We start from the raw sequence: 57,671 nt of genomic DNA, 5'->3' as shown, positions 1-57,671 counted from the left end.
CCGAAAAAACTGAGATTGTGGCCAAGCCTAAACGAAGCAGAAAACCCAGCAGTCCTGCGCCTGAAAAAAGTGAAGTGCCAGATCCAGTTGCTGTCGACACCCCTGCCGAAAAAGCGGCAGCAGGAATCAAGCCTAAACGGAGCAGAAAACCCAGCAGTCCTGCGGTTGAAAGTACGCCAACGACCTCAGGCTGAGTGAGACCACTCAAGCTCCCCCCTTGCAGCATAGCGGGTTAATCTTTGAAAAAAGAGGGGGGAATGCTTGCAGCGCAACACTTAGCATATGCCCTCCTTCATGAGAAAAAAGTCTAGCGATCAGCAATAAATATACTTATTTCTTGATGTCCAGACACAAAAAAACGAGCGATATGATCGCTCGTTTTTTTTCAGTCTCGTTTAGCGTTTTCGCCGTGCGTAGACTTAAGCCTCTGGTGCAGGGCTATACTGTTCGATCAGGCTTTTCAGTTCACCATTTTGGAACATCTCAAGCATAATATCGCTACCACCGATCAATTCAGCATTAATCCACAATTGTGGAAAAGTTGGCCAATTAGCGATTTGCGGTAACATCGTACGAATATCTTGGTTTTCTAAAATATTAACATAAGCAAAAGGACGACCAATTTGACTCAGTGCTTCTACCGCACGCGCAGAAAAACCGCATTGTGGAAACTGTGGGGTACCCTTCATATAAAGCAGTACGGCATGTTTAGCAATTTGGTCACGAATTAACGCTTCAGTATCACGTGCTTGTTCAGTCATTGATCAATCCTCAACTATTCTAAGCTGCATTATACCCAAAATGAATCAAAACAGTATCTCTAAAGCAATAATTCCATTTATATTTCGCTTTAGGCTTTAAATTTGCTGCCATTTTTGCTTATATAAAGTTTCACATTTAACCTTACAGATAAGAGCTCATTATGAACGACCTTCATCTCGCCCCTGTTCAACCTGATCAACCTTCTCATTTGATGCCAGTCTTTGGCCGTCAGCCGATCAGCTTTGTCCGAGGCCGAGGCTCTTATTTATATAGCGACACAGGTGTTGAATACCTCGATGCATTAACAGGCATTGCGGTTTGTGGACTGGGTCATGCGCACCCTGTCTTGGCTGAAGCCATTGCTGAGCAAGCTGCCGCACTCATCCACACCAGTAATCTCTATGAGATTCCTTGGCAAACTGCAGCAGCACAAAAACTGGCTGCTGTGTCGGGTATGCAAGAGATTTTCTTCGCCAATAGTGGTGCTGAAGCCAACGAAGGTGCGATTAAAGTTGCACGTAAATACGGTCACCAGCAAGGGATTACTGTCCCTAAAATTATTGTGGCTGAAGGCTCATTCCACGGCCGTACCCTTGCAACCCTTTCTGCAACAGGCAACGCAAAAGTACAAGAAGGCTTTGGCCCCTTGGTTGAAGGCTTTATTCGTGTACCTTTTGGTGATATTGCTGCGATCCAAGAAGCAGCCTTACAACATCCAGATATTGTTGCGATTTTACTTGAGCCTATTCAAGGCGAAGGTGGGATCAATACCGCACCACAAGGCTTTTCTTATTTAGAAGAAGTACGTGATTTATGTAATCAACATCAATGGTTAATGATGCTTGATGAGATCCAAACCGGTAATGGTCGTACAGGTCAGTACTTTGCATATCAGCATACCTCAGCCGTGCCTGATGTGCTGACCACTGCCAAAGGCCTTGGTAACGGCTTCCCGATCGGTGCTGTTATGACCCAAGGACGTGGTGCGGGCATTTTAACTGCGGGTAACCATGGTTCAACCTATAGTGGTACGACCCTCGGCTCACGTATTGTGTATACCGTGATTGATTTGATTGAAAAAGAAAATATTGTTGAAAATGCTGCAAAAATTGGCAATTACTTGGTCGAACAACTCCGTACTCAATTGGCGGAGCAAAAAGTTATTGTGCGCGGCTTTGGCATGATGATCGGCATTGAGTTACCTAAAAACTGTGCTGAATTAGTCGATATCACGCGTGATCAAAAGCACTTACTGATTAATGTCACGGCGGGTAATGTGGTTCGTCTACTGCCTGCACTGAACATGGATCAACAACAAGCCGATGATTTACTACAACGCTTAGTGCCTGCGATTCGTGAGTTTCTCGCTTAAGCGTTTGATTATGCCGGCTAGCCTGATTTATGCAGGCTGGCGCGGTGCGTTGATCTGCTTTTTCGCATGTTCATTTCTGTCTGATTCTATAAATAGATAAAATAGAAAAGCCGCTTATTGCGGCTTTTCTATTTTATCTTAATCTACCCCAACATACTGAGATTAAGATACTTCTTGATAAACTCGGCCACCAGGAAGCTGGCTAAAGTATTGTTTTAATGCATCAAGGCAACGCTGAATTTTCATTGGTGCTGCTTCTCTTTTTAACGTCATTGCCGTCAATAAGAATGCAGGCAAGCGCCATTCAGGTAAAACCTCAACCAACGCCCCACTCATTAAATCTTTTTGTACATCTAAATAGAGCAGTCGCGCGATTCCGTGTCCATTTTGGCATAAAGACTTCGCCACAAAAACGTTATTGGTTTCAATACGATTGGTCATATCTAAGAATACAGCTTCTTTGGTTGCTGCATGTTGAAATGATAAATGCTGATAATTCTTCATGCTATTGATTGGAATTAAATCATGATTAATCAAATCTTCTGGGCGAGAAATAGGCATACTTTGATTGAGATAGCTTGGTGATGCGACCAAAACCTGATCGACTTTTGCCAAAACCATTGAATTAAGTTCAGCTGACTCTTCGATTTTCGCGCACATCCGTATCGCGATATCTATTTTTTCCTCAATCAGATCAACAAATTTATTATCTGCCTCAAAGTGAACTTTGAGGCCACGGTGCGCTGACATCCAATGTGATAACGCAGGCGCAACATGTACAGCGCCCAATTCTGGTGTAGTTGAAATCCGTAGATCACCGACTAAATCATCACGCAATTCATTGATTCGGATTTTTCCACGTTCAGCAGCAGCGAGCATTTCCTGACAGCTATGAAAAAAAGCTTGTCCAACTTCAGTCAAACTTAAACGTCGTGTAGAACGGTGTAGAAGTGTGACTTCCATTTCCTGTTCTAAAGAACGTACCTGTTGGCTCACAGCACTTGTGGTGATTCCAAGTTCACGGGCAGCGCCACTAAACGAACTTTTCTCAACAACACAAGCGAAAACACCCATTGCTCGAAGTTGATCTAACATAAATTTCCCTCTAAAACCATGAAATGCTTCAAACATTTTCATAGAAGCAACTCATTGTATTATACGAATTAATTTATGCTTTGCGTTGAAAATATTTATTTAGTTGGCAATAAATTTGTAGGATTGATAGGTTTGCCATCTAAACGCATCTGAAATTCGAGCATAACACGATTTGTTCCACTAGAGCCCATTTCAGCAATCTTTTTACCAGCAGTGACGTTGTCACCACTTTTTACCAGCATTTTGCTGTTATGCGCATAGGCCGTGATGTAGCCCCCCGCGTGTTTGATCAAGACCAAGTTGCCATATTCTTTTAAGCCATCTGCGGCATAAACCACTTGCCCATTTGCAGATGCATAGACTGGATCGCCTTGATTACCACCGTATTGAATCCCTTTAATATTGTTCGCCAAATTAAAGTTAGCAATCACTGGACCCGTACTCGGACGTAACCAACCTGAGTTGGTTTGGGCATTCACAGGAACCACTGGTTTTACCGTTGCAGGCACGGTATTCGGTTGATTTTTTGGCAAGGTAATTTGTTGACGTTGAATCTGGTTGTCAGTTGTGTTAAGTGGTTTTGTGGCAACCGTTGTCGGCTGATTATAACTATTCCCCGATTTTTTTAGACGAATTGATTGGCTCACATAAATGACATAGGGCGCAGAGATTCCATTCATTTCCGCCACGCTGATATAGTTCAAACCATAACGTGTTGCAATACCACTTAGCGTATCCCCAGCACGAACGGTATAAAAATCAGGTGCGTTCATCGCACGCGTCTGCGTATTCATTTGAGGTTTGGATGCACATCCTGTTATTGCTAATGTTGCTGTTACCGCAGTGGTCAATAAAATTGTATTAATCAAGACCTTCGGTAAGCCAAAAACATGCTGCGTTCGAGCCAAAAGCATGGGTTCCCCTCTCTTACATTCATAAAATAAAAATTCAATTGACGTTAAGGTTAGCAAAAATGCATGCTATTTCCTCGTTTTAGCGCACATTTTCACAAACATATAACACTCATGTCCTGCAACGCTTCATATTTACACGGCTCAGGTTCAATTTGCATGAAACTGACGTGCCAAAGTGGTTAAAACCTCGTAATTTGTAGCATCCATTTGGATCGGTGTAATACTGATACAACCATTTGCAATTGCGAAAAAATCAGATTGCAAGTTTTGCTGACTTTTTTTCGGATCGGTTACAGCTTCGCCTGCCAAACCAATCCAATACACCTGACGACCACGTGGATCAACATGACTGGTAATTGGCTTCGACTGTAGACGACGGCCTTGATAGGTCAGTTGCACCCCTTGGATCTGCTCAACATCTGGAATATTAATATTTAAAATATGACGTGGTGGCACTTGTGGTAAACCACTGCGAATAAAATCATGTACCCATTGCGCAGCTTGTGCATAATCCGCAGGATGTTCGTAAGTCCGCACATTGGGGCCAGCCAAAGAAACCGCAATCGCTGGATGTTTCATTAAACGTCCTTCAAATGCTGCCCCCACTGTCCCCGAATACAAAACATCGTCACCTAAGTTTGCACCGCTGTTAATTCCACTGACTACCAGGTCAAATTCAAAATCGAACATGCCATTCATGGACAAATACACACAGTCTGCTGGTGTGCCATTTACAGACCAAATATCTGGTGCAATTTGAATGGGACGTAACGGCCGATCTAAAGTCAAAGCACTCGAATAGCCACTGCGCTCACTTTCAGGCGCGACCACAACCACTCGCCCAAGCGGCTTAAGTGCTTCGGCCAACGCTTGAATACCCGGTGCAAAAACACCATCATCATTTGCAATTAAAATATTCACTTGATCTACTCGATTTTATTGACTGTTTATTTAAACGCGCTCCCACATTTTTCGCATTTTAAAATAACTCAGCTGAGCATTGATGCAGAGAAAGTGATGCAGGTTCACCCAATATCCACACATCATAACGCAAGTTTTGCCGACACCACCGCCATTTGGTCATAAAAAATGCAATCCCACAGCGCGCATGCGCTATAAAATTGTTTGTTTTTAAAAAATTATTCAATATTCAGGGCAAAACCTACATCAACGATACATTTCCGGCATTACTTTCTAATAAGAATTGTTTAATCTAAACAAATCATTTAGTTAAGTTAGGCTATATCTATGATGTCTTTGAAACTCAAGCACTCAAAATTGAGCAATATTTTAACTGTTGCTTTATTTAGTACTTCAACATTATTTATTTCAAGTGCTTATGCAGCAAGTGACAGCAGCGAAAAACAGGATGAGAATATCGAGGTCACTCAACAAAATGTGACTCAGGAAGAATTAGCTGCGATTTATGTACTTTCTGAAATCTGCCCAAAACTGATTGATAAAGGACAAGACTTTGCCAAAGGTTATGGCTTACTTGTCAAAGACTATTTACCAGAAACTAAAAATCCAGTTGCTGCGCTCAAAAGTATAAGCCTGCAAGCCAAATTTGAACCTGCACTTTTAGAAGCACGTGAAGATGCAAAAAAAGCTGGCGATCAGGCAAATCTTGCGATTTGTCAAAATGTTATCAACTATCAGGCGTATAAATAAGTTAGTTACAATTCGTTAGCGATATGCCGATCTCCTTCGTAGAAGTCGGCTCAGCTTTCACCTAAAATGCAAAGCCTATTACACCCATAAAAGTTATCGGAATTACAGAGAATGATCCATAAATGTGCCATTGCTGCAGCAATACTATTACCAAGCTTTAGCTATGCAGCAACTGTTTTAACGACACCGCCAGAACTGAACAATAAGTCTTATGTTTTAATGGACTATGAAACAGGACAAATCCTCGCTTCAAAAAATGAAAATGAAAAACTTGCACCAGCGTCAATGACGAAAATGATGACAAGTTATATTATTGAACAAAAATTATTGAAGGGTGAACTCACCGAAGCAGAAAAAGTTCGTATGAATGAATCTGCTTGGTGCCGTGGGAGCAGCACCGAATCATGTATGTATGTGCCACTAAATGGAACTGCAAGCGTACTCGAAATGCTACGCGGCATTATTATTCAATCGGGTAATGATGCATCGAAGGCCATGGCGGAGCATATTGCCGGCAATGAGGGTGCATTTGCCTACAGCATGAACCAAGAAGCAAAACGTATAGGCTTAACCAATACCCACTTTATTAACTCAACCGGTATGCCAGCTGAAGGCCATTACTCAACGGCCAAAGATATGGCATTGTTGGCACAGCATATTATTCGTGACAGCTCAAAATACTATCCGATTTACTCTGAAAAAGAATTTAGCTTCAATGGGATCAAACAAGGCAACCGTAATGCCTTACTGTATACCGACCCAAGTGTAGATGGTTTAAAAACCGGTCATACCGAAGAAGCCGGTTATTGCTTAACCACTTCTGCGAAACGTGGTCCGATGCGTCTGATTTCGGTGATTTTTGGTGCGCCAACAATCCAAGCACGCGCAACTCAAACTCGTGAATTATTGGCTTGGGGCTATTCAAACTTTGAAACCGTCGCAGTACAACCGGGCAAACAAGTGTTGAGCAGTCCTAAAGTTTGGTTTGGTACCGAAGATAGCGTTAAAGTCGGCTTAGCTGAAGCCTTTAATGTCACCTTGCCACGCGGTCAGGCCAATGAAATTAAAACCCAAATTTCAGTACAACCCAATTTAAATGCACCACTTAAACAAGGTCAAGTGGTCGGTAAAATGATCGCAACCTTAGATGGTAAAGTGATTGCTGAAAAACCATTGGTTGCCTTAAATGCCGTTGAAGAGGCGGGTTTCTTCTCGCGCATGATTGACCATATCAAATTGTTTTTTAGTAACTTATTTTAAGCTCTGAGCCTTAGATTGCCATGCAACGCAATTTTCGATATTGAGCATTAAACATTTGAGCCCCAACATAAAGCATCCGTATTGAATTATACGGATGCTTTTCTCTTTGCTGTCTAGCCAGCGCTTGTCGCGCCATTTTCGCCCTGAGATCTTTTACATGAAAAAAAATATTCGTCCGTATTTAGCGCATCGTCCCCAAATTGATTCCACTTGCTATATTGACGACCTCTCCGTAGTCATTGGTGAGGTCGCACTGGCTGAAAATGTTTCAGTCTGGCCGTTTGCAGTGATCCGTGGCGATGTAAACAGTATTACAATCGGCAAAAACAGCAATGTGCAGGATCACTGTATGCTGCATGTGAGCCATAAAAATGCCAGTAAGCCAAATGGCTCACCTTTAATTATCGGTGAGGATGTCACCATTGGGCATCATGTCACCTTACATGGCTGCCATCTCGGTGATCGTATTTTGATTGGTATTAATACCGTGATTTTAGATGATGTGATTGTCGAAAATGATGTCATGATTGGGGCTGGCAGTTTAGTGCCACCACGTAAGCGTTTGGAAAGTGGATATTTATATGTTGGCAGCCCGGTCAAAAAAATACGCCCACTGACAGCCGAAGAAATTGCCTTTCTGCCTTATTCAGCACAAAACTATGTCAAAGTTGCCCAGCAATATCTGCAAAGTTAAATTTGTGAAACATAGCCAAAAACAGTTAAGTTTTGTAGAATAGCGCTTTTATCCCATGGTGCTTGTGAATGACCGCTTGGAAACCCCATGTGACAGTCGCAACTGTCGTTGAAAAAAATGGTAAATTTCTCTTTGTTGAGGAATATACCAAAGGTGTTACGCATGCTGTATTCAATCAACCTGCGGGTCATGTCGAGTGTGCTGAAACACTGATCCAAGCTGCTGTGCGCGAAACCATGGAAGAAACGGGTTATGCAGTGAAGATCACTGCATTGCTTGGGATTTATACCTATACCCCACCCATGTTTCCAGATCGTACCTATTATCGCTTCTGTTTTCTTGCCGAACCGATACAGCATCACCACGATGCACAACTCGATACCGATATTATTGGGATCAGCTGGATGGACTTAGAAGAATTACAAGCCAGTGCGCGTGCGCGTAGTCCCTTGGTGATCAAAGCCATTCAAGATGCTTTAAGTGGACAACGTTATCCACTCTCGCTCATCTATGAGCACCACAACCTCCCGTTTACCTCTCAATTGGATGCTTAATTTTATGCAACAACGTGTCATCGTCGGAATGTCAGGTGGTGTAGATTCATCTGTTTCTGCAGCACTTTTACTTCAACAAGGCTATCAAGTTGAAGGACTTTTCATGAAAAACTGGGAAGAAGATGATGGAACGGAATACTGCACTGCCATGGATGACTTAGCAGATGCACAAGCAGTTTGCGATAAAATTGGCATCAAACTCCATACGGCAAACTTTGCGATGGAATATTGGGATCGTGTCTTTGAGCATTTCTTAGCAGAATATGCCGCTGGTCGCACTCCAAACCCAGATATTTTATGTAATAAAGAAATTAAATTCCGTGCCTTTCTCGATCATGCCATTCACTTGGGCGCAGATTTTATTGCGACAGGACATTATGCACGACGCGGTGCCTCAAGTCTCAATAGCAAAGGGGAGCAATATGCACCGCTATTGCGTGGTCTTGATCAAAACAAAGACCAAACTTATTTTTTACATGCCGTACATGGCCGTGAAATTGATAAAACCCTGTTCCCTGTTGGTGAAATCGAAAAACCAGAAGTGCGCAGAATCGCAGAAGAATTAGAGCTCGCAACCGCCAAGAAAAAAGACTCTACCGGTATTTGCTTTATTGGTGAACGCCGTTTCAATGATTTCCTTAAACAATATCTACCTGCTCAGCCAGGAAAAATCGTCTTAGACGATGGTAAAGAGATTGGTGATCATAATGGCTTAATGTACTATACCCTCGGACAACGTGGTGGCATTGGCATTGGCGGTCTAAAAGGTGCTGAAGAAGGCGCTTGGTTCGTGCTCTACAAAGATATTCCGGGCAATCGTTTGGTGGTTGGTCAAGGTCATGAACATCCATTAATGCAAAGTACTGAGCTTTGGAGTGAACGCATTGACTGGGTCGCAGGTGAAAGTAATATTCCAGCAACAGGGTTACGCTGTACAGCCAAAACCCGTTATCGCCAACCGGATCAAGCCTGTACCATTTTTCAAGATCCAGCACATGAAAATGGCGTACATGTTGTGTTTGATGAAGCGCAGCGTGCCGTAACACCGGGACAAAGTGTTGTATTCTATCTAGATGAAGTTTGTTTAGGCGGTGGCGTAATTCATCACACCAACGTCGCTAAACCCCATTTTGTATAAAGGACATTAGGCATGGTTGAGTTATTCCCTTTTCAACAGCCTCAGACTCTGAACGATCGTCAAAATCGTGCTTTGGCACTGGCCGCTGTGTTCCAAGCAACACAGCTCACCCACATGACTGCGATTTCAGGGCGACAAGGTACAGGTGAAAGTGGCAATTTCTATTTTGAACATCTGATCAAAGCCAGCTTGAACATTCGTGCTGCGGAAAACTCTTCTAGCCAAACCATGGATTTCTTTAATCAGCTTGCTGATATTTCCCTAGGCCTCAAAACTCTAGAAAGCAGTATCACCCATCCCTTTAACCCATCGCCCAAATCAAAACTCCCCAAAATGGCTGATGCCAAGCTTCCAATGACCTATGCCATGTCACTGCTAGCCTTGGAAAAAAAGGTTTATCGTAATCCCGAATTCGTCGAAATCATTGAACAATCTCAACAGAAAATCCTAAAACAGCTTTCCTTCTTCGACAATAACTATACCCATCCCAGTATTCTTGCCAATTTAGCACAAACCTATATCGATACTGCCGGACAGATTAATCCGCGGATTATGGTGCGTGGTCATGCTGAGGCATTTAAAGATAGCGCACACACCAATCGCATCCGTGCCACTTTATTTACAGGGCTACAAATGGCGCATTTATGGCGTCAACTTGGTGGCAGTTCATGGAATATGATTTGGAGTAAACGTAAGTTACTCCAAGACATTCAAGCACTCGCTCGCTTACAGTATCAGGTGGTTTAAGCAGGATACTGCGGGCATATTTTGAAGTTAATTGCACAGTTTAGGACAGCAATATGAATGCTTTAACAGCACTATCTCCACTCGATGGACGTTACGCTAGCAAATGTGATGCCTTGCGCCCATTTCTTTCTGAATTTGGTCTCATTCATGCACGTGTAACGGTTGAAGTTCGTTGGTTACAAGCATTGGCCAAACATCCTGAAATCCTTGAAGTTCCAGCTTTTAGCGCGACAACAGACAGCGCACTTGATGCCATTGTGACTGAATTTTCAGAAGCAGATGCCAATCGCATTAAAGAAATTGAACGTACCACCAACCACGACGTAAAAGCGGTTGAGTATTTTCTAAAAGAAAAAATTGCGCATTTAAGTGAGCTAAATGACATTGGTGAATTTATTCACTTTGCCTGTACCTCAGAAGACATCAATAACTTGTCACATGCTTTAATGCTCAAAAGTGGTCGCGAGATCATGAACAACAGCATGCAAAGCCTCATTGATGCCATCGTACATTTGGCTGAAGTGCATGCGGATCAACCGATGCTGTCACGTACCCACGGTCAAACAGCAAGCCCAACCACTTTAGGTAAAGAAATGGCGAACGTGGCGTATCGCCTTGCACGTCAAGTCAAACAGTTCAATCAAGTTGAATTGCTTGGCAAAATCAACGGTGCTGTTGGTAACTACAATGCCCACCTTTCTGCTTACCCAGATTTAGATTGGGCTGCGCATGCACAAAACTTTGTGGAAAGCTTGGGTTTAAGCTTCAACCCATATACCACGCAAATTGAACCGCATGACTATATGGCTGAATTGTTTGATGCGCTCCGTCGTTTCAATACGATTTTGATTGATTTTAACCGTGACGTTTGGGGTTATATCTCACTCGGTTATTTCAAACAGAAACTTAAAGATGGCGAAGTGGGTTCTTCAACCATGCCACATAAAGTTAATCCAATCGACTTTGAAAACTCAGAAGGTAACCTTGGGATTGCCAATGCAATCTTGGCGCATCTTGGTGAAAAACTCCCAGTTTCTCGCTGGCAGCGTGATCTGACTGACTCCACTGTATTGCGTAATATGGGTGTTGGTTTTGCACAAAGTTTAATTGCTTTTGATGCATGCTTAAAAGGTGTGGGCAAGCTTGAACTGAATGCGAACCGCATTTTAGAAGATTTAAATCAAGCACAAGAAGTTCTGGCAGAGCCGATTCAAACGGTAATGCGTCGCTACAATGTTGAAAAACCATACGAAAAACTTAAAGCACTGACTCGTGGCCAAGCCATGACTCGTGACATGATGGTTGATTTCGTCAATGGTGATGAACTGCTACAAGTCCCTGCAGCGGATCGTGCGCGTTTGGCTGAAATGACGCCTGCAAGCTATACCGGTAATGCAGCAGAACAAGCAAAACAAGTAAAAGCCTTGATTGCTAAACTTTAAATCAATCTGATTTGGTTTCACTGAATCGTTAAAACCAAGCTTCGGCTTGGTTTTTTTATGTTCCTATTTTGCACAAATCGCTATAAAATCCTTTGAAAATTGAAACTTAAGAACAGCATGCTTGACTACAAATTCCAGCTTAAACACTTGCTTGTACTGGCGGTATTGGCGATTGCGATTATCATCGCCAGTATTAATCCCTTAGAATTTTCAGACTACTTGTTGCATCAACTCGGTACGCTATTGATGTTGATCGCCCTATTTGTCTGTCAACGCAAGTACGGTCTCAGCTTTTTTAGCTTCTGCTGCTACCTATTTTTCCTGTTAATTCATGTGATTGCAGCGCACTATTTATATTCTTATGTGCCTTATAGTGAATGGACGCAAAACCTGTTTGGCTTCAACCTCGATCAACTGATGGGTTGGCAGCGCAATATGTATGATCGACTGGTCCATTTTAGCTATGGCCTGTTGCTCTATCCATTTTTCAATCGTTTATTTGAATGTTGGTTGCCCAATATCACCACATTTCAGCGCAGCTTATTGGTGATTCAATTTGTGATGGCAACCAGTCTGATCTATGAATGGATCGAATGGGCAATCGCGCTTCACCTCTCCCCAGAAGATGCTGAAAACTACAATGGCCAACAAGGCGATATCTGGGACGCACATAAGGATATGTTTGTCGCGACTATCGGTGCCTGTTTTGCTGGCTTCATTCATTGGGGCTACGGCATTATCGCGACAAAGAAATAACCCCTTTGCGACACAGCTGATTAGAGATCCGTAAAATGGATCTCCTGATAGCGTTCGCGATAAGTGGATTCATCAAAAATTTTCTCAGAGGTGATCTCAAGCATCATTTTTTCTTGGAATGCAATTTCTTGCGCTAAAACACCATTCCAATAGCTCGGATCATCTGAAAAGTTTTCATAATAATCGAGGACTTCAATAATACTACTGAACAAGCCAATCAGGTTTTGCGCGTCATGCTGATCGGATAACAGCATAAAAAAGCCATCGAGTGCCATGGTTTCAAGCGCTTCCAACTCCTCATAACCATGCTCAGAATCATTGGCATATTCATCGACAAGGGCATTGGCCTGTTGAATTTTAGCTTGATAATCGCTTAGCTTGTTTTGCGCAATATCTACTAAGATTTGCTGCTGATCTAGCTTGATTTGATAGTGTTTTTCAACCGTTTCTTTAAAGTAAGGCAACTTAAGATAAAAGCTAAAAATTGCAGCGACGAGGCTTTTACGCTGCTGTACTGACGACTGTTCAATGGCGCGCTTTAACGCAAAGTGATGCTGATTGATTATTTGTACGATATTCATAACACGACAGCCCTTTGAAAAAATTCCCCCACCTTTTTAAAGGAGAGGGAATTTTAAAATTTTATAGTGATTCACTTAAAGACTTTTAACAATCGGCTTAAGGACACTGTTAAAGCTTAGGATCTCGAAGTTGAACCAATGACTGATTGGCCTTGGCTAAACTTTCAAATACTTTATTCATGACCGATGGTACAAGACCATCCGCCAATTGGGCAGCTTGAAGACCCAGTTTCTCACCCAATGTCGGTTTACGACGGGTTTGAATCACGTAGACATCATGCTGTGTCAGTAGACCCAGTAAATATTCATCTGAGGTTTGTAGTTTATCAATCAGGTTTAAATCAAAGGCATCTTGACCATACCAATGCTCGCCTGTTGCCACTTTTTCAACATTGAGTTTTGGACGATATTTTTCAATAAAGTGTTTAAACAACACATGGGTTTGTTGCAGTTCTTCTTCAAACTTCTGCTTACCTTCTTCGGTATTTTCACCAAACATGGTGACAGTACGTTTGAATTGACCCGCAGTATATAACTCAAAATCGACATGATGTTCTTTTAACAGGCGATTAAAGTTTGGCACCTGTGCCACTACACCAATCGAACCAATAATCGCAAAAGGTGCCGCCACAATTTCACTACCAATGCACGCCATCATATAGCCACCACTAGCAGCGACTTTATCGACACAGATGGTCAACTGAAAGCCTGCATCACGCAAACGCACCAATTGCGCTGCTGCAAGGCCATAGCCATGCACCATGCCACCTGGGCTCTCTAAGCGCAGAATCACACGGTCACGCCCAGCTTTGGCCGTTGCCAAAATCAAGGTAATTTCTTCTCTGATATTCTCTACTGCTGAGGCTTGCATATCCCCTTTAAAGTCCAATACATAAACTTTTTGATTGTTTTTTCTGCGTACCCGACTTTCTTTGGACAACTGTTGACTAAACTGCAGCAATTCAAATTTAGAACAGGTTGTCTGTGCAATTTTTTTTCTTTGCTCATTCACACGTGCATTTAAATGGCTGATACGAATTTCAGCAGGGAGTTTGGGCAGATGAAATAACATAAATGATTTTTACTCGTAAATATGCTTATTGTCTTTAGATTAGGCTGTTCCTATTTAATTTCAATATGATTTTCATTTTAATTCACTTAAAAGCAAAAAAGAGCCATTCGGCTCTTTTCTATGTAATATCAAATATTAACCGAATCGGCCCGTAATATAGGCTTCGGTAAGTTGATGCTCAGGTTGGGTGAATACTTTTTCAGTTGCATTCACCTCAATCAAATCACCCAGGTGGAAATAAGCAGTACGATCAGAAACACGTGCAGCTTGTTGCATTGAGTGGGTCACGATCGCAATGGTGTATTGATGTGATAGCTCTGAAATCAACTCTTCAACTTTTGCCGTTGCAATTGGATCAAGTGCCGAACAGGGCTCATCCATCAAAATCACTTCTGGGCTCACCGCAATGGTTCGTGCAATACACAAACGTTGTTGTTGACCACCAGATAGACCCGTACCCGGTTGATTGAGACGATCTTTGACTTCATCCCACAGCCCTGCTTTACGCAAGCTGTTTTCTACAATTTCTTCCATATCGTATTTATCACGTGCCAAACCATGCAGTTTTGGACCGTAGGCGACATTGTCAAAAATAGATTTTGGAAATGGGTTTGGCTTCTGGAAAACCATACCGACTTGTGCACGAAGTAACACCACATCGAGATTCGGATCGTAAATATCCTGATTATCTAAGGTGACTTTGCCCGTAACGCGGCAAATATCGATGGTGTCGTTCATGCGGTTCAGCGTACGTAAGAAAGTCGATTTACCACAACCTGAAGGGCCAATAAAGGCAATCACTTCATTTTCGTAGACTTGTAAATCGATCCCTTTAATTGCCTCAGCATCTCCATAATAAACATGGACATCTTCTGCACTCAATTTAACCGTCGTATTCTTCTCTTTTTTATTTGAAGATGGCGTATCAAATTGTGAAACAAAAGAAGTACTTTGGCGCTTAGGCTCGGACTCAGTCGCTGTAAATTGTGAGTGATCTTGGTTCACGGATTTGCCCTTTTCTAAGGAATTTTTAGTTTCAACAATATTCATATAGTGTGCCCTCTTTTACCAACGCACTTCAAATTTCTTACGTAACCAAATCGCAAAGCTATTTAGTCCAATCATCAGTGCCAGCAATACAATAATTGCAGCCGCTGTTCGCCCTTCAAAGAAGTTGCGTAATTCATTGCCCTGCCACAAGAAAACTTGTACTGGCAATGCCGTTGATTGGTCTAAAGGAGACATTGGAACATTGGCAACAAATGCACTCATACCAATTAACAGCAATGGTGCAGTTTCACCCAAAGCTTGTGCAACCCCGATAATGGCACCGGTTAAAATCCCAGGTAAAGCCAATGGCAATACATGGTGGAATACCGTTTGCACTCGTGAGGCGCCAAGACCCAGTGCGGCTTGACGAATAGATGGTGGTACCGCTTTAAGTGATGCACGCGTGGTAATAATCACCGTTGGCAAAGTCATTAGACTTAATACTAAACCACCCACCAAAGGCGCTGAAATCGGTAAATGCATCCATCCAATAAAGATCGAGGCACCCAATAAACCAAATACAATCGAAGGAACAGCTGCCAAGTTATTGATATTGACTTCAATTACATCGGTTAGCCAGTTTTTCTTGGCAAACTCTTCTAAAAAGACCGCACTGGCGACACCAATTGGAATCGAGATAAAGATCACGATCAACATCATGAACAAAGAGCCCATGAATGCACCCGCCAAACCTGCCGTTGCTGGAGAGCTGCGCGAATCTGGATTGGTAAACAACTGCATGTTAAAGGTACGTTCAAGTAAACCCTGATCGTGCATCTGATCAACCACTTTACGCAATTCAGGACTGAGTTGCTGTTGCTGATCTGGGAGTGTGCGATCAATATTGCCAGCCACCCAAACATCGACATTTGCATCGGCTAAAAACTTAACATTGACCGTTTTACCTAACAATGCAGGATCATTGAATAGCATGTCACGTAGGCGATATGCTTCTGAACTGGTATAGATACTACCAAGTTCATCACGATCTTTTGCCAATGCTGGATCTTTCGCAATCATCGCATTCACAATCATGCTATCCCAATCGACCATACCAATTTTGGTTTGCCAATCAATATAGCGCTCTTGATACTGTGCTGGAGATTCATCCTTGGTTTGTACTGGCTTCGGACCGACATCAATAATCTTCGGATCGAAATAAACTGGAACTGAAACGCTCGCCTGCCAAAAAGCCGGTAAACCTTTATATAAAATACTACTGAATAGCAAGGCCACGAAAGCCAGCCCAATCATCACCGCACTAAAACCAAAGATGCGGAAGGTTTTTTCTTTACGATGACGCGTTGCCAATGTTTTTTGAATTGTAGCCTTACGCTTTTCACGCAATTCAGCTGCGGCGCGAGGATCGAATGTATTTTGACCCGCTGAAGATGAATTTGAGGTACTCATTCGTATTGCTCCCGGTATTTACGCACAATAAACAGTGCAACAATATTTAGGCCTAAGGTGATAACAAACAATGTTAATCCCAAAGCAAATGCAACCAAGGCCTGCGGGCTTGCGAAATCTGTATCCCCTGTCAATTGATTGACAATGGTGATGGTGACGGTTGATACCGCTTCGAGTGGATTAACGTGCAACAAAGGACTATTCCCTGCTGCCAAGACCACAATCATGGTTTCGCCAATCGCACGAGAGGTTGCCAATAAGAATGCGCCAATCACCCCTGGTAATGCTGCTGGCATTACTACACGGCGTATCGTTTCTGACTTGGTTGCCCCTAAGCCTAAAGAACCATCGCGTAATGAACGTGGAACTTGAGTAATAATGTCGTCTGAGAGTGACGATACAAATGGAATAATCATAATGCCCATCACAAAACCCGCGGTCAGTGCACTGGTTGCATTGATATTAACCCCAACCGTATCGCCAATAAATTTGAAGAACGGACCAACCACCATTAAGGCAAACACACCGTAAACAATGGTCGGAATCCCCGCCAAAATTTCAATAATCGGTTTTGCCCAAGCTCTAAGGCGTGGTGACGCATATTCTGCTAAATAAATGGCAATCATGAGACCGACAGGCACCGCCACCAATAAGGCGATTACACTGACCATCAATGTGCCCCAAAGTAATGGTAGCAAACCATAACTTCCTTCAGCATTCCCCGAAGTGCTGAAGCCTGGATTCCACTCAGTACCGAAGAAGAAATCCATTGGACTCACAAAATTGAAGAAGCGCATGGCTTCACTAAACATTGACATCACAATGCCAATGGTGGTTAAAATCGCCACGCCTGAGCACAATGCCAAGGCCAAATTAATGGCTTTTTCAACTTGATTACGTGCGCGATATGATTGGCCAACTTTCTTTTTTGCCCAAATTAAGCCTAACAATGCTGCACAAAACACAACTGCGATTTTCGCAAATGTGCCAACGGTTTGAAATTTTTGTAATTCAGCTGCTGCTGCGAGTTCATATACTTGTGCTTGGTCACTTACCCCAAAACCAGATGCAATTGATTTGACACGCTCAACCATGACTTGCAGTTCAGATGGATCTAGCGATGCAACTACATTTGCAGGGATATTATCAAGAACCAAGTGTTTTAAAATATTCGGTTCAACTAAATTCCAAACAACCAAAATAAGAAATGCTGGTATACCACACCACAATGCGACCAACACGCCGTAATATCCTGGACGCGAGTGCAATGCAGCAGAGTTACGTTCTTTACCAGCGATGTTTCGGCTTTTTCTGAGTCCAATTTGATATGCAATTGCTACAAGAGCCAATAACACACCAATAAGTAGCAGATTCATGTATTCCCCAATGTGTTTTTTCACTTATTATTTTTGAAAAAACGCTGCTTAGCACTAAAGGCTGATGGTAGTCGCCCGCCATCAGCCACGGATTTACTTAAGTTATTTTACACCTTGACCTGCTTTGAATGCTGCAAGTACCTTGGCACGTTCAGCATCAGACATTGAGATCAAACCTGCTTTATCAAGTTTAGAACCCTTACCTGAAACTTTTTTACTCAAGAAGTATTCAGTGAATTCTGGCAGACCTTTGATTGATTTCAAATGCTCGCCTTTCACATAGAAGTATAGCGGACGAGATACTGGGTAAGTACCATTCAGAACAGTTTGCTCAGAAGGTGAAACATTATTTACTGATGCTACGCGTAATTTATCGCGGTTTTGATCATAGAAGCCTAGACCAAAAACACCCACTGCGCTTGGCGAAGTTTTTAAACGTGCCAATGTTTCAGTGTAATCACCCGCAATTTCAATTACTTTTCCGTCTTTACGGAAAGTAGAACAGGCTTTTTTCTGTGCATCTTTGTCTAATTTTTTGAAGTAATCATAAGATTCACAACCAGCTTCAACCATTTTCTCTTGGAACACTTCACGCGTACCGTGGTTAGATGCAGGAATGACCAAAGTAATTGGTTCATTTGGTAATGAACTATCAATTTGATTCCAACGAGTATATGGGTTTGGAACTAACTTACCATTTGAAGGAAGTTCTGCAGCCAATGCAGCAAATACGTGTTGTGGTCTTAATTTATACGCAGCTTTGTTTGCGTTAGATGCAAACACAATACCGTCGTAGCCAATTTTAATTTCTAATACCTTGTTCACGCCAGCTTTTTTACATGCAGCAATTTCTGTATCTTTTATTTTGCGTGATGAGTTAGCGATATCAATGGTGTTATCACCAACACCCGAACAAAACTGTTTTAGACCTGCAGAACTACCACCCGAACCAACAACAGGCGCTTTATACTGCGGGAAAGTGTTACCAAACTCTTCAGCAACAATACTTGAGAATGGCAGTACTGTTGAAGATCCAGCAATTTGGATGGTCTCACGAGCTGCGTTCGCTGTACTTGCAACAGCTGCCCCTGATACGACTAAAGCAAGTGCGATATTATTTAAGCGCATTCTTTTCTCTCTTAATTACTCATGAAGTGATGTCGAGTAGCATCATTTTTGTAATGATGTCTCTAAGTTCAATGCATTGTGATTTTAAAATATGACAATGAGGTGACAGTTGTGTGACGCTTTTATGATGTATTTTAAATGACCCTTCACCACAAAACACCTAACAACCCTCAAATACAAAAAAAGACATGAAACTTTAAATAATACCAATACTAATCAATTGCTTATGATAAACAAAATAAACCAAAGATTAAAATACTTATGCCTTCACTTTCGTTCGCACGCATTGTAAATTGCAAACTTTTTATCGAGAAAAACTTAGCTGCAGGTAGAGAGCATGCTTATAACGATTAGATTTCTTAGGCTATTTTCAGCATTTTTTTAAATATTGCTGTGGAATACCATCTTCCATTAAAAACAAATACGGTTTTAGCTATGCCATTTCAAATCGTTTAAAGTTCAATCAGAATCAATTGTCATGTTTAACATCTTCGATATTAAACAAGCTTACAACATCGTGCTGAATGCACCACCTATTTAACTCGCCTCTGCTTTAAGGCACCGCTTAAACTTGCGCCTCTCAATAGGCCTTCGCTCCACCCTCACATCTTCAGACAAAAAAAGGCCGCCGAAGCGACCTGGAGTAAAACAAAATTTAATTGCAACGCAAGCTTTTAGTGTTCTGGCGTCACTTCACTCACTTGATTACTGACTTTTTTAACTTTGATGCAGTAAACAATACTCAGTGCAATCAACCAAATTGGAATTAAATAAACAGCCAGTCGCATACCATCAGTTAAACTCATCACCAACAAAATAAAGAACATAAAGGCGATGGTTAAATAGTTAGTCCATGGCGTCCAAAAGGCTTTGAATGAGGTTTGATGATTGGCAGCACGCATTGCTTTGGTGAATTTCAAATGGGTAATCGCAATCATCAACCAGTTGATCATCAGTGCAGCAACCACCAACATCATCAAGAAACCAAATGCTTCACTTGGCATCATGTAATTGATCACCACAACCAATGCGGTCACTGCTGATGAGATCAGCACAGCATTCATTGGAATACCACGTGTATTCACTTTGGTTAAGAATTTGGGTGCATTGCCCTGTTCTGCCAAACCATGCAGCATTCGTGTATTACAATATACACAGCTGTTATAGACCGACACTGCCGCAATCAACACCACAAAGTTCAATACGTTGGCAACCCCATTACTATCAAGCGAATGGAAAATCATGACAAATGGACTACCGCCTTCTGCAACTTGATTCCAAGGATATAAACTGAGTAGGATCGTAATCGCACCGATATAGAAAATTAAGACACGATAAACAATTTGATTGGTGGCTTTCGGAATTGATTTCTTCGGATCTTTGGTTTCAGCCGCGCTAATCCCAATTAACTCTAATCCACCAAAGGCAAACATGATTGCAGCCATCGCCATCATAAACCCTTGTGCACCATTCGGGAAAAAGCCACCTAGTTGCCATAGGTTCGATACACTCGCTTGGGGACCTGCTGTTCCGCTAAACAGCAAATAAGCACCAAAAGCAATCATACTCAAAATGGCAAAAATCTTAATCAAGGAAAGGACAAACTCCGTTTCACCAAAGAAACGTACGTTGATCAAGTTAATCCCGTTAATTAAGACAAAGAAAAATAATGCAGATGCCCACGTCGGTAACTCTGGCCACCAAAATTGCATGAAGGTTCCAATGGCACTCAGTTCCGCCATGCCCACCAACACATAAAGCACCCAGTAATTCCAGCCAGACATGAAGCCTGCCATTCTGCCCCAATACTTATGTGCAAAATGGCTAAATGAACCACTCACAGGCTCTTCAACGACCATTTCACCAAGTTGGCGCATAATTAAAAATGCAATGACACCTGCCAAGGCATAACCGAGAATCACTGAAGGACCAGCCAATTTAATGGTTTGTGAAAGCCCTAGAAATAATCCTGTGCCAATTGCACCACCCAGTGCAATCAGCTGGATATGACGATTCGTCAAATCCTTCTTTAAACCGTTAGATTTCTCAATTTCCATAATTTTCCCTAACTTGCTATAAATTCCATTACAGCATTTTATCATTCATATAAACAGAACTTTAAAGCCTTGTTCCTGTTTTTATCTCGCTTGCATGTGCTTCCTTTACTCAGGTTAGTTATGCTTAAAAGATTATTCACCACTACAGCACAAAACCGACAGCATCCATTTCATCTATACAAATCAATTATTTATTTGATTCTACTTAGGATGGAGTTTGACTTATACGTTTTGCATTGAATCATAACTCAACACAAAAGATCGTCATGTATGCGCGATCAGCTTATTTTCAACCCTATGCAAATCTAGCTAACCAAGTTTTCTATACCAATTTATTTTCCAAACATCCTCTGTTTGGCACACTTGAATCCTAACTGCTGACGTTTAAAAATACAATATAATTCCATGTATTTCTACATCTTAATTAAAAACAAATACACTTCGAATTGAAGAAAGAATTGTAATTTACTTCTCAATGCTAATCTAAATTAAGTGTTTTGAATGCATTATTTGAGCCGATAATCACACGACTTCATTCCAGTGATAGCAGATAAAATAAGACTGACGATTTCGATATCTCAAAACTACGGTCCAAGAAAAAAACAAAAAACTTTTTACTTGTAATAGATGATATCTAAATCGCGCGTCTTAAATCATGTTGTTTACTAAACAACCCACTAGAATGCAATCGCCTTTTTATATTCGGTATCTTGCTGAGGATGTTTCAGTTTTTGATAGGTCATATCACCATAATCATAACGTGCAACCAAATCTGCAAATTTGGTTAGATTACTTGGTGCATCCATTGCAGCTAGCTTTAACTCGACCACGGCAAGATTGGGATGCTCAGAAAGTTGCGCTAAAGTGTCTTTGAGCTCAGCTAAATTTTCGACCATAAATGTATCGTATTGACCTTGACCATTAAAGACCTTAACCATCTCGGTATATTTCCAGTTTTGAACATCGTTATATTTCGCGTTCTCACCTAAAATCAGACGTTCAATGGTATAACCGCCATTGTTTAAAATAAAAATAATCGGCTTTAGGTCTTCGCGAATAATAGTTGACAACTCTTGCATGGTCAGCTGAATCGAACCATCCCCAATAAACAGCACATGACGTCGTTTGGGTGCAGCGACCATACTGCCGAGCAATGCTGGTAAGGTATAACCAATTGATCCCCAAAGTGGTTGTGAGATATAGCGGGCTTGTTTCGGTAAACGCATACTCGATAACGCAGAATTTGACGTGCCTACCTCACCAATAATCACATCATCATCACGCAAGAACTGCCCCACTTCTTGCCACAATTGCAAGTGTGTCAATGGACGTTTTAACTCTTCTTCTGCAGGTACAGGAGTACTCGCGGCCAGTGGTGCCGCTAAAGTCGGTTTAGAGACTTTACGCACAGCAACCTGATCAAGCAAATTGCTTAACAGTTCTTGAATTTCAATCCCAGGGTAGTTTTCTTGATCAATCGTGACATCATATTGTTTAATCTCAATATAATGATCTGTATTAATACGATGAGTAAAGTAAGCGGAACCAACATCACTAAAACGCACACCAATCCCAATCAAGCAATCTGACTGTTCAATCAACTTTCTGGTTGCTGCAGGCCCCACAGCACCGACATATACGCCGGCATATAATGGAGAGGATTCATCCATGGTGTTTTTGGTGGTATTTAAACACGCATAAGGAATGCCACATTTTTCTGCAAGTTGTCCCAGCAATGTCGTCACTTGGAAGGTATGTGCATCATGATCAATCAGTAATGCAGGATTTTTGGCTTGGCTAATCTGTTCGCTGAGTAACTGCACAACATGTGCAAGCACCTCTGGATCACTTTTCGGTTTAGACAAATCTAGTGTACGACCATCGACATCGATTTTGACATGCGTAATATCAGAAGGAAGTTGGATATAGACTGGACGACGTTCAATCCAACATTGACGCAATACCCGGTCAATTTCAGCAGCAGCATTTGCAGGGGTAATGCGCGTTTGAGCAACACTGAACTCTTTCATACAATTTAAAATATTTTGATAATTGCCATCAACCAAGGTGTGATGCAGTAATGCGCCCTGTTCTACAGCGTGTAATGGCGGTATACCAGAGATCACCACAACAGGTACTTTTTCTGCATATGCGCCCGCAACGCCATTGATAGCACTGAGATCACCTACACCATAGGTGGTGAGTAAAGCACCAAAACCATTGATACGCGCATAACCATCTGCGGCATAGGCTGCATTTAATTCATTACAATTGCCAATAAATGCCAATTTAGCATCTGCTTCAACTTGCTCTAAATAACTTAAATTAAAGTCACCTGGCACACCAAAAAGATGCTGTACACCAAGCTCAGCCAGACGCTGATTTAAATAACAACCAATCTCAATAAACATTTCTACTTCCCTGCAAAATAATTGTTGTTATAAACAGAATAGGTCAATTCATTTTGTATATTCGTGCATAATAGAGTCATAAATTTAAAAAAATGCACAGAATGTGTATCGCAAAGGAATTTCATGCAATGGATAAGTTTGATTGGCAAATCATTCATGCGTTACAACGCAACGGTAGGCTCACCAATCAAGAAATTGGCGATTTGATTGGCCTTTCTGCCTCTCAATGTTCCCGCAGAAGACAAGTGCTTGAACAAAAAAGTATTATTTTAGGCTACAGTGCAAGAATAAATCCAAATGCGCTTGGAATTTCAATTACCACCATGATTCATGTCAACCTCAAGAACCACGGCGCCAATCCCAAACACGCCATACATGATCTGATCGAAAATGAAGATCAAATTCTTGAGGCCTTTTCTTTGAGTGGTGATGCCGATTTTATTTTAAAAGTGGTTGCTGAAAATCTTGATCATCTGTCAAGTTTCATTAGTGAGAAACTATTGGCTTGTGCGGATATCAGCCACATTAAATCCTATATTGTGCTGAAAAAGTTTAAAGAGCAAAATGAGATGCTGGTGAAAACCAAATAGCTCGACAGTCGTATTCAAGCATAACTCCCAAACTACTCTAGGACGAAAAATTTGCATAAAAAAACTCAGCCCTAAGACTGAGTTTTTTTATGCATTCATGCTTAGTCAATTGCGGGGACGTACGTCCCTTGTTGAATGGCATCTTTAATGCGGTCTGACTCGGCCAAAACCAAATCGAGCAAGGCTTTAACGTTGTCCAATGTTGCCACTGGGCTTAACGTTGTCATTTTCAGTGATTGAACCTGACCGACGCGGGTTACACCAATATTGGCTTCTCCACGTGCAAACAATTCATCTGCAATGTTCTGGTTCAAACTATCTAAAAATTCAGCAGGATAACCCGCTGGTACCACACGGAATAGCACCGAAGCAAATTGTGGCTCAAGCAACAATTCGAGATCGGCTGCAGACTGAATATAATCTGCAACTTCACGGGTGAGTTTCACCCCATGATCGATCATTGAACCATAAAGCTCTTCACCTAAGGCTTCAACCGTCATCCAAAGTTTTAATGCATCAAAACGACGTGTGGTTTGCAATGATTTAGACACAAGGTTTGGCACCCCGTGTTCTTCATCATAAGCTGAGTTTAAGTACTCAGCTTCATAGTGCATAAAGCGATAATTTGCTTCATCTTTTAATAAGAACGCACCACAAGAAATGCTTTGGAAATAATGCTTATGGAAATCCAAAGTTACTGAATCTGACAATTCCAATCCATCTAACATCGAACGGAAATCATTCGACAGAATCAGTGCGCCGCCCCATGCTGCATCAATATGCATCCAGGTGCCATATTGATTGGTGATGTCACGTACTTGTTGCAGTGGATCAATGGCACCAGCATCGGTTGTTCCCGCAGTCGCAACCACGCATGCCACAATTTTTCCTTCAGCATGAAGGTGTGCCATGGTTTTTGCTAAAGCATCGACGTCCATTTGCGCACGATCATTGACCGGAACAGTGACCACAGACTGGAAACCCATACCCATCATTGCCATGTTCTTTTGCACAGAAAAGTGTGCATTTTCAGAACAAATAACTTTGACGTTTTTCATGGCATCACTTGGAATACCATCACGCTGTACAGACCACGGTTTACCGTTCTCGTCTTTCCAGTTTTTGGCAATACAAGCATCACGTGCCAAAAGCACGCCCATGAGGTTCGACTGCGTGCCACCTGAGGTGAATACGCCCGCCTGACCTGCACCATAGCCCACTTTCTGGCGTAGCCAATCAATCAACTGCACTTCCATCAATGAACCCGCTGGGCTTTGATCCCAAGAATCCATTGATTGGTTGGTGGCGTTGATCAATACCTCTGCAACCTGACTGGCAACCATGGTTGGACAGTGCAAATGTGCAAGAGAATGTGGGTGATGGACTTTTAAACTTTTATTCAGAAAGAGCTCAACCAAGCGATTCAGCGACTGCTGCAAACCGAGGCCTTGCTTTGAGGGTTGAAAAGAAATCGCACTGCGAAGTTCTTTAATACTGCCACCCGTATACATTTTATCGTTATGCAACCATGCAGAGACGGCATTCACCGCCTCTCCCATTGCCGACTCATAGTCAGCAATGGATTGGGCATCGTTGCAGAGCAAAGCTTTACGATGTTCTGCAAAATCAACCATATTACGCGCCTCGAACTGCGACTAATGCTTCAGCAACGGCTTTCTTAAAGCGCACGATCACTTCAGCACACTCTTCTTGAGTGATAATGAGCGGGCAAAGTAAACGAATTACTGTACCGTTACGACCACCTTTTTCAAGCAACAACTGATTGTCAAAGCAAGCGGTTTGAATAGCAGCAGCCAATTGTGAATCGGCAGGATAAGCACCCAAATGATTCGGCTGTTGACGTTCATCCACAATTTCCACGCCAATCATCAAACCACGACCGCGAACGTTGCCAATACATGGCAAGTCTTTGGCAAGATTTTTCAATTCAGCTTGCAAGAAATCACCGCGTTGTTGTGCATTTTCAGCTAACTTTTGCTCGCGGATAATGTTGAGCGTCGCTAAACCCGTTGCCATCGCCAATTGGTTACCACGGAAGGTTCCGGTGTGACCCGCAGGCTGCCAAGCATCAAATTTACGTTTAATACCAAGCACTGCAAGCGGTAAGCTACCACCTAAGGCTTTAGACATCACCACAACATCAGGCTCAATACCAGCATGTTCATAGGCAAACATTTTACCTGAACGTGCAATACCCGCTTGAACTTCATCAAGAATAAGTACGATGTTGTGTTTTTCCGTCACTTCACGGATTTTCTTCAACCATTTGGTCGGTGCACTAACCACACCACCTTCACCTTGAATGGCTTCAAGAATAACCGCAGCAGGCTTAGTTACACCGCTTTCGACATCTTCAATGAATTGTTCAAAATAATAAGTCAGTGCATCTACACCCGCTTCACCACCGATGCCGAGTGGGCAACGGTATTCATGCGGATACGGCATAAACTGCACGCCTGGCATAAGATTATTCACTGCATTTTTAGCACTGAGGTTACCCGTCATTGCCAAAGCACCGTGAGTCATACCATGATAGCCACCGGAGAAGCTAATCACAGAAGAACGACCTGTATAAGTTTTTGCAAGCTTCACCGCAGCTTCAGTGGCATCTGCACCAGATGGACCACAAAACTGCAAGCAATAGGCTGCTTGACCACCTGGCAAATACGCCAATAATGCTTCGCTAAAAGCATCCTTCAAAGGTGTTGTTAAATCTAAAGTATGTAAAGGAAGACCACTTGCAAGTGTGTCTTGAATACTTTGAACGACCGCAGGATGATTATGGCCTAAAGCCAAAGTTCCTGCCCCAGCTAAACAATCGAGGTACGCTGTACCCTCAACATCGGTAACCCAGCAGCCTTTTGCTTTCGCTATCGCTAACGGTAATTTACGTGGATAACTACGAACATTTGATTCCATCTGACTTTGGCGAGTCAAATAATATTCGTTAGTAGAATTGGAGGCAGGGTTTACAGAAGTAACGCTCATATCGAATTACCATCTCTGATATGGGTTGATAGAAATAAGTCGGGTGACTTGTGGTCTGTTGACTCGGTGCTTTATATAAAACTAATGAGATACGCTGTATAAAGAGATCCCAATAGATAGGAGCGCGATAATACCGTTTTTTCCAGTAAAATATATATGCTTAATGCAGTTATTAACCATTATTTTAATTGGAAAAAACACTGACCTATCACAATAACCTAATTATCATCATACTATGTGACAACACAAAGAAAACCCTCATTTTCAATTGCCTGCTTTTTTAAGTTTTTATTCATCCGATATAATTCTAAACTTAGTTAACAAGCAATTGATAACAAATAACTATTTACAAATACCTGTATCTAAAATATTTTGAACAATGCTACAAACTTACCACAATAGCTGCATCAGTTCTTTATAAGTTATGATTAGCATTATTCCGTCTACTTTCAAATACTAAGGATAACATCATGCGTCTACTTGCACTTTCAGCTCTACTGATTGGTAGCAGCCTTGCCCATACCACTTTCGCGAATACTGAGACGCTCAACTACAATCTTGCCAATATCCAAGCAGAAGCCACTCGCCAAGTTTCCAATGATGAAATGCATGCTGTGCTTTTTATTGAAAAAAATAACAAACAACCTGCGGAACTCGCCGCAGAAATCAATCAATTAATGAATCAAGCCATGACCCTTGGGAAAAAATATCCGCAAGTTAAAGTCAAAACAGGCTCACAAAATACCTATCCAGTGTATGACAATGACAATCGCAAATTAAAAGAATGGCGTGGTCGTGCTGAAGTAAACATTGAAAGTAAAGACTTTAAAGCAGCAAGTCAGCTGATTAGTGAACTACAACAAAATTTCCAAACCCAATCCATTAACTTTAGTGTGTCAGATGAACAGCGCAATAAAGTAGAAAATGAACTGATCACGGAAGCGTCAAAGAACTTCCAGCAACGCGCGCAACTCTTAAGCCAAGCGTGGAACAAGCCTTCATATAACTTGGTGACGCTTAATATCAATACCAATCGCTCGTATGCACAGCCAGTGATGATGATGCAACGCGCTAAATTCTCTTCCGCTGATAGTGCAGGTGGTATGGCGCAAGACGTTGCTGCTGGAGAAAGTAAAATCACGGTGAATGCTGAAGGAAGCATTCAATTTAAATAAGCCCTCCTCTTCCCAACCTTCTCCCCCAACGGGAGAAGGTATTTACACATCTTTTGATATATGGATTACGATTCAAAGCAATCCATCCCAACCTTCCTTTTTCTAAGGAAGGAGCGTTGTGTAGCATATACTAGGCTTTGAATTCCCCAAAAAGTCCCCCTCTTTGGAAAAGAGGGGTTAGGGGAGATTAGGTATTTCTGAAATACAATGAAATTTGCACTCAGCTCTAAATTCCAAATCTAAACAGGACTTAAATATCGTGTATTAAGCTCAAATAGATTACATATCTCGACTAAATACATTTCTTAAATATTTGTGTAGATACCTATGCCAACGGGAGAAGGTATTTTTCCCTATGCCTTAAACCGATTTTTCCAACGTTGGCTATATTGCCAGTTGATTAAGTCGATGCTGTCATCACATTGCAAAAACTCATGCCCATCCTCTAAAGCATCTTCATCTAATTGATAACAGCCCTGCTGTAAATCCGCATAAAACCCCTCAATCAATTGCTGTACAGAATCTGCCACAATCCATGCGATTTCATCTTGTTCATCAATAAAAATAATTTGACCATATTGCCCCTGTGCCGTCGGTGCTAAATCGAGATACAAACCTGCTGCTGCACCATCTCCAACAAATTTAATCCAATTTGAATTGAAAGCATTGTGTGCATCAATGCCTGATTGTGCGCGTTTAAGCCCCACCAACGCATCAACCATATCTGACTTTTTTATATACAGCTCTTCAATCTGTTCAATGCAAAAAAAATCCATGGCATAAAATAGACTGCCACAATTGTCTTGATCACTCAGTCCGTTATGCCATAGATAAAGAGCTTTAAATGCATCTGGTAATGGTTTTGCAATGCGGTTTTCAAGATTTAAAAGCTGCTGGGCGGTTACCCCAGGTTGAAGTGAATCTGCTGCAAGATTGGGGGCATGTTGTCGCAGCCAATGTTCGATCTGAGCTAATGTTTGGCTCACAATACGCTTGTTGGCTGTATTTTCTATATTTTGTTGTAATGTGCTTTTCATACGCATGCTTCGACGTCTTCATTATGAATAATCTAACCAATCTTAAATGATTTTGCTATGTGCCCAGTAAAAAAGCACGCGCTAAAACAAAAGCGCTAAAATATAAAAAACCATGACAATGTTACCATTGCATGGTTTTTTATAATCAAAATACTCATTCGTTCTCTGCCTGGTAGCCCCTAGCTTAGAACGAATAGATTGGATTTATTTTTTAAAAGGGAAGGCATATTTGACAATACGGCCGAGCACTTGCCCGTACTGTTTAAACAAGCTGGCATTATTATAATTTAGGCCGTATTTCTTACATACCGCTTCAACTTTAGGTGCCATTTTACGATAACGACGTGCTGGGATATCTGGATATAAATGATGCTCAATTTGATGGCTTAAATGTCCTGTCAAAATATGGAATGCCTCAGAACCAGTTAAGTTCGATGAACCCCGAATTTGACGCATATACCAATGCCCACGGCTTTCATTTTTCAAAACGGTTTTAGGAAAAACCTCAACATCTTTGGTGAAATGACCACAGAAAATAATACTAAAAGTCCAAACATTACGAATACCATTGGCAACTAAATTGCCAGTAAACACTGGAAGTGCGGCTGGACCTGCAATCAATGGGAAAAACACATAATCTTTAAACAGTTTCTGTCCCACTTTCTTTTCTGTTGGCTTCCATTCTTGATAGAGCTGTTTTGCAGTTTTTTTGCCAAACAGTACCTTACCAATTTCTAGATTTTGAATCGCGACACCCCATTGGAACAATAAGCAAAATGGAATGCTATACAGCGGTTGTAATAAATAGCCTGCTTTCCAACGTTGTTCGGGGAACAAACGCACGAGACCATAGCCGATATCATCATCCATCCCTTTAATATTGGTATAGGTATGGTGCTTATAATTATGGGTCTGGCGCCAATTGTCTGCAGTACCAACAATGTCCCATTCATAGTTTGGACCATTAAAACGTGGATCATTCATCCAGTCATATTGACCGTGCATGACATTATGACCCAGTTCCATATTTTCCAAGATTTTTGAAAAGCCCAATAAGCCTGTGCCCAAGATCCATGCCGGTGGGAACCAACCCGCAAATAAACAGGCGCGACCTAATGCACCGCTATAACGAACAGTGGCATAGACTTTTTTAATGTATTTGGCATCTTGTTCACCAATATCATCCAACACTTCTTGTTTGATTGCATCGAGTTCTTCTGCAAGTGCAGCCAATTCTGCATTGTTCAGTTCACGATTTTTAGCATTTTTAAAATATTGCAATTTAGCTGGCATATTCATAAAGAGGAACTCGCTTAAAGATCAATAATAAGGTCGGTTTGGGCAGAATTGACGCAGAGCTTAAGTAAGTTGCCTGGTTCAGTATTTTCACTGCCGTTGACTAAATTTTTGGTGGCGCCTTGTGCTTTAGGGCAAACGCATTTATTGCAAATCCCCATGCGACAGCCATAAGTGGGTCGAATATTTTGTTGTTCCAAGCCTTCTAAAATCGATTGGCCTTTAGCAATAGTCACGGTCTTTTGGGATTTGCTCAAGGTAATGCTGACCGTCCCAGTGGCATCATTGGCCATTGGACTGAGACTAAAGGCTTCCGTTTTAAGATCGGGACTCTGTGCAAATAGTGCTTCCACCTTGGCAACAAAGCCCGATGGGCCACAGGCATAAACACTGCTATTTGCAACGTCACCCACAAGATCCACATGTGCTGGATTAATTCGTTGCTGCAACGCTGCTGCGGTCATTGCCGACTCGTCTGCTTCTGCTTGGGTATAGAAAATTTGAAATTGAAACTGAGGATGTTTTTGGCTCAATTGCTCAAAATAGGCTTGAAAGGCACTGTCTGCCGATGTTTTAACCCAATACAACAATTGCACATTTTTATGCTCAAAATCTTTTTGTTGTGCCAAGCTTTCGAGCAAGCTGTACATTGGTGTAATCCCACTGCCAGCAGCCAACAAAACTAAATTCGGTTGTATATTGTTTAAACTCATATCGCCATAAGGCCGCCCGAACTCAATAATATCACCTACTTGTGCTTGATCAACCAACCAACCACTAACCACACCCTGCGCTACTTTTTTAACGCTTAACACCACCTGTTGTGGATTGAGTGCAGTCAAACTATAAGTACGTTCATAACGACTGCCATTACATTCAATGATGACTGGATGATGTTGTCCCGCCAAACCTGCACGAAAATGACGATTGGTTTGAATGGTTAGGCTGATCATGTCGTTGGCGATCTGTTGCTTTTTTATGATTTTGCCCAAGGCTTGGCCAGTCGACCAAAGCGGATTGAGCTTCTGCAACCAGAAATCTGCAGCGTGATGATCTATTACAGTATTAAACAAACGTGTTTTTGGGCTATTGCTGTTGTCTCGCACTTGCATAATAGAGGCACCTTGGCTTGATTTTTAATTATTATACACTTGTATATATATTTGTATATACGTTTGTATTGTATCTATTCATTTCACAACTTCAGATGCAACGGCTATACTGTCAAAGCACTTTTAAAATTCGCGAAAAATATGAATACAAAGCCTATCAGTACCCCTATTGAAGCGCCTGCGCTTGAGGTTAATCTCATCCAAGAGCGGAAACCAATACGTACAGTAGGCCGCAAAGCCACGATTACCAAAGACGAGTTATTCCAAGCTGCACTGAATTTAATCGGCCCACAAAAAAGTATTTCTGCTTTAAGTCTGCGAGAAGTGGCCAGAGAAGCTGGCATTGCACCCAATAGTTTTTATCGACATTTTAAAGATATTGATGAACTCGCGATCGAATTAATTGACCGCTCAGGAATTGTGTTGCGTCGGATCTTGCAACATGCACGTATAGAAGCAGCAAAACAAAACAGTATTATTCGCAGTTCTGTTGAAGTTTTTATTGAACAATTGGATGCAGATGAAGGAAACTTAAGTTTATTGCTGCGAGAAGGCTATACTGGCTCGGTTCCTTATAAACAAGCCGTTGATCGACAACTCAATTATTTCCAACAAGAATTACAAGACGATTTAATTCGCTTAGAAAAATTAAACCGCAGTCATTTGGTACACCCAGAATTGGTTGCTAAAGCCATCACCCAGCTGGTATTTAATATGGGTGCAAACGTCATCGATATGCCTAAAAAAATGCGTTTAGAAGTGGCTGAACAAACCATGATTATGATCCGTATGATTTTAGAAGGTGCACGACATATTGATAAAAGCCGAGTCCAATGAGATTTAAGGCCATATCTTGCTCACCTCTTGCAGTGCCCCCTTTAAAGCTAAAGTTATAATGCCAATACTCACCCTTTCAAGGGCAAGATTCGCTGCATTAAAAAATTAAAAACTTTATCGTAATCAGCCCTAAGCATCTTGTATAGTGTTGGCAACTAAGTATTAACCTTTGACTATTCTCCCTTCTGCGATTCGGGATCACGATGCATGAAAATTTTAAATGATCACCAAAGTATCATCGCCAGCTATATATTGATGTCAGTTTTTTTAATCTTGCTGATTCCCATGCATTTACTTGCCTGTTTTTTCTCAGGTTTTGTAATTTATGAAATCATTAGTAGTTTAGGTAATCATTTAGAGAAATATATTGGTGGGCTGCGTGCACGTATAAGTATCAGTATTGTGCTGAGTATTATTGTGGTGGCATTCTTAGCATTGGCAATTAGTAGTTTAATCAGCTTTGTGCTGGTCGATTTACAAGGCCATAAAGGTGCGATGATTGGTCAACGTGTCGATGTTGCGCTGCAAACCCTACAACTCGAAATCGTACAGTATATTCCAAGTTTTATTCCCTACAGTCTGCCTGAAATTAAAGATCATCTCTTCAGTTTTCTAAGAGAAAATATGACCACGTTAAAACATACCGGTACTGAGTTAGCACATAGTTTTGCAACCATGGTGATCGGGATGATTATCGGGATTCTGGTTTCTTTAAATCAGCTACATGAGCCGAAAAGTCAGCCAATGTTTTTACGTGCACTGATACAACGCATCGACAACTTGTCTATTTCATTTAAAAATGTAGTCTTCGCTCAAGTTAAAATCTCGACCATTAATACTATTTTATTTATTGTTTATGCACATGTGATCTTGCCATTATTCGATGTGCACTTACCATTTGCCAAAACACTAACCATTTTAACCTTTGTATTTGGCTTAATCCCGATTATGGGAAATCTGGTTTCAAATACCTTAATCACCCTCTCTGGTTTAAGTATCTCTGTGGCGGTTGCAGTCACCTCACTCAGTTATTTAGTAATTATTCACAAGCTTGAATACTTTATTAATGCCAAAATTATTGGCACCAAAATCCGTGCAAAATCTTGGGAAGTACTTTTAGCGATGCTGATTTGTGAATCCATCTTTGGCTTGGCAGGACTCATTATTGCCCCCATTTTCTATGCCTATCTAAAACTTGAACTTAAAGAAGCCGAGATGATTTGAGTCTACTTTAAAGCGCACCCTCTGCTGGCATGAAGAGGAGTCGCATTCCATGGCTTTACAGTGGAATGTCAGCCTCCTCTGCCCAGTGTTATTCCAACTGAAAAAGCTTTAAATTTTCTGCATAACTCAACGCTGCATCAAGTCCGAAGGCTTTAAATATTTCGGCTTTCACTGCATATAAATTTGGATCTCTGAGATCATCGCTGTGTAATGCTAAGCTGCTTTCAGCGAAATCCACTTCCGCACCATCAGTACGCGTCTGCTTTAAATAATCGCTATTGCTGTCATGATCAATACTAAAGCCAATCCCTTCATTTCTAAAATATCGATGCTCGTGCACCAAAGCATTACCAGTCCAAGCATCAATCAAGGTCTGATGCTGGGCTTTGCTCATTTCTTTATAAATCAAACCATATTGCAAATAAACGGTGTCCTTATCCTCCCCGCTAATACTTGGATGATAAGAAATTAATAGATCTTCCAAATCGGCATCTTGTAGCGGCAAATGCCCAATGATCGGGTGCTCGCCATAATAAAACTGATTGTCCATAATCGCTTGTGCAGGCATGCTTTGCATTGCTGCAAGCTGATCCAACTCGATTGCTTTGTCACACTGAATATGGCGATAAACCTTAATGATCAAAGCCTTCCCCATCAAATGACTTAAGCCATAATTTTTATTTGCCTTGAAGGTTTTATCTTTTCTGAGCAAGCCAATATCCAATAAAATACGACCAAAACCCCATTCTCGTCGGCCGATTTTAAAGGCAAAAAAATCACCTGCCTTTATTTTTTGATGTTTGCGCTTGGCAGCTTTAAAGCCGTCAATCTCGATTAAATCTTGTGCTGTAGATGCACCGATCCAATCTGCTAACCAGACCTGCAAATCATCCAATGTTTGGTCTTGCAGTTGCTCATCATAAAAAGTGCTTTGTGTCGTATAGTTTGCAATGCAGAGATAGCTCGATGAAAACTTAAAATAAACCCCAAATGGGCTAAACGATAAAGTCGCGGTGTAATTTAACTTTTTAGGTTTTCCTCGCGCAGTTTTCGGCATGAGTAAGGTTCTATTTTCCGCAGTGACTTCATTCAACTCACATTCATAATAACTGCTCGGTGTAATACTGATCTTTTTACGAATCACATCGCCATCAAAATAAACATAGCTGCCTGCCAGCGCCACCAACTCCCAATGCGGTTCTACAGGCATCAAACCCAAATATTGGCGTTGACTGTTACTCAATTCAAAAGCAAGTGTTTGCATGGATAGACCGACTTTTTAGATGGATGATCATGTATTAAATTTAACGAAATTGAATTGAAAAGCATAGGCTTATATTCTACCCATGATAAAACCATCTAGATGAAAAATACGCTAGGCAATAAAAAAGCTTCCGAAGAAGCTTTTAATAACCAGACACTGCAATCATCACTTAAACACGATTTGATTAAGGCTTCACCACCACCAAAATTCGAATCGCTTCTGGCGTTACCGCAAGACCATTTAACAAGTTCAAGCCTTCCTGTTGGAATTTCTCTAGGCGTTGAATTTCATCACCGCGAATACTTGGATTGAATTGTTTGAGGTAGGTCAGACGATCAATCTCATATTGCCATTTACTGCTATAAATCGATTTCGCCTGTTCCTGTAATGCCGGAAGTGCCTGTTTTGCAATCTCTAAAGCTTGTGCATAACGTTGTTCAACGATGTCACGGCGCGCTTTGACCACTTGACGACTGCTGTTGCCATCTAAATGACTTAGATAAGGCTTGATGATTTCAGGATCAATTTTCAAGGATAAATCTTGACCATTTTCACTGAGCAATACGCGGATCAACTGTGTCGGTAAACTTGCAGGCAAGTTCAACGCCTTCGGTGCAACCACATCTACTTTAAACCAAACTTCAAGCAGAATTGAACCTTGCTTTAAGGCATTGGTTTTCAGTAATGCCACGTTGGTACTACCAAAAGATTGGGTTTGAATCATGTCCATTACGCTTTCGGTAAAGGGATGTTCAAAAGTCAGATACTGTGCATCTTCACGCACCAACGCTTGGTCACGATAGAAGGTCACAGTCATGCCATCTTCATCGAGACTAATACCTTGTACTTGCATTTGCTCAGTTGGCTTAATGATCACCGTACCATTGCTTTGCTCATCAAAGTCAATATTGGTCGATGCCATAAAGCGCTTCATAAACTGTGGCAAAGTACTGTTATCATCATAGTCTTCAAGCGCTTGCACGATTTCCTGCGCCACCACTGGACGACAAGAGTTATATTCGAGTAGGCGATCGCGGCCTTCTTGTAGTTCAGCTTCTAAAGCTTCACGTTGCAAGCTGACATTTTCCAAAAGATCTTCGAACTGTTGACCGAGGTCACCCAGTAAGCAACCTTTGAGGTCGACAATAAAGTTTTCTTGTAAAGTCTGTGCAGTCGGAGAAATATTGGTGAAAATATTCAGGCCTTCATTGTACCAACGGAACATACGCTCTTGCGCAGTGCCGATGAGATAAGGCACATGAATTTGAATACGATTTTCTTGACCAATACGATCGAGTCGACCAATACGTTGCTCTAACACATCTGGATTTGATGGTAAGTCAAATAAAATCAGGTCAGAGGCAAATTGGAAGTTACGTCCTTCTGAACCAATTTCAGAACACAGTAAAATCTGCGCACCATAAGAATCTTCAGCAAAATAAGCCGCTGCTTGGTCACGTTCCAACAAGCTCATGCCTTCATGGAACATGGCTGTGCGAATGCCTGCGTGTAAACGTAATACATTTTCTAAGGCTTCAACCACTGGGCCACTGCGGGCGATCAGCAATACTTTCTTATGTTTTAAGTCTTTACGTAAAACTTCCATCAACCACGTCACCCGTGGATCTGACTCTAACCAGCTGCCATCCAATTGACTTTCTTCTGGCCACATTTGCTCACGCAACTTACCATCCATTGACCAATGTGCTGGTGCTGGAATTGGTGCAGGCAAACAGTCACGGCCTGGGAAACCTTGAATGGCTTCACGAGTATTACGGAATAAAATACGACCTGTGCCATGACGATCGAGTAATTCATGAATCGCACGATAACGCTGTTCTGGTTGGTCTTCAATCGCATGACCGAGCAATTGCTCAATCGCACTAAAATGTGCTGCTTCTAATGCTTGGTCAGACATCAACACTTCAGCAATTTGTGCGGTATGTTGATATTGCTGTTCTTCATCAAGGAAGTTTTCAAGCGAACTAAAACGTTGGGGATCGAGTAAACGTAAACGAGCAAAATGACTTTCTACCCCGAGTTGCTCTGGCGTTGCTGTCAGGAGCAGTACCCCTGCAGTTTGCTCTGCGAGCTCTTCGATCAGGTCATAGCGGTCATTACCGCCCTCTTCTTCATTCCACATCAAGTGATGTGCTTCATCGACCACCAACAGGTCAAATCCGGCTTCAACCGCTTGCTCACGGAGATCATCATGATCGACCAACAGGTCAACACTGGCAATGATGCATTGTTCAGACAAGAAGGGATTGAGTTCAGGGTCATGCTCTTTCATGGCCGCAGTACGGGTTAAATCAAATAAAGAGAATTGCAGATTGAAACGGCGACGCATTTCAATCATCCACTGATATTGTAGGGAATCTGGCACCAACACCAAAATACGTTCTGAACGTCCAGTTTTTAGCTGTTGATGAATAATCAGTCCAGCTTCAATGGTTTTACCCAAACCCACTTCATCGGCAAGCAATACACGCGGTGCAAAGCGTTGACCTACTTCATGTGCGATATATAACTGGTGCGGAATCAGGCCCACACGTGAACCGATCAAACCACGCAAACGGCTGTTTTGCATACTGGCTTTGAGTTGTAAAGCCTCAATACGCAAGTCATACCATTCTTTATAATCAATTTGGCTGGCCAACAAACGCTCTAATGGACGTGACAATTGGATCTGTGCACCAATACGCGTTTCATTGAGGGCTTTTTGTTGCTGTTCACCCGTACTCAAGGTGCGGGTCACGTTATAGCGAATTACACCGCGTTGATCGTCTAAGGATTCAACAATCCAAAGCGTGCCTTCTTGATCTTGAATTTCATCATTGATGTTGAATACGATTCGCGACAAAGGTGCGTTGTTACGCGCATAAACTCGAGTTTCATCACTTTTAGGAAATAATATACTGATCGAGCGCTCATCAACATCTATAAGTACACCTAACCCAAGTTCTGTTTCTGTGTCCGATAACCAACGTTGACCTATAGCAAACTGATGCAATTTGTTCCACCTTTCTCTGAGTTAACACGCTTAACGCAAATTCAATGATTTTATGAATTAAGCACAATTAAGCGTCTTGCAACCATATATTTTGACATAAACCTCACGAAATAGTGAGTGTATTCGACGAGTGTTTAAAAGTATTTACCTAAAATGGGACTTCGCAGTAGAAATTAACCCGCTGCCCAGTCTCAGGATGATCAAAACTCAACTGCTGGGCATGTAAACATAAACGTGACACCAACTGCTGTTGTTCGGGCGTCGCATACAGCGTATCGCCAAGAATCGGATGACCAAGATATTGCATATGCACGCGAAGTTGATGTGAGCGACCCGTAATCGGTGTCAGTTCAATACGACTGACTGGCTGCCCATCTATTTGGAACTGCTCTAGACTTTTCCAATGGGTTAAAGCAGGCTTTTTCTCATTGGCATCGACCATATGCAATGGTGGGCGTGTCGGATCATAAATGACTGGAATATCAATCGTTCCCTCACCTTGAAGGTGGCCGGCAACTAAAGCTTGATAGGTTTTATCTGTTTGGCGCAGTTGAAATTGATTCGAGATACTTTTCTGTGCTGCCTTATGCAAAGCAAATACCAATATACCTGAGGTATCTCGATCTAAACGATGAATCAAGAGCGTTTGGGCTTCTTCTGCCAACAGGCGATTGATTAAACAATCTTGTAGATCAGGAGTTTTCCCAGGTACGGTAAGCAACGCTGCAGGTTTGTGAATCACCATAAATGCGTCATCACGATGAATCAGGTGTTCAGTTAGAAAATTACTCAAGAGGCGATTCCAAGCAGATCATGCACAACAAGCGAGCCATGATAAAAAGCTTAGCCTTAAATTACAATGCATAAGCACAAACTTTATGTTTTAAATCGTCGATCACGAAGCTTGACTTTGATGATCTTCCCATTAACGCTCCGCTCTGCCTGTAATATCAAACCCCCTCCATTGTAAATCTGAATGCAACCGTCTCGTGCTGTATCTGAATACAATATCAATCACTTAACTTATCTGGATGGAAGTGCTATAAACAACAAGAAACCTTAGAAGAGTAAAATGCATGTTGCAAACCATAAAAAAATCTTTAGTGATCGGCACAGTCGCAAGTTTAGGCTTAGCTGGATGTGCAACCTCAACATTAATGAAAAAAGAGACCGGCACCTATACCAGTACCTCTCGCATTAATTTAGTTGAAGACACTGTGATTGCTTTTGGTAAACCCGCGCAAGCTTTACCGAATCTCCCGATCGATAGTGTGGTGATTGCTGGTGGGAAAAACAGTTATATCTTGACTCAAGGCGGTGGACAATTTGTTCGTTTAATTACCAAATTAGACCCTAAAAATATCCAAATCAATAAAGACCTAACTTTTAATTCGGCCTTAAATGATGGCAATTTCACCGGCACCTTGCCGCTAACGTATGTCAAATTACAGCAAGACATTAGCAAAAAAGATTTAGAATTTTTCATTCAAAATGGTGCTGAAGAATGTACCACTTCGAGTGATAAACGTATGGATGCACAACGTTTCTGCTTTAATATTCCACTTGCAGGTGTGGTTTACCCAGTGGCCAACAACATGAGTACATTACAATCGTCAATGCAGCCACTCAGCAAACCGTATCGTGTTTCTATTTACACCACTGAATCTCAGACCCATTCTCGTCAAACAGCAAAAGGCGGTCTACAAAAACTGGTGCTGTTCCCATTTGCCGTTGCGATTGATGTCATCACCCTGCCTTTCCAAGCAGCACAGAAAATTTTTGAATAACCAATACCCTTTTAAATCCGCATAAAAAAACAGTTCGCGCAGCATCTGCCCGAACTGTTTTTTCTAATACAGCCAAAACTTAGTTTAGCTTTAAATGGTCTTGCTCAAAACGCTCTTTCAGACTTCAGCCGCTTTCATTTCGGCAAAGACTTCAGTTGCCGCTTGAATGGTAAATTCAATATCTTCGTCGCTATGGGCAATCGAGATAAAGCCGGCTTCATATGCCGCTGGCGCAAAGTTGACACCACGCTTTAACATGCCATGGAAGAATAAGCGGAAGGCATCAGCATTACACTTTAAGATATGCTCAAAGCTGGTAATTTCAGGCTGATCGGTAAAATACATTCCAAATAAACCACCAGCATGTTCAGTTCTAAATGGGACACCAGCAGCATCGGCTGCCTGCTGTAAACCATTGAGTAACTTGGTCATTTTAGCATTTAAGTCAACATAGAAATTCGGCTGACGCAAGTGTTCAAACATACGAATCCCAGCACGCATTGCCAATGGATTACCTGACAACGTTCCTGCTTGATAAACCCCACCAAGTGGTGCGATACATTCCATGATTTCACGCTTACCGCCAAATGCACCGACAGGTAAGCCAGCACCAATGATTTTACCCAATGTGGTCAAATCTGGTTTAACGTTATACAGTGCTTGTGCCCCACCCAATGCCACGCGGAAACCTGTCATCACTTCATCAATGATAAATACGGCTTTGTAAGCATCACATTGTTCACGAATAGTCTCTAAGAAACCCACAATTGGTTTAACCAAATTCATGTTACCTGCGATTGGCTCGACAATCACCCCAGCAATTTCATCGCCAAATTTAGCAAAACAAGCTTTGACCGCTTCAATATCGTTATATGGCAAGGTAATGGTATGTTTCGCAAAATCTGCAGGTACACCTTTTGAAGTCGGCTCACCCAAAGTCAACATGCCAGACCCAGCTTTCACCAACAGCGAATCAGAATGCCCATGATAACAACCTTCGAATTTGACAATCTTATCGCGGCCAGTATAACCACGTGCCAAACGAATTGCGGTCATGGTGGCTTCTGTACCTGAATTGGTCATACGTACCATTTCAATCGACGGCATGATTTCACAAATAATATCGGCCAAAGTGGTTTCATATACCGTTGGCGCACCAAAGCTCAAACCATCTTCAGCGGCTTTTTGTACAGCAGCAATAATATCTGGATGCGCATGCCCCAAAATCATTGGCCCCCATGAACCAACATAGTCAACATAACGTTTACCATCAACGTCATACAAATAGGCCCCTTTGGCCTTTTCAATAAAAACTGGCGTACCACCCACACCATTAAAAGCACGTACCGGCGAATTCACACCGCCTGGAATATGTTTACTGGCTTGTTTAAACAACTGCTCTTGCTTTGGAGATAAGCTCATGAATTTACCCAACTTAACTAAGTGTATTGAATAGAAAACTAAATATTTTCAACAACGATTAATGAACGACGGTTTAGATGTTTTCTGCAAATAATTTTGCCCATGCATTAACACGCATTGGAATTTTTTCCACGGGAAGCGCCAATATATCACTAATGACCGCACAGAGTCCTGCACCCGCTGCAATCACCGGTTGTGAGTTCTCAACGCTAAGACCACCAATGGCACAAATAGGCACATCAAAAGCGTGTTGCGCTTGTTGCAACACGCTAATGCCAATACAACCCGCTTCAGGTTTGGTCGGGGTCGCATAAATTGCTCCAAAAGCCACGTAGCTTGCGCCCTCATGAATGGCTTGTTCAGCCAATTCTAGCGAACCCACACAAGTCCGACCAATAATTGCACCTTGTGCTAAACGTGCCACCGCATCGGCAACTTCACCATCCGATTGACCTAAATGCACCCCGAGACCAAATTGAACTGCGAAATCTAGATCATCATTGATCACCAATGGGGTTTGATATTGCTCACATAAAGCTTTGATCTGTTCAATTTCTGGTGGCTGTGCACTGGGCTGCACCTTTTTACGGCGATATTGCAGAATCGCAACTTGCCCTGTTGCCAAGGCTGCCTGTAATTTTGTCAACAGTTGTTGAATCGGATCATCATTGGTAATTAAATATAAGCCACGCATCAAATGCTTCCAAAACCTGAATATTCAACGATTATAACCAAGTTTAGTGGCAAGGGCGTCCCCAAATAACAAGTCATCGTGGCAATGCTCAATACGGGCTTATTGATCAGCAGTCTTAACTTTCAATTTTATCTAAGCTACGATCTTTTAAGCTTAAATTGCCACGTAGAATATCGGACAGCATCCGCCAATCTGAAATAAAGCTATACAATGGCTGCTTAAAACTGGCGGGTTTATTCTTTTCAAAAACGAAATGCCCCACCCATGCACAGGCATAACCCGCTACAATGCCATAAACAGCATATTTGGCTTTACCTTGACGTAATGCTTTATTAAAGCAATAAAGCCCAATACTGCTGCCGAGTGTATGTAGGCGACGGCTGTTGATATTACGGTGTTCAGTCAAATAAAAGCGATAAAATTCTGAATATTTTTTAATGGGTAACCGATATTGAGGTTCTTCAGCGGTGGGTGGTACTTCAACAACAGCATTCATTTTTGTTCTCCTGATGGTTTCTTTGTTATTGTGCCGATCGTCTGGCTGATGATGATTTTATTGATCATCTTGCGAATGACAGCCCAATTACCTTAATCTAAATTTTGCCGAAATTAAAGACAATTGGACGGGCTTCGCCAACGATGATTCAATTTCAATACAGGGAGAAGCTTTCTTATCTTATTGAATCAGCTACACTCCTGTTGTTTAGATTGGTTGAAGTAATATGCGATTGACCAATACTGCTTTTTTAAATAATGATTTAATAATATTTCTAGGATTTCACCATGGTTGAGATTGAATTAAAGTTTCAGATTGCAGCAGCTCGCCGCAATGCTTTGCTGAAGGCAATCGACTCAAAAGGCGCTGAAACTCTTCAATTACAAGCGAAATATTTTGATACCGCAGATCGTAAATTAGCTGCACAAGGCATTGCGCTACGCCAAAGACGTGAAGGCGAGCAATGGGTTCAAACCCTAAAAGCTGCAGGTAAAAGCCATCTGCATCGTTTTGAACATAATCTCGAATTGGGTGAAACTCCACCAGATGGTCTAGACCTCGCTGCTTATGAAGCACATGCAGAAGCAGCACAGATCCTCAATCAAGCACTGGGGGCAGAACAGCAGAGCCTTCAACTGCAATTTGAAACTGACATTACACGCACCGCAAAAATGGTGCAATTTGAAGATGCAGAAATTGAAATTAGCCTTGATGTTGGCGAAATTCGCAGTGGTGATGCGCAACATCAGGTTTATGAAATTGAATTCGAATTAAAACAAGGATCGTTGCAAAGCCTGTTGAACTTTTGCTATGAGTGGGTCAAAAAATATCAACTGTGGTTAGATGTGCGTAGCAAGGCTGAATTTGGCAATTTATTATTGCAACAGCTCGACGTGAGCCCAGCAACCTTGGAAAGCGCATTTCAGTTCAATAAAAAAGAAAGCGCGGATTATAACCTTCGGTTATTGATCGCCAATCAATTGCAGCATTTATTGCCCAATATCGCGGCAATTTCAGCAGGCGTCGCCACTCCCGAACATGTCCAGCAAGCACAGTTGGCATTGCAACACCTGTATTTAAGTCTTTCTATTTTAAAAGATTGGAGTGCTGGAATCTCGGTAAAATGGTTGCAGCAACTCGGTGCATTTAAAGACTATTTTGGCCACTTAGAACATCTCGATCATATGCAGCATACCTTGGCGGCTTTATTGCAAAACCCCAAAACAGCAGCCAGCCTAGATCAAGACATTTTATATGGCAAAGAAAAACTGGTTAATTTAGTCAAATCTACACAAAACGTGCAGCATTATTTGGATTTGCTGATGTTTAGTTTGAGCCCAACGGGCAAGGTGCAAAAGCAAGACCTCAAACAGTTCGCACAGAATACTTTGCAACAGCAATATAAGCTTTTACAAGACAGCTTGAGCGCAGTCGATCTAAATGCTTTGGACAGTCTTACGCAATTGGCACAGCGTCTCAATGAACTAAAATTTAGCTTCCCACTCTTGACCAGTATTTATGATGTAAAAAACTTGCAGAAATATAGCAAGTCTTTGCAAGATGCACAGCAAGCCGCGGAGCAATATCATATTCTGACGGCATCCGCTTCTTACTTGCAAGAAAGTGAACTTGAAGCCAGTGACTGGTTTGCCTTGGGCTGGCTCACCGCCAAACAAGAGGCCTATGCAGAAAAACTGCTTGAAGCCACTGAGCAGTTCTTGGTTAGCCGTAAATTCTTGAAATAAACCATCCTAGGCCACCCACTGCAAGCGTCAGTGGGTGAGGCTGACTTAATCAATTAAACGTCACGGTAAAATCTGCAGTCGCCTCAACATTGCCTGCTTTTATATCTGAGCCAAAGCGATAATATTCTGCTTTGATCGGTATATTGGTTTTTCCTTTGCCCATCACTTGTGGTATTTTCACAAAATCTTCACTGTTTATTCGCTGTCCATCACTCGACAAAACAAATCCAACCCCAAGCGCTTGTGAATCTTGCCCATCTTTAGCAGGCTTGATGATGGTATTTTCTCCATTCATATCCTGTATAAAGTTTGCATTACTGAGTTTCATACTCGCAATCATTTCGCCACTACAATCAACGGTTAGATTTTCAGTCACATTACCAGACACATCACCAATTTTTTGAAACACACTACTGGCAGTACGAGGTAAATTAAAAGTCAAATTTTTTGAGCCAACATCAAGACTGCAAATATTGACTATAGGAGCAGGAGTAATTGTCCCTGTTGTAGAATATATCAACCCTTCACTATCAGTAGATGACCAACCATTTAATTGAATATGTGCCATAAAACTCACCTGACCTGCACTACCAAAAGTCAGTGGTGTCGTCGGATTATCCTTGCCCGCATATAATGAGATAATTAATTGCTTTGGCCCATAATCATCAGATTCAGGAACGTTTATTTCACGACCATGATTCCCGAACTGATTATTATAAAAAAATTCACCATCTGGCAATTGCACTGTATAGATCCAATCATTTGAGGGGTCATCTGGTTTTGAGTTTCCTCTCGCATCCTTATGAATGTAATATGCATGAGGGACCGGAACTTCCCCCATATAATCAACTGCAGCATAATTAGCACGTTGCATTTTAAGCAAGACTTGTGAGTCAGGCGTACATTTCAACTTATCCGTTTTAGATGGCTTATAATCAACAGTTACTCGAGTAACTAAGTCACCTTGTTTTAATGGACCTGTTAATGCATAACTTGGCATCATCCCGTTCATTTCGATCTTGGTGGTATTTGGCTTTCCGTAACTGTTCGAACAATTGGCTAAAGCATAATTAGACGCAAACAAAGCAGTGACGATAAATAAACCTTTATAAATTTTTCTCATAATTACGTCCCACTATTCAGTACAATGCTTTGAGTATTATCCCTACATACAACAGGCATCATATAGAGACCATTGACCACCTTGGCTTTCTCAAGGTCAAAGGATATTTCACATGATTCTTTATGAGCATCACGTGTCCATTGCACCTGAATATTGCCTTTTTTTTGATGAGTTAACATATAAAGTTGCCCAAAATTTGAAATAATTGCAGGCCGCCCCTGGTTCACACTGGCTTGAGCACCAAAGGGTACCTCTCTCCCTGCTTCATCCGTCACCTTTAAGAGCAACTTATAACCGACTTCAGTCGTGAAATTTGCAAGAATCAAAGCACCTTGGGTCGGCATAATATTATTAATAACGGTATTTTCGATTTCAATGTCTTCAGGAATTGTTCCATTATTAAGTGTAATGGTATTGGCACGATAAGGTTGTAAACCACTGACTAACGCTACGCCTGCATTATTGGTAATTGCACTAATCGAATTCTGAACTTGAACACCTTTCGCATTATCAACAACCACAAGTGCATTGGTTCCTTGTAAAGGCTGACTAAATAATAGCCCGTACTTTGAGGCGACGACACCACCACTGATGCCTAGATTTGTATTTTTTAGATCGCCATTATATGAATAACCCGCTCTCATATTGGCAAAAGGTGCTTGATATGTCCCACTCAATCCACCTGAATAATCATTACCTTTGTGATCATAGCCTTGATATACCCCCCATGAGATTTGCTGACGCTCACCAGAAGAACCATTCACATTTAAATTTTGTACCGTATAATTTTCTTTATTGGTAGATACCGAATAGCCAGCATATATTGGGTTCTTAATACGACCATAATCAAGTGGGAAACTAACACTCAGCCCAAGACTATAATCACTGTCTTCTTTAAGGTCATCGACATACCCGAACTTCTGCCCTTTATTGTAATTATAATATAAACTATAGGAAATTTGATTATACGAATTTGAGTAGCCCATATTTATGGTTGTATTATCTTGACCATTTCGATAGTTATATACCGTAGAGGATAAGTTTAATTGCCCCCATTTCTTGGGAAGGGTTTGATTAATAGATGCAGTATATTCAGTTTTTAATTTACTCACATCCCGATCAAAATTATCATCTAATGCCATTGCCTCATTAAATCCATAATACTGATCATCAAAATGTTTATAACCAACAATTGTTAGATTGGTATTGGTTGGAAGAATATTTTTACTATAGTTTACTTTAAATGAATTACCATTAAAGCTCCGACTCAATGTTTTAGTTTGAGCATGAACCATATCAAGAGAAGCAGCGCCGAAACTTCCCATATTTAATCCAGTCCCAAGTGCATAAGCTTTATACGGACTAGAGATTTGTGCACCAGCAGAGAGCGTTACAAAATTTGTTAATCCATAATGAAAATTTAACTGATTCAAATAAGTCCCATCACGGTCGCCTGAGCTATCATATTTACCACTAGCAAAACTATATTGATAATTGCCTTTCCGTTCAAAGACCCCCATTGATGAAAATGGCACGATAAAGTTTTTTTGCTGACCATCAGTACCAGTAACATTCACATTTAAATTACCACCACTGCCCATTGGGTAATAATCAGTAATATTAAAAGGGCCTGCTGGCAAGGACTTTCTATAAATCACGTTACCGTTTTGAGTAATCGTGACAACCGACTCGCTATCAGCTAAACCTTGAACATTTGGCGCATAGGTTCTGTAAGCAGAAGGTAACATTTGTAGATTAGAACTGAGTTTTGCACCTTTAATCTTAACCGTATCAAACATTGAGGATGATGTATAAGTATTCCCCATCGTTAAATCACTATTAATAGGTTTAATAATCGTACTTAAGGTATTACTAATCGTATTCCAATCTGTATTTTCACCTGAGTTCTTGGTCAAAACAGAATAGTTTTCATAACGCCATGCGCCAATATTTATATTTGCACGTATATTGCCATAATAGTTTTCTTTTGTTTTACCATCTTGGCGTGCTGAAAACTGAGAAAAGTCATAACCTAACAAAAGTGCAGGAATTCCATTATCCCAAAATTTTTTTTCAAAATTTACCAATCTACTTTCATCTATATTTGCTTGAGGTACAGCTATTTTTATAGAAAGTGTTTCTAAATCAACCTCTGTTTTTAGGTAAGGAATTATCGATAAATCAACACAACCGTTATTAACTGTTTCAGTTAAAAAGTTATTCGATAATTTGATACCATATGCTGTTAATTCAGATTGAGTCAAACATGGCACTAATAAATCCTTACCAATTTCATTCTTTAGCAAAAATAATTCAACACTCTTATGTTCCAATTTTCTTTTATTAATATATATATCAAGATCATACACCCCTGGAGGAATATCACTTTTTTCAAAAATAGCTAAATCTTCGTTGGTATATCTTTCTTTCTCACCACTTCCTAACATCAATAATTCTGGGGCAAAGTACTCCCCCGCGTAACTATTCAATGATATGGAACAGGTCAAAGTAAGTAATACCATTTGAAATTTTAAAAAGACATGATATTTATACATTGTCATTAAAACCTAGTGCTGAATATTTATTGATTAAAATCAAAAATAAGTATTTATATAAAAATAATAATTAATGGTCCACATCTAGTTTCACAACAGCACCATAATCATTAATATAAGAAAATTCAATTTTTGGTTTTACAGAAGCTTTCGATTTTAGTTTAAAATTCGTTTCAGTCTGTGGAAGCAAGTAGGTAATTTCCTCTACAGGCTGCGCATCAATATTGATTGAATTTAAATTAATAATATAAGGAGTTGGATTATTCACCACCAATTTATCTCCGGTTACTGTCCATATTATTTTTTTCACTTCCTTACTAAAATCAACTTTCTCTAAAATTTCGGGACGATAAATTAACTTAATTTGATTCGTTAATGAAAATCGTAAAACATTTTCACTGTTTTCCTTACCTGGCGGTATAAAACGAACATTCAACCAATATAACTGCTCAACATTATTATTTGATAAATCTGCAACTTTAGAGATATTTAAGGTATTTTTTTTATCTTGACCCAACTTCATCAATGGTGGTGTCACGACAAAATCTGGCGACAGCTTTCTATCGACCCCTTCTACCCAGGATTGAAGTAAAAATCCAGTATTAGCATCAGTATTAAAGGCTGTAACAGATGCATTCTTATCATTTTGGTTGAAAATAATACGCGTTGTCTCTAAACCAATACCTGCATAACTTTGAGCTGAAACCAAACTCACTAAAGCAAATATTTGCTTTTTGAGATTTAAATTCATCCTATTCATTCTCCCCATGAATCAAAATATAAAAACATAAACCAAAATATTTTGGTTTATGTTTAACGCAATATTAGTTATATTCCATGTTTACATTCATTGTTGAATTAGCCGAACCTGCAGTTACTGTATCTGCAGTTGATACATATGCAGCACGGAAGTCTTGTACATACTCTTTATTATCACCACCAGTTAGGTTGTAGATATATTCCTTATTAATAGCTAGCGGATTATTTAAATCTTTTCCTTGATAGATTATAATTCCTAGGTTTTGTGCTTCTTTCCCACCATCACTATCAATAGCCAAAACATTTCCATCTGTACTTACTGCAGTTCCACTAAATTTCATCTTTACAGTACCACTATCTGGACAGTCAGAAGCGACAACTTTTAGTTCTCCATTTCCATTTTTACCACCAACAATACTCCCAGTATTCCCAAATGAACTTGTTGAATATCGCCCCATATTTACAATTGGTGTGCCATTACCCAATAGCTGATCATTCACTGTTACTGTACAGGTTGAACTATAGATAGTTCCTTGAAGTTTAACTATCCCATTTTGGGAAGGTGCAGCAAACGTGCTTGCTCCTAGCCCCATTCCTAATGTTGCTAAAAATATTTTTGTCATTTCTGTAAGTTTCATATATGGCCTGCTTAAAATAAAAGATTTAAGTATTGATCACTAAGTTCGATTCATTAAATACTAGTCAAAACTAAAAATGAGGTTTAAAGTTATTTCAATAATATGAAAAACCAAAAACTCTATGAAAATAATTTTTTATATATCAAGAAAAGCACTTAAATTAAAATCAAACTAGTAACAGCTGAATTCTCTACTAAAATTAATTAATTTGATATTATTTTTACAATTCAGCAATAAAAGATAATACAAGAAATATATACCCAATAAAAAATAAAATATTAAAAAAACCGATTCACAACCACCACAACCTAATATAAATCAATAAAATAGAATCAACATACAACATATACCACTTCATTTAAGTTAAGTATAAGCACAATCAAAATAACAATGAAATACTTAGTTACTAACTTTAGAATAAAATCCTTAAAACGAAAATTATTGATAATCATTTATATGTAAATCATATACCATTTAATTAGAGGTATACTGATGAAAGCAAAATACTCTCCAACACTATCATTACCTTTAGCTGATTATAAAAATATAATCCCTATATCCACACTAAAACATTAAGAAATACATAAAAAAAGACACTTATATTCTAAAAAATTAAGCATTATTTTTAAGATAGATAAAGGTTAAAATATTTACCCACAATAATATTCGTTTATTCTTCCACTTATATAAATTACGCCTACCTTATCTTTAGTGGTTTCAATCTATTCTTTAAGTTTAGCGAACAACTGTGTACCTAAATAATATCTGATAGGTAGATTGAGAAAATTATCTATAAACTCATTGCATACCTACTGTTACATTTGCAATAGCAGCAGCAATCGTTATTACAGTTGATATATATGCTGCGCGGCAAGTCACCTCATGAGACTTTCCATCAATAACAGCATGGCAATAACTCTTATTAGGATCGAGTTGGTTGGTATCTGCGATGATATTTGCTTGATACAAGACTACTCCCACGCTTGTGCTGTTAAAGGGCCTTGTTGAATATCGCCCCATATTTAAAAGTGGCACCCCACCAACAAGCACCTAATCGTTGACAACTCACGTCCGAGTCGAACTATAAATTCCCCCTTGAAGTTTTAACTGCACCACTTTCCTCAATAGCCGAGAGCATACCCATTGCCGTTCCGCTAGCGAACAGCATATTTTTTGTCATTGCTGGACTGTAAATTTCATCCGTGGCCTATGAATATGAAAACACCAATAAAACCACGAAAATATTTTAAACCATATAAATGCTACTTATTAATACAGTTTATCTAAACTAAATATCTCAACTAAAACTCCGTACAACACATAAATATTAAATTGAGCCATCATTGAATTTAAAATCACCCCAAATCACATTCAAAAAACCAACCTCACATAATGATTTATTTTATTCATTATTTATAGGCTAGATTAACGTTTAATGTTGAGTTCGCTAAACCTGCAACAACAACATCTTCAGTCGAGATATATGCAGCAATGAAATCAATTTTATAATTTTTATCGCCATTTACTTTATATGGATACACTTTATTAAAACTAATACGCTCTCCGATTCCTGCTGCACCTCGATATAATGCAATCCCAAGATTTTTTGCTGTATTCTCACCAGCATCTAATTGTAATAATCGATTATCAGTTGGATAGACATTACCATCAAAAGTTAGCTCGATAGTACCTTGGTCAGGACAGTCTTGAGCAGCAATTTTTATTTGACCATTCCCTTTTCCACCACCGACAATCGCACCACTGGAACTAAATATACTACTTGGATATCGCCCCATATTTACAACAGGTGTACCATCAATAAGTGCTTGATCATTGACTGTGACAGTACAAGTAGCACTATAAATTGTCCCCTGAAGTTTAACCACTCCAGCTTCAACTAGCGCTGCAAAAGTATGCATTGTTGTCACCAGACCTATTAGTGCCAAGCATATTTTGACCATTGCTGCCATTTTCATAGAACCCTCACCTAAAAGAAGAAAAATTTAAAATCAGTTACAAGTTCAGCTTATTCAATAAAATTTAAACACAGCAAAAGAAATCGATAAAATCTATATATTTAAAAAAAGTTTTTCAAAGTACAAAAAAACTTAATCAACAATAAATTATCGATATATACAAGCTATGGTTTTTTAAAACATATTAAAAAGAAGTTCAACGAGCAATGATTTAATTTTCACTTAAAAAAAATAATTATGATATTTTTTTTACACTTCAATAATAAAATAACTCATAAATACTTATTACAACTCCCTTATCAAAAAGACATTAATTGTATTTTAAAACAATTGGTAAAATCTAAAATCAATAAAAAATTTAAATAAAAAAATCATTTCTCTTTGACATCAAACATTTAAATATAAATTACATTCAAATATGTTGTTATTTGAATTGTCAAATTTCAAAAATAACAAAACCCAATCACCACCAGCAATAAATGTTGGTTTTTTATTTCAAAAAATAATACCAAACAATCATTATAAAATTAAAAAAATAATGCAGAAAAACCAAAATAAACATTATTAATAATAAGTAGTTTTTATCAAAAAATAAAATAAAGCTAAATACAAACAACTGAAAAACAAGAAATTAATTAGGCTGATATTTAAATAAAATTTTACTAAAAATTAAATTAATAGTCATTCATTATTGACCGCATACCAACCTCCAATATAAATCCACGATACAGTTAATTGAAGCCCAGTCTTGCAGGTGCAGTTCAAGATCGACCCTGACTGTAGCAAAAATCTTAAATTACATAGCAGCTTTAATTTAAACGCTGATCTACTCAGATGCTTTTTTAGCTGATATTTCAGTCAGCGCATCAAGGTCAATGAGATGATCTGCAAATTGTTTGGCATAGATTGCATGACTAATTACAACCAAAGTACTCACTTGTGCACGTATGAATGTCAGCAGGATATTGCTAAACAACCAACCCAGAACATAGGCAATTGCCAAGACATACAAGTTATTCCAGTTCCACAACGGTTGAGAACTTAAGCGTTCCTGATCTAACTGAGAAATATCAACAATTTGCTTCATCAAATAAGGTAGAAAAACCGACAGTAGTGTGGAAAATAAAATTAAAATGGCCAATAAGTACATCAGCATTTGTGGTTTTTTATAATATTGTTTAAGGATATTCCAGACCGCAAAATAAGGCTTTAGCCATTGCAACTGCATCAAATCACCTTTTTTATTATTCCAGTCAAATTGATCTGGAGTAGACGATTATTTTGAGCATCGCGCTCTCTTTATTTTAGTTTGCTACTGCTTGTTTATACTGTTGAACACTTTGATTCAAAGTGTTCATTTTCAACCATTTTTAAATTCAGAAATACAACTGCTTAAACGCCAATAGTGGGTACCTTGAATAATATTCATGCGGACTTCCGTTTAACGATTCTTCGCATAAATTTTCCATGTTTTATTATCCGCAAGCGGGTCTTTATAACTGTCACTGCGTTGTTTGCGGGGTTTATCTCGTGCGTCAACAATTTCAAAATGAGACTCTGTGCTCAGCACTACCCCATTCACATAAAAACGGGTTCGAGTGTATTCACTTTGACCATGTTGAAACACATAGGTTCTTAAATCAATAAATTCACGGTGTGCAATTAAGACGGCCGTATCATCACTGTCTAACCAATGTTGCATCGCGCGGATTTCATCTGGCTCAAATTGACCACATTTTTCAACCAGACTGGCAATTCCGCGAAAGGTTTTAGATTCCTTCGCTGGGGTTTTATTAATACGAATGCGATCTACATGAAAGAAAAATAACGGTAGATTTAAATGGCTGGGCAAGTGAATCGCATCAACCACTTCATCTTGCATGAATGGCTGATATAACGCCTGCGCCCGCTCAATCAATCCCGACCATTGCGCAGCATAATGTGCGGCTTCTGCTGCATTGGCATAATAAATCGGTAAACCTTCAACATTGGCCAGATGTTGGGGCGGCCAAATATTTTGGCGTAAAAGTGCAATATCGCTTTTCAGACTTTGTACCGCAATCGCATCTTGCATAACAGATCCATCTTTATGTTTACTTAGGCTATTTTTAGCATAAGACAAAGGTTCTGTTTGAGCAAGGCTTTGCCTATAATAGATCAGTATTTTATTTGTGGAAAAAGTCATGTCTGAAAAAATAGTGGCTACGGATGTCACCGAAGAAGAAGCTTTAAATGCTGTTTTTTTTGAACGTGCTGATGCGTTTATTAAACAAGCCAACGAGTTTTGTCGTCCAGCCAAAGGCGAAACGCCTAAGCCAGAAGAATTACGTGGCCAAGTCAGTGCTGCAATGCTGTTTGGTACAGCCCGTTTTAACACATGGGTAGCGGCCAATAACTTCAAAGATGGCGAAGAAATGCGTGCAGCCAAAGACCAAGTCATGAGCTACATCTTGCAACAATTTCAAATGATGCTTGAAGACAACTATGAAGAGTATTGTGAGCAATTTGAAAACTATCTCCGTTTCCGTAAAAATAAAGATTTTCATACGCATAAACATGATGATGACCACACACATTAAGCTATTATAATTTGAGTTATTCAATTAAGCCCAATCGGGCTTAATTTTTTGCACGCTCGGTCACGACGTTCAACAACCATTTCATGCAAAGAGAAAATCATGGCGCTAACCCTATCCCTTGCGACCGAACACGATATTGCGCTGCTTAATGATTTAGGGGGTCGCAGTTACCGACATCATTTTGCTGATGTATGGAATTCAGAAACAGCGCTAGAGCAATACTTAGAAGCAGAATATGGCCTTCAAGCCCTTCACTTCAGCTTGATGCAAGAAAATATCGAGTGGTTCATCATTCGAACGACGCAAGCCATTGGTTTAGTTAAATTAAGCTACGCTCAGCAGATCCCAGATGAAGCACATATAGGCACGTTAATAAATAAAATATATCTACTGCCACAAAGTACTGGGCAAGGTCATGGTCAGGCGATCTTTCAACACATTGAAGACTTGGCTAAGCAACACGGCGATCGCTTTATCTGGTTGGAAGTACTTGCATCCAACCCAGCAGCCAAAAGCTTTTATCAACGCTGTGGCATGCATTTGATTAAAAACATACTATTCGTTGCGACAACCCAGCAGAGCCAAATGCATATTCTTGGAAAAAACCTGTAGGTCATCCAGATAAACAACGATGCAGCCATAAAAAAGCCAGTCCGCATGATAGGAACTGGCTTTTGTTTAAGTTAACCGCTTCAGCTGAGGCGATTTAATCCCCCTAGCCTATCGCTTAAACTTTCAATTATTTCTCTACTGGCTTAGGCGCTTGCGCGTATTGATCCGACATCACCTCAACCAACTGATCAAGCTTAATATATTTCTTAATCGCGGTATCGACATCTGCCTTACGCAATTTGGCAAATTCCTGATCACGGACTTGACGACTTTGTAGATTTTTACCACGCTCTAATTGGCTAAGCAGCATTCGATGAATATTGCGATCATCTTCTAAGGACGTGACACGTTGCTTCATAATACTGGCTTTTGCTGCTTCCAATTCTTGCTCAGTGACCCCTTTTTTGAGTAAGTCATTGAGTACTTTAGCAACCACTTGGGAAACTTCAGCAGACTTGCCAGCAGTATAGTTGGCTTGAATGGTTAGCGCCCCGACGTCATCAAAAGAATCAAGACTCAGATTACTGCCGAAACCATACACCAAGGCATTTTTTTCACGTAATTCTTGACCTAAACGTGATGACAATTGTGAATCACCCAAAATATAGCTCATCACAATCAGTGCCGCAGCATCAGAATTATCAACACCTACAGGCAAGGTCAATAAAGCTTGATAATTACCAAACTCACGCTGCTCTGCCAAAGCATGGACTTTCTGTGCTTGGTACTGCTTATATTCACCACTCAGACGTTGATAGCGTTGCTGACCATTCCAATGGGCAAAGTCGGTTTCCAGCATTTTCTTCATCGCAGCTGCATCAAACTGACCAGTAATGGCAATCTGTGCATGATTCATCGCAAAGAATTTTTGATATAAATCGACAACCTGAGCTTGGCTTGCGGCTTCAATCTGCTTCTTCGCTAACTCAGGTTCAAAGTGATAACGTAAATCACCCGGCTGATAAACCTCGATTAAACGTGAAATCGTCAAAGCAGCAACCGTTTCTGGCTCGGTATAAGGACGATTTAAACTCGATAAACTTTGCAACTTGATCAAATCAAATTGCGTTTGTTCAAATTTGGGCTGCTTCATCACATCTACGATATAGGCAAAGAAATCTGCAAATTTCTCTTTTTTGGCCACAATCTGAATATTCATGCCCGTGCCTGCAGCACTCGCAACCGCCATGCCACCTGCATCAATCGATTTATCTGCGATATCTTGTAGGCTATATTTCTCGGAGGCTCTTAAAAGTAGATATGCTGTAAAATCAACAATTTCACCTTGATTAAACAACGACTCAGCTGTACCAAAATTCACTTGAATACTGGCATAGGTTTTATCATCACGCGTATCCGTTGGGAATAAGGCATATTGCATGCCATTGGCCAATTGACCCCGTTGGATTTTCGGCTCAGTTGCCTTAAGATGCTGTTCAGAACGTTTTAAATATTGCGCAACTTCGGCTTTATAAACTTTGACATTTTTCAACGGTGCTGGCTTTTCAGCCTGATCAAGGGTTTTCGGCTGATCTGCTGCTTGCTTCTGCTCTTGGGCTTTTTTCTGATCTTCAGGTGTTGGTGAAATATCACCACTGACGCGATGCTGTGGCACCAAGAACTGTTTAAGATTTTGATTAACCTCTTTTACACTCAAGCCCTGTACGTCACTCAGATCTGTAAAATATTGATCCCAATTGCCCTGTGAAGACACAGCATAATTACTCAGAACCGACCCCATCGCAGTCGCATCATTAACGATACTATCTGCTTGATTTTGGAATAAGTTTTTAACGCGCTTCAATTCCACATCATTAAATGGCTGATTTTGCTCAACGCCAGTGATCAAATCTGCCGTCACCTTTTTCTCATCATGGTTCGGTGCATAAATTGCCCCCATAAACACCACGTTGAAATCTTGATCGAGCCAAGTCGATGCTTGAACATTGGTGCTGGTGCCTGTTTCCACCATACTTGAATACAGATGACCGCTCGGCTGTAAGGTATATAGATATGGGGTTAATGCCAGCGTCGTTTTAATCTTGTCATTTTTGCCATTCATATAAATATTAAATTTGGCTAAATCACTGCCTTTCTGCACACTAAACTGACGTTGTTCCAATTTAGCTGAATCGAGCAGTGGCACTTGAGCTTGGGCTGGAACCTTACGTGCAGGAATTGGGCTAAATTGCTGATCGATCTGTTTTAATACGGCATTTTTATCAAATTTTCCGCTAATCACCATAATGGCATTATTTGGGGCATACCAATTACGGTAAAACGTATTCAATTCCTGCATATTGATCGATTGTAATTCGTTTAGATCGCCAATCGGTAAACGACCTAATGATTGATTGCCATAGGCTGATTTCCACATCTGATCAAGCATGACTGAAAAAGGTTGATCCATGCGCACTTCACGCTCACGCATCACAATCGCAATTTCTGATGGTACAAACTTTTCTTGTAAGACCAATTTATCCATACGCTCAGCTTCAAGATGGATAATCTGATCGAGCGCTTTCTGTTCTGGTCTGACGATATTGGTATATTTAGTTGAGTAATAATCTGTGCTGGCATTGGTCATCAGCGTGTATTGATCTAAACGACGTTGAAATTCGTCATCTTTAATATTTTTCGTACCTTTAAATGCTAAATGCTCAAGCAAATGCGCTAGGCCACCTTTACCTTTAGGGTCATTTAATGAACCGGTTAAATAAATGGTATTAATAAAGACTTTGCTCTCTTTATCGTTTGGCGCCAGAATCACCCGCAAGCCATTATCCAATTTATATTCTTCGATGTTATGGTCGCTTTTAACCAAAACCGTTTGTGCCATGCTGCTGGCACTGATCCCTAAAATACAAAGTGAAAATGTAAGTTGTTTTAACCGCATCAACATAAAGCTTCCTAACTTAAGGGTTTTTTGAAAAACAATTTTTTTATATTAAGAAACCCTAAATCAATTGAATAGTAGAGTTTTGAAAAGAAAATGGCTTAATTCACATAAATTCAACAACTCAGCCTTAATTTGCAGCAATTTCAGCTTAAAACCAGTTCAGCATCCACTCAAACACATCAATAAAAAATTAAACAACTGATTCAATTTTAATTTATTTAAAATTGAATCTTATTCTTCCCCCCTCTTAATGAATCAAAAACCAATCAAAAAACCGTCAAAAAACATTCATATAAAAGCCCATGCCAAAGGTTTTGACATGGGCACAATTGACGTATC

The 57,671-nt window shown here is 40.4% G+C and carries 49 protein-coding genes; 17 read left to right on the top strand and 32 right to left on the bottom strand.

Going from position 1 to position 57,671, the window contains the following annotated elements:
• Window positions 1-419 precede the first annotated feature (419 nt).
• The gene (gene grxD / locus FD716_RS06625) at window positions 420-761 is read right to left on the bottom strand and encodes a Grx4 family monothiol glutaredoxin (RefSeq protein ID WP_139851552.1); all 342 of its coding nucleotides are present in this window, start codon (window positions 759-761) and stop codon (window positions 420-422) included.
• 161 nt (window positions 762-922) lie between these two features.
• On the opposite strand from grxD, the gene FD716_RS06620 reads away from it, so the two are divergent.
• Entirely contained in the window at window positions 923-2,134 is a 1,212-nt protein-coding gene (locus FD716_RS06620) for an aspartate aminotransferase family protein (protein WP_139851551.1), read from the top strand.
• 162 nt (window positions 2,135-2,296) lie between these two features.
• On the opposite strand, the gene FD716_RS06615 is transcribed toward FD716_RS06620, so the two are convergent.
• The 3 genes from FD716_RS06615 to surE all read right to left on the bottom strand — a co-directional run bounded on the left by FD716_RS06615 (window position 2,297) and on the right by surE (window position 5,064).
• On the bottom strand, window positions 2,297-3,229 hold the full coding sequence (locus tag FD716_RS06615) for a LysR family transcriptional regulator (RefSeq protein ID WP_139853630.1): 933 nt from the start codon (window positions 3,227-3,229) through the stop codon (window positions 2,297-2,299).
• A 95-nt stretch (window positions 3,230-3,324) separates the two neighbouring features.
• On the bottom strand, window positions 3,325-4,143 hold the full coding sequence (locus FD716_RS06610) for a peptidoglycan DD-metalloendopeptidase family protein (protein WP_139851550.1): 819 nt from the start codon (window positions 4,141-4,143) through the stop codon (window positions 3,325-3,327).
• A 147-nt stretch (window positions 4,144-4,290) separates the two neighbouring features.
• Complete coding sequence (gene surE, locus FD716_RS06605; RefSeq protein WP_139851549.1) at window positions 4,291-5,064, bottom strand: 5'/3'-nucleotidase SurE; 774 nt, start codon at window positions 5,062-5,064, stop codon at window positions 4,291-4,293.
• Window positions 5,065-5,394: 330 nt separating this feature from the next.
• On the opposite strand from surE, the gene FD716_RS06600 reads away from it, so the two are divergent.
• From FD716_RS06600 to FD716_RS06565, 8 genes are all read left to right on the top strand, one after another.
• Window positions 5,395-5,814, top strand: coding sequence for an MCR_0457 family protein (locus FD716_RS06600; protein WP_139853629.1), 420 nt, complete (start codon window positions 5,395-5,397; stop codon window positions 5,812-5,814).
• A 111-nt stretch (window positions 5,815-5,925) separates the two neighbouring features.
• Window positions 5,926-7,074: a D-alanyl-D-alanine carboxypeptidase PBP5/6 gene (gene dacC / locus FD716_RS06595; protein ID WP_139851548.1), complete on the top strand. Its 1,149-nt coding sequence runs from the start codon at window positions 5,926-5,928 to the stop codon at window positions 7,072-7,074.
• A 157-nt stretch (window positions 7,075-7,231) separates the two neighbouring features.
• The gene (locus FD716_RS06590) at window positions 7,232-7,768 is read left to right on the top strand and encodes a gamma carbonic anhydrase family protein (protein ID WP_139851547.1); all 537 of its coding nucleotides are present in this window, start codon (window positions 7,232-7,234) and stop codon (window positions 7,766-7,768) included.
• Window positions 7,769-7,836: 68 nt separating this feature from the next.
• A complete protein-coding gene (locus FD716_RS06585) occupies window positions 7,837-8,322 on the top strand; it encodes an NUDIX hydrolase (protein ID WP_139851546.1) in 486 nt (161 codons plus the stop codon).
• Window positions 8,323-8,326: 4 nt separating this feature from the next.
• Window positions 8,327-9,460 (top strand): tRNA 2-thiouridine(34) synthase MnmA, encoded by a 1,134-nt coding sequence (gene mnmA / locus FD716_RS06580; protein ID WP_139851545.1) that lies wholly within the window; start codon window positions 8,327-8,329, stop codon window positions 9,458-9,460.
• A gap of 12 nt (window positions 9,461-9,472) precedes the next feature.
• Window positions 9,473-10,207: a high frequency lysogenization protein HflD gene (hflD, locus tag FD716_RS06575; RefSeq protein WP_139851544.1), complete on the top strand. Its 735-nt coding sequence runs from the start codon at window positions 9,473-9,475 to the stop codon at window positions 10,205-10,207.
• Window positions 10,208-10,260: 53 nt separating this feature from the next.
• Window positions 10,261-11,649, top strand: a complete 1,389-nt coding sequence (gene purB, locus FD716_RS06570) for an adenylosuccinate lyase (protein WP_139851543.1) — start codon at window positions 10,261-10,263, stop codon at window positions 11,647-11,649.
• Window positions 11,650-11,766: 117 nt separating this feature from the next.
• On the top strand, window positions 11,767-12,405 hold the full coding sequence (locus FD716_RS06565) for a DUF2238 domain-containing protein (RefSeq protein ID WP_139851542.1): 639 nt from the start codon (window positions 11,767-11,769) through the stop codon (window positions 12,403-12,405).
• A 20-nt stretch (window positions 12,406-12,425) separates the two neighbouring features.
• Here the strand turns inward: FD716_RS06565 and FD716_RS06560 are convergent, their stop codons facing one another.
• From FD716_RS06560 to FD716_RS06525, 8 genes are all read right to left on the bottom strand, one after another.
• Window positions 12,426-12,986 carry a hypothetical protein gene (locus tag FD716_RS06560; protein WP_139851541.1) on the bottom strand — a complete coding sequence of 187 codons (561 nt, stop codon included), beginning with the start codon at window positions 12,984-12,986 and terminating at the stop codon, window positions 12,426-12,428.
• 109 nt (window positions 12,987-13,095) lie between these two features.
• Window positions 13,096-14,058, bottom strand: a complete 963-nt coding sequence (gene sohB / locus FD716_RS06555; RefSeq protein ID WP_139851540.1) for a protease SohB — start codon at window positions 14,056-14,058, stop codon at window positions 13,096-13,098.
• 135 nt (window positions 14,059-14,193) lie between these two features.
• Window positions 14,194-15,108, bottom strand: a complete 915-nt coding sequence (gene pstB / locus FD716_RS06550) for a phosphate ABC transporter ATP-binding protein PstB (protein WP_139851539.1) — start codon at window positions 15,106-15,108, stop codon at window positions 14,194-14,196.
• Between the two features lie 15 nt (window positions 15,109-15,123).
• On the bottom strand, window positions 15,124-16,518 hold the full coding sequence (pstA, locus tag FD716_RS06545) for a phosphate ABC transporter permease PstA (protein ID WP_139851538.1): 1,395 nt from the start codon (window positions 16,516-16,518) through the stop codon (window positions 15,124-15,126).
• Complete coding sequence (pstC, locus tag FD716_RS06540; protein ID WP_139851537.1) at window positions 16,515-17,894, bottom strand: phosphate ABC transporter permease subunit PstC; 1,380 nt, start codon at window positions 17,892-17,894, stop codon at window positions 16,515-16,517. Before pstC ends, pstA begins: the two co-directional genes overlap by 4 nt.
• 102 nt (window positions 17,895-17,996) lie before the next feature.
• Window positions 17,997-19,022: a substrate-binding domain-containing protein gene (locus FD716_RS06535; RefSeq protein ID WP_139851536.1), complete on the bottom strand. Its 1,026-nt coding sequence runs from the start codon at window positions 19,020-19,022 to the stop codon at window positions 17,997-17,999.
• A 674-nt stretch (window positions 19,023-19,696) separates the two neighbouring features.
• Window positions 19,697-21,079, bottom strand: coding sequence for an amino acid permease (locus FD716_RS06530; protein ID WP_139851535.1), 1,383 nt, complete (start codon window positions 21,077-21,079; stop codon window positions 19,697-19,699).
• Between the two features lie 677 nt (window positions 21,080-21,756).
• Complete coding sequence (locus tag FD716_RS06525) at window positions 21,757-23,490, bottom strand: alpha-keto acid decarboxylase family protein (RefSeq protein WP_139851534.1); 1,734 nt, start codon at window positions 23,488-23,490, stop codon at window positions 21,757-21,759.
• Between the two features lie 128 nt (window positions 23,491-23,618).
• Between FD716_RS06525 and FD716_RS06520 the strand changes: the two genes are divergently transcribed.
• Window positions 23,619-24,080 (top strand): Lrp/AsnC family transcriptional regulator, encoded by a 462-nt coding sequence (locus FD716_RS06520; RefSeq protein WP_139851533.1) that lies wholly within the window; start codon window positions 23,619-23,621, stop codon window positions 24,078-24,080.
• Window positions 24,081-24,181: 101 nt separating this feature from the next.
• On the opposite strand, the gene FD716_RS06515 is transcribed toward FD716_RS06520, so the two are convergent.
• A complete protein-coding gene (locus FD716_RS06515) occupies window positions 24,182-25,714 on the bottom strand; it encodes a pyridoxal phosphate-dependent decarboxylase family protein (protein ID WP_139851532.1) in 1,533 nt (510 codons plus the stop codon).
• Window position 25,715: 1 nt separating this feature from the next.
• On the bottom strand, window positions 25,716-27,089 hold the full coding sequence (locus tag FD716_RS06510) for a diaminobutyrate--2-oxoglutarate transaminase (protein ID WP_139851531.1): 1,374 nt from the start codon (window positions 27,087-27,089) through the stop codon (window positions 25,716-25,718).
• 470 nt (window positions 27,090-27,559) lie between these two features.
• Here FD716_RS06510 and FD716_RS06505 point away from each other — a divergent pair, with 470 nt between their 5' ends.
• Complete coding sequence (locus FD716_RS06505) at window positions 27,560-28,264, top strand: SIMPL domain-containing protein (RefSeq protein WP_139851530.1); 705 nt, start codon at window positions 27,560-27,562, stop codon at window positions 28,262-28,264.
• A 353-nt stretch (window positions 28,265-28,617) separates the two neighbouring features.
• Here the strand turns inward: FD716_RS06505 and FD716_RS06500 are convergent, their stop codons facing one another.
• The 3 genes from FD716_RS06500 to FD716_RS06490 all read right to left on the bottom strand — a co-directional run bounded on the left by FD716_RS06500 (window position 28,618) and on the right by FD716_RS06490 (window position 31,709).
• A complete protein-coding gene (locus FD716_RS06500) occupies window positions 28,618-29,307 on the bottom strand; it encodes an SMI1/KNR4 family protein (protein ID WP_228714920.1) in 690 nt (229 codons plus the stop codon).
• A gap of 198 nt (window positions 29,308-29,505) precedes the next feature.
• Window positions 29,506-30,600, bottom strand: a complete 1,095-nt coding sequence (locus FD716_RS06495) for a fatty acid desaturase family protein (RefSeq protein ID WP_139851529.1) — start codon at window positions 30,598-30,600, stop codon at window positions 29,506-29,508.
• 14 nt (window positions 30,601-30,614) lie between these two features.
• Window positions 30,615-31,709, bottom strand: a complete 1,095-nt coding sequence (locus FD716_RS06490; RefSeq protein ID WP_139851528.1) for a ferredoxin reductase — start codon at window positions 31,707-31,709, stop codon at window positions 30,615-30,617.
• Window positions 31,710-31,850: 141 nt separating this feature from the next.
• Here FD716_RS06490 and fabR point away from each other — a divergent pair, with 141 nt between their 5' ends.
• Window positions 31,851-32,546, top strand: a complete 696-nt coding sequence (gene fabR / locus FD716_RS06485) for an HTH-type transcriptional repressor FabR (RefSeq protein ID WP_139851527.1) — start codon at window positions 31,851-31,853, stop codon at window positions 32,544-32,546.
• A gap of 207 nt (window positions 32,547-32,753) precedes the next feature.
• On the top strand, window positions 32,754-33,770 hold the full coding sequence (locus tag FD716_RS06480) for an AI-2E family transporter (protein WP_139851526.1): 1,017 nt from the start codon (window positions 32,754-32,756) through the stop codon (window positions 33,768-33,770).
• Window positions 33,771-33,858: 88 nt separating this feature from the next.
• Here FD716_RS06480 and FD716_RS06475 read toward each other — a convergent pair whose 3' ends face one another.
• From FD716_RS06475 to FD716_RS06465, 3 genes are all read right to left on the bottom strand, one after another.
• Complete coding sequence (locus tag FD716_RS06475) at window positions 33,859-35,034, bottom strand: immunity 26/phosphotriesterase HocA family protein (RefSeq protein ID WP_139851525.1); 1,176 nt, start codon at window positions 35,032-35,034, stop codon at window positions 33,859-33,861.
• Window positions 35,035-35,218: 184 nt separating this feature from the next.
• Window positions 35,219-38,047 carry an RNA polymerase-associated protein RapA gene (rapA, locus tag FD716_RS06470; protein ID WP_139851524.1) on the bottom strand — a complete coding sequence of 943 codons (2,829 nt, stop codon included), beginning with the start codon at window positions 38,045-38,047 and terminating at the stop codon, window positions 35,219-35,221.
• Between the two features lie 148 nt (window positions 38,048-38,195).
• A complete protein-coding gene (locus tag FD716_RS06465; RefSeq protein WP_407641872.1) occupies window positions 38,196-38,840 on the bottom strand; it encodes an RluA family pseudouridine synthase in 645 nt (214 codons plus the stop codon).
• A gap of 283 nt (window positions 38,841-39,123) precedes the next feature.
• On the opposite strand from FD716_RS06465, the gene FD716_RS06460 reads away from it, so the two are divergent.
• On the top strand, window positions 39,124-39,834 hold the full coding sequence (locus tag FD716_RS06460; protein ID WP_139851523.1) for a YidX family protein: 711 nt from the start codon (window positions 39,124-39,126) through the stop codon (window positions 39,832-39,834).
• A gap of 117 nt (window positions 39,835-39,951) precedes the next feature.
• On the opposite strand, the gene hemL is transcribed toward FD716_RS06460, so the two are convergent.
• The 3 genes from hemL to FD716_RS06445 all read right to left on the bottom strand — a co-directional run bounded on the left by hemL (window position 39,952) and on the right by FD716_RS06445 (window position 42,446).
• Window positions 39,952-41,256 (bottom strand): glutamate-1-semialdehyde 2,1-aminomutase, encoded by a 1,305-nt coding sequence (gene hemL / locus FD716_RS06455; protein WP_139851522.1) that lies wholly within the window; start codon window positions 41,254-41,256, stop codon window positions 39,952-39,954.
• A gap of 73 nt (window positions 41,257-41,329) precedes the next feature.
• Complete coding sequence (gene thiE, locus FD716_RS06450; RefSeq protein ID WP_139851521.1) at window positions 41,330-41,950, bottom strand: thiamine phosphate synthase; 621 nt, start codon at window positions 41,948-41,950, stop codon at window positions 41,330-41,332.
• A gap of 115 nt (window positions 41,951-42,065) precedes the next feature.
• The gene (locus FD716_RS06445; protein ID WP_139851520.1) at window positions 42,066-42,446 is read right to left on the bottom strand and encodes a DUF962 domain-containing protein; all 381 of its coding nucleotides are present in this window, start codon (window positions 42,444-42,446) and stop codon (window positions 42,066-42,068) included.
• A 287-nt stretch (window positions 42,447-42,733) separates the two neighbouring features.
• Here FD716_RS06445 and FD716_RS06440 point away from each other — a divergent pair, with 287 nt between their 5' ends.
• Complete coding sequence (locus FD716_RS06440; protein ID WP_139851519.1) at window positions 42,734-44,191, top strand: CYTH domain-containing protein; 1,458 nt, start codon at window positions 42,734-42,736, stop codon at window positions 44,189-44,191.
• A gap of 49 nt (window positions 44,192-44,240) precedes the next feature.
• Here the strand turns inward: FD716_RS06440 and FD716_RS06435 are convergent, their stop codons facing one another.
• The 8 genes from FD716_RS06435 to FD716_RS06405 all read right to left on the bottom strand — a co-directional run bounded on the left by FD716_RS06435 (window position 44,241) and on the right by FD716_RS06405 (window position 53,316).
• Complete coding sequence (locus tag FD716_RS06435; protein WP_139851518.1) at window positions 44,241-45,314, bottom strand: fimbrial protein; 1,074 nt, start codon at window positions 45,312-45,314, stop codon at window positions 44,241-44,243.
• A gap of 2 nt (window positions 45,315-45,316) precedes the next feature.
• Window positions 45,317-47,869, bottom strand: a complete 2,553-nt coding sequence (locus tag FD716_RS06430) for a fimbria/pilus outer membrane usher protein (protein WP_171476998.1) — start codon at window positions 47,867-47,869, stop codon at window positions 45,317-45,319.
• A gap of 70 nt (window positions 47,870-47,939) precedes the next feature.
• The gene (locus FD716_RS06425) at window positions 47,940-48,620 is read right to left on the bottom strand and encodes a fimbrial biogenesis chaperone (protein ID WP_171476997.1); all 681 of its coding nucleotides are present in this window, start codon (window positions 48,618-48,620) and stop codon (window positions 47,940-47,942) included.
• Window positions 48,621-48,693: 73 nt separating this feature from the next.
• Complete coding sequence (locus FD716_RS06420) at window positions 48,694-49,266, bottom strand: fimbrial protein (protein WP_139851515.1); 573 nt, start codon at window positions 49,264-49,266, stop codon at window positions 48,694-48,696.
• 798 nt (window positions 49,267-50,064) lie between these two features.
• The gene (locus tag FD716_RS18840) at window positions 50,065-50,235 is read right to left on the bottom strand and encodes a hypothetical protein (protein ID WP_171476996.1); all 171 of its coding nucleotides are present in this window, start codon (window positions 50,233-50,235) and stop codon (window positions 50,065-50,067) included.
• 440 nt (window positions 50,236-50,675) lie between these two features.
• Window positions 50,676-51,242, bottom strand: coding sequence for a fimbrial protein (locus FD716_RS06415; RefSeq protein WP_139851514.1), 567 nt, complete (start codon window positions 51,240-51,242; stop codon window positions 50,676-50,678).
• Between the two features lie 826 nt (window positions 51,243-52,068).
• Complete coding sequence (locus tag FD716_RS06410) at window positions 52,069-52,470, bottom strand: ABC transporter ATP-binding protein (RefSeq protein WP_139851513.1); 402 nt, start codon at window positions 52,468-52,470, stop codon at window positions 52,069-52,071.
• A gap of 213 nt (window positions 52,471-52,683) precedes the next feature.
• Entirely contained in the window at window positions 52,684-53,316 is a 633-nt protein-coding gene (locus FD716_RS06405; RefSeq protein WP_139851512.1) for a hypothetical protein, read from the bottom strand.
• Between the two features lie 109 nt (window positions 53,317-53,425).
• On the opposite strand from FD716_RS06405, the gene FD716_RS06400 reads away from it, so the two are divergent.
• Both FD716_RS06400 and FD716_RS06395 read left to right on the top strand, forming a co-directional pair.
• The gene (locus tag FD716_RS06400) at window positions 53,426-53,821 is read left to right on the top strand and encodes a DUF3144 domain-containing protein (protein ID WP_139851511.1); all 396 of its coding nucleotides are present in this window, start codon (window positions 53,426-53,428) and stop codon (window positions 53,819-53,821) included.
• A gap of 99 nt (window positions 53,822-53,920) precedes the next feature.
• The gene (locus tag FD716_RS06395) at window positions 53,921-54,433 is read left to right on the top strand and encodes a GNAT family N-acetyltransferase (protein WP_139851510.1); all 513 of its coding nucleotides are present in this window, start codon (window positions 53,921-53,923) and stop codon (window positions 54,431-54,433) included.
• A 127-nt stretch (window positions 54,434-54,560) separates the two neighbouring features.
• Here FD716_RS06395 and FD716_RS06390 read toward each other — a convergent pair whose 3' ends face one another.
• Window positions 54,561-57,335, bottom strand: coding sequence for a M16 family metallopeptidase (locus tag FD716_RS06390; protein WP_139851509.1), 2,775 nt, complete (start codon window positions 57,333-57,335; stop codon window positions 54,561-54,563).
• Between the last annotated feature and the right edge of the window lie 336 nt (window positions 57,336-57,671).

The organism is Acinetobacter pullicarnis, from assembly GCF_006352475.1.
Lineage (GTDB): Bacteria > Pseudomonadota > Gammaproteobacteria > Pseudomonadales > Moraxellaceae > Acinetobacter > Acinetobacter pullicarnis.
Note: the sequence above shows the minus strand (reverse complement) of the source record. Positions and strands in the feature narration are given on the sequence as shown.

Coding starts and splice junctions, on each gene's coding strand:
- FD716_RS06495 (WP_139851529.1), bottom strand. CDS start 30,600: ATGAATATGCCAGCTAAATTGCAATATTTTAAAAATGCTAAAAATCGT.
- pstB (WP_139851539.1), bottom strand. CDS start 15,108: ATGAATATTGTTGAAACTAAAAATTCCTTAGAAAAGGGCAAATCCGTG.
- purB (WP_139851543.1), top strand. CDS start 10,261: ATGAATGCTTTAACAGCACTATCTCCACTCGATGGACGTTACGCTAGC.
- FD716_RS06565 (WP_139851542.1), top strand. CDS start 11,767: ATGCTTGACTACAAATTCCAGCTTAAACACTTGCTTGTACTGGCGGTA.
- FD716_RS06435 (WP_139851518.1), bottom strand. CDS start 45,314: ATGAGAAAAATTTATAAAGGTTTATTTATCGTCACTGCTTTGTTTGCG.
- dacC (WP_139851548.1), top strand. CDS start 5,926: ATGATCCATAAATGTGCCATTGCTGCAGCAATACTATTACCAAGCTTT.
- thiE (WP_139851521.1), bottom strand. CDS start 41,950: ATGCGTGGCTTATATTTAATTACCAATGATGATCCGATTCAACAACTG.
- FD716_RS06390 (WP_139851509.1), bottom strand. CDS start 57,335: ATGTTGATGCGGTTAAAACAACTTACATTTTCACTTTGTATTTTAGGG.
- FD716_RS06475 (WP_139851525.1), bottom strand. CDS start 35,034: ATGCAAACACTTGCTTTTGAATTGAGTAACAGTCAACGCCAATATTTG.
- pstC (WP_139851537.1), bottom strand. CDS start 17,894: ATGAATCTGCTACTTATTGGTGTGTTATTGGCTCTTGTAGCAATTGCA.
- grxD (WP_139851552.1), bottom strand. CDS start 761: ATGACTGAACAAGCACGTGATACTGAAGCGTTAATTCGTGACCAAATT.
- FD716_RS06590 (WP_139851547.1), top strand. CDS start 7,232: ATGAAAAAAAATATTCGTCCGTATTTAGCGCATCGTCCCCAAATTGAT.
- pstA (WP_139851538.1), bottom strand. CDS start 16,518: ATGAGTACCTCAAATTCATCTTCAGCGGGTCAAAATACATTCGATCCT.
- FD716_RS06420 (WP_139851515.1), bottom strand. CDS start 49,266: ATGAAACTTACAGAAATGACAAAAATATTTTTAGCAACATTAGGAATG.
- FD716_RS06615 (WP_139853630.1), bottom strand. CDS start 3,229: ATGTTAGATCAACTTCGAGCAATGGGTGTTTTCGCTTGTGTTGTTGAG.
- FD716_RS06415 (WP_139851514.1), bottom strand. CDS start 51,242: ATGAAAATGGCAGCAATGGTCAAAATATGCTTGGCACTAATAGGTCTG.
- FD716_RS06440 (WP_139851519.1), top strand. CDS start 42,734: ATGGTTGAGATTGAATTAAAGTTTCAGATTGCAGCAGCTCGCCGCAAT.
- FD716_RS06510 (WP_139851531.1), bottom strand. CDS start 27,089: ATGAGCGTTACTTCTGTAAACCCTGCCTCCAATTCTACTAACGAATAT.
- FD716_RS06480 (WP_139851526.1), top strand. CDS start 32,754: ATGAAAATTTTAAATGATCACCAAAGTATCATCGCCAGCTATATATTG.
- sohB (WP_139851540.1), bottom strand. CDS start 14,058: ATGTTATTTCATCTGCCCAAACTCCCTGCTGAAATTCGTATCAGCCAT.
- FD716_RS06530 (WP_139851535.1), bottom strand. CDS start 21,079: ATGGAAATTGAGAAATCTAACGGTTTAAAGAAGGATTTGACGAATCGT.
- FD716_RS06520 (WP_139851533.1), top strand. CDS start 23,619: ATGGATAAGTTTGATTGGCAAATCATTCATGCGTTACAACGCAACGGT.
- FD716_RS06525 (WP_139851534.1), bottom strand. CDS start 23,490: ATGTTTATTGAGATTGGTTGTTATTTAAATCAGCGTCTGGCTGAGCTT.
- FD716_RS06585 (WP_139851546.1), top strand. CDS start 7,837: ATGACCGCTTGGAAACCCCATGTGACAGTCGCAACTGTCGTTGAAAAA.
- FD716_RS06430 (WP_171476998.1), bottom strand. CDS start 47,869: ATGTATAAATATCATGTCTTTTTAAAATTTCAAATGGTATTACTTACT.
- FD716_RS06410 (WP_139851513.1), bottom strand. CDS start 52,470: ATGCAGTTGCAATGGCTAAAGCCTTATTTTGCGGTCTGGAATATCCTT.
- FD716_RS06405 (WP_139851512.1), bottom strand. CDS start 53,316: ATGCAAGATGCGATTGCGGTACAAAGTCTGAAAAGCGATATTGCACTT.
- FD716_RS06400 (WP_139851511.1), top strand. CDS start 53,426: ATGTCTGAAAAAATAGTGGCTACGGATGTCACCGAAGAAGAAGCTTTA.
- FD716_RS06560 (WP_139851541.1), bottom strand. CDS start 12,986: ATGAATATCGTACAAATAATCAATCAGCATCACTTTGCGTTAAAGCGC.
- hemL (WP_139851522.1), bottom strand. CDS start 41,256: ATGAGCTTATCTCCAAAGCAAGAGCAGTTGTTTAAACAAGCCAGTAAA.
- FD716_RS06500 (WP_228714920.1), bottom strand. CDS start 29,307: ATGCGTATGAAAAGCACATTACAACAAAATATAGAAAATACAGCCAAC.
- FD716_RS06445 (WP_139851520.1), bottom strand. CDS start 42,446: ATGAATGCTGTTGTTGAAGTACCACCCACCGCTGAAGAACCTCAATAT.
- FD716_RS06395 (WP_139851510.1), top strand. CDS start 53,921: ATGGCGCTAACCCTATCCCTTGCGACCGAACACGATATTGCGCTGCTT.
- mnmA (WP_139851545.1), top strand. CDS start 8,327: ATGCAACAACGTGTCATCGTCGGAATGTCAGGTGGTGTAGATTCATCT.
- FD716_RS06425 (WP_171476997.1), bottom strand. CDS start 48,620: ATGAATTTAAATCTCAAAAAGCAAATATTTGCTTTAGTGAGTTTGGTT.
- fabR (WP_139851527.1), top strand. CDS start 31,851: ATGAATACAAAGCCTATCAGTACCCCTATTGAAGCGCCTGCGCTTGAG.
- FD716_RS06620 (WP_139851551.1), top strand. CDS start 923: ATGAACGACCTTCATCTCGCCCCTGTTCAACCTGATCAACCTTCTCAT.
- FD716_RS06610 (WP_139851550.1), bottom strand. CDS start 4,143: ATGCTTTTGGCTCGAACGCAGCATGTTTTTGGCTTACCGAAGGTCTTG.
- FD716_RS06600 (WP_139853629.1), top strand. CDS start 5,395: ATGTCTTTGAAACTCAAGCACTCAAAATTGAGCAATATTTTAACTGTT.
- FD716_RS06505 (WP_139851530.1), top strand. CDS start 27,560: ATGCGTCTACTTGCACTTTCAGCTCTACTGATTGGTAGCAGCCTTGCC.
- FD716_RS06515 (WP_139851532.1), bottom strand. CDS start 25,714: ATGGTTGATTTTGCAGAACATCGTAAAGCTTTGCTCTGCAACGATGCC.
- hflD (WP_139851544.1), top strand. CDS start 9,473: ATGGTTGAGTTATTCCCTTTTCAACAGCCTCAGACTCTGAACGATCGT.
- FD716_RS06490 (WP_139851528.1), bottom strand. CDS start 31,709: ATGCAAGTGCGAGACAACAGCAATAGCCCAAAAACACGTTTGTTTAAT.
- FD716_RS06535 (WP_139851536.1), bottom strand. CDS start 19,022: ATGCGCTTAAATAATATCGCACTTGCTTTAGTCGTATCAGGGGCAGCT.
- FD716_RS06460 (WP_139851523.1), top strand. CDS start 39,124: ATGTTGCAAACCATAAAAAAATCTTTAGTGATCGGCACAGTCGCAAGT.